General features: G+C 71.3%; 56 protein-coding genes (1 of these 56 cut by a window edge). 20 read left to right on the top strand and 36 right to left on the bottom strand.

Annotated elements, in window-relative coordinates; translation table 11 throughout:
* Positions 1–166 carry the end of an isomerase gene (locus tag ACH45E_RS13055; protein WP_361437702.1) on the top strand. The gene continues 197 nt to the left of window position 1, outside the view, so only the last 166 of its 363 coding nucleotides appear in the window; the start codon falls outside the window, past its left edge; its stop codon occupies positions 164–166.
* Between the two features lie 24 nt (positions 167–190).
* Here the strand turns inward: ACH45E_RS13055 and ACH45E_RS13050 are convergent, their stop codons facing one another.
* The 3 genes from ACH45E_RS13050 to ACH45E_RS13040 all read right to left on the bottom strand — a co-directional run bounded on the left by ACH45E_RS13050 (position 191) and on the right by ACH45E_RS13040 (position 3,473).
* A complete protein-coding gene (locus ACH45E_RS13050) occupies positions 191–880 on the bottom strand; it encodes a TetR/AcrR family transcriptional regulator (protein WP_361437700.1) in 690 nt (229 codons plus the stop codon).
* A gap of 80 nt (positions 881–960) precedes the next feature.
* A complete protein-coding gene (locus ACH45E_RS13045) occupies positions 961–2,877 on the bottom strand; it encodes a hypothetical protein (RefSeq protein ID WP_361437698.1) in 1,917 nt (638 codons plus the stop codon).
* A 50-nt stretch (positions 2,878–2,927) separates the two neighbouring features.
* On the bottom strand, positions 2,928–3,473 hold the full coding sequence (locus ACH45E_RS13040; RefSeq protein ID WP_361437696.1) for a tetratricopeptide repeat protein: 546 nt from the start codon (positions 3,471–3,473) through the stop codon (positions 2,928–2,930).
* Between the two features lie 101 nt (positions 3,474–3,574).
* Between ACH45E_RS13040 and ACH45E_RS13035 the strand changes: the two genes are divergently transcribed.
* Positions 3,575–3,985, top strand: coding sequence for a hypothetical protein (locus ACH45E_RS13035; protein ID WP_361437694.1), 411 nt, complete (start codon positions 3,575–3,577; stop codon positions 3,983–3,985).
* Positions 3,986–4,117: 132 nt separating this feature from the next.
* Here ACH45E_RS13035 and ACH45E_RS13030 read toward each other — a convergent pair whose 3' ends face one another.
* The 7 genes from ACH45E_RS13030 to ACH45E_RS13000 form a co-directional block, all read right to left on the bottom strand.
* A complete protein-coding gene (locus ACH45E_RS13030; protein ID WP_361437692.1) occupies positions 4,118–5,695 on the bottom strand; it encodes a DUF1996 domain-containing protein in 1,578 nt (525 codons plus the stop codon).
* A gap of 184 nt (positions 5,696–5,879) precedes the next feature.
* Complete coding sequence (locus tag ACH45E_RS13025; RefSeq protein WP_361437690.1) at positions 5,880–6,536, bottom strand: response regulator transcription factor; 657 nt, start codon at positions 6,534–6,536, stop codon at positions 5,880–5,882.
* On the bottom strand, positions 6,521–7,804 hold the full coding sequence (locus ACH45E_RS13020) for a sensor domain-containing protein (RefSeq protein ID WP_361437688.1): 1,284 nt from the start codon (positions 7,802–7,804) through the stop codon (positions 6,521–6,523). Before ACH45E_RS13020 ends, ACH45E_RS13025 begins: the two co-directional genes overlap by 16 nt.
* Positions 7,805–7,855: 51 nt before the next feature.
* Positions 7,856–8,893, bottom strand: coding sequence for an SDR family oxidoreductase (locus tag ACH45E_RS13015; RefSeq protein ID WP_361437686.1), 1,038 nt, complete (start codon positions 8,891–8,893; stop codon positions 7,856–7,858).
* 77 nt (positions 8,894–8,970) lie between these two features.
* On the bottom strand, positions 8,971–9,570 hold the full coding sequence (locus ACH45E_RS13010; protein ID WP_361437684.1) for a winged helix-turn-helix domain-containing protein: 600 nt from the start codon (positions 9,568–9,570) through the stop codon (positions 8,971–8,973).
* Positions 9,571–9,904: 334 nt separating this feature from the next.
* Positions 9,905–10,942 carry a glutamine synthetase gene (gene glnII / locus ACH45E_RS13005; RefSeq protein ID WP_361437682.1) on the bottom strand — a complete coding sequence of 346 codons (1,038 nt, stop codon included), beginning with the start codon at positions 10,940–10,942 and terminating at the stop codon, positions 9,905–9,907.
* Positions 10,943–11,102: 160 nt separating this feature from the next.
* The gene (locus ACH45E_RS13000; protein WP_361437680.1) at positions 11,103–11,639 is read right to left on the bottom strand and encodes a MarR family winged helix-turn-helix transcriptional regulator; all 537 of its coding nucleotides are present in this window, start codon (positions 11,637–11,639) and stop codon (positions 11,103–11,105) included.
* 91 nt (positions 11,640–11,730) lie between these two features.
* On the opposite strand from ACH45E_RS13000, the gene ACH45E_RS12995 reads away from it, so the two are divergent.
* Positions 11,731–12,585, top strand: a complete 855-nt coding sequence (locus ACH45E_RS12995) for an alpha/beta fold hydrolase (protein ID WP_361437678.1) — start codon at positions 11,731–11,733, stop codon at positions 12,583–12,585.
* Positions 12,586–12,588: 3 nt separating this feature from the next.
* Here ACH45E_RS12995 and ACH45E_RS12990 read toward each other — a convergent pair whose 3' ends face one another.
* Both ACH45E_RS12990 and ACH45E_RS12985 read right to left on the bottom strand, forming a co-directional pair.
* On the bottom strand, positions 12,589–13,329 hold the full coding sequence (locus ACH45E_RS12990; RefSeq protein WP_361437676.1) for a hypothetical protein: 741 nt from the start codon (positions 13,327–13,329) through the stop codon (positions 12,589–12,591).
* A gap of 110 nt (positions 13,330–13,439) precedes the next feature.
* The gene (locus ACH45E_RS12985; RefSeq protein WP_361437674.1) at positions 13,440–13,802 is read right to left on the bottom strand and encodes an arsenate reductase family protein; all 363 of its coding nucleotides are present in this window, start codon (positions 13,800–13,802) and stop codon (positions 13,440–13,442) included.
* Between the two features lie 135 nt (positions 13,803–13,937).
* On the opposite strand from ACH45E_RS12985, the gene ACH45E_RS12980 reads away from it, so the two are divergent.
* The gene (locus ACH45E_RS12980) at positions 13,938–14,192 is read left to right on the top strand and encodes a hypothetical protein (RefSeq protein ID WP_361437672.1); all 255 of its coding nucleotides are present in this window, start codon (positions 13,938–13,940) and stop codon (positions 14,190–14,192) included.
* Positions 14,193–14,261: 69 nt separating this feature from the next.
* Here the strand turns inward: ACH45E_RS12980 and ACH45E_RS12975 are convergent, their stop codons facing one another.
* Entirely contained in the window at positions 14,262–15,443 is a 1,182-nt protein-coding gene (locus ACH45E_RS12975) for a winged helix DNA-binding domain-containing protein (protein ID WP_361437670.1), read from the bottom strand.
* A 66-nt stretch (positions 15,444–15,509) separates the two neighbouring features.
* Positions 15,510–17,165 carry an alpha/beta fold hydrolase gene (locus tag ACH45E_RS12970; protein WP_361437668.1) on the bottom strand — a complete coding sequence of 552 codons (1,656 nt, stop codon included), beginning with the start codon at positions 17,163–17,165 and terminating at the stop codon, positions 15,510–15,512.
* 79 nt (positions 17,166–17,244) lie between these two features.
* On the opposite strand from ACH45E_RS12970, the gene ACH45E_RS12965 reads away from it, so the two are divergent.
* The gene (locus ACH45E_RS12965) at positions 17,245–17,535 is read left to right on the top strand and encodes a hypothetical protein (protein WP_361437666.1); all 291 of its coding nucleotides are present in this window, start codon (positions 17,245–17,247) and stop codon (positions 17,533–17,535) included.
* A gap of 33 nt (positions 17,536–17,568) precedes the next feature.
* On the opposite strand, the gene ACH45E_RS12960 is transcribed toward ACH45E_RS12965, so the two are convergent.
* From ACH45E_RS12960 to ACH45E_RS12950, 3 genes are all read right to left on the bottom strand, one after another.
* Entirely contained in the window at positions 17,569–18,153 is a 585-nt protein-coding gene (locus tag ACH45E_RS12960; protein ID WP_361437664.1) for a hypothetical protein, read from the bottom strand.
* A 2-nt stretch (positions 18,154–18,155) separates the two neighbouring features.
* Positions 18,156–19,076 carry a zinc metalloprotease HtpX gene (gene htpX, locus ACH45E_RS12955; protein WP_361437662.1) on the bottom strand — a complete coding sequence of 307 codons (921 nt, stop codon included), beginning with the start codon at positions 19,074–19,076 and terminating at the stop codon, positions 18,156–18,158.
* 107 nt (positions 19,077–19,183) lie between these two features.
* Positions 19,184–19,441, bottom strand: a complete 258-nt coding sequence (locus ACH45E_RS12950; RefSeq protein ID WP_361437659.1) for a hypothetical protein — start codon at positions 19,439–19,441, stop codon at positions 19,184–19,186.
* 268 nt (positions 19,442–19,709) lie between these two features.
* On the opposite strand from ACH45E_RS12950, the gene ACH45E_RS12945 reads away from it, so the two are divergent.
* On the top strand, positions 19,710–19,970 hold the full coding sequence (locus ACH45E_RS12945) for a hypothetical protein (RefSeq protein ID WP_361437657.1): 261 nt from the start codon (positions 19,710–19,712) through the stop codon (positions 19,968–19,970).
* Positions 19,971–20,038: 68 nt separating this feature from the next.
* Here ACH45E_RS12945 and glnA read toward each other — a convergent pair whose 3' ends face one another.
* The gene (gene glnA / locus ACH45E_RS12940) at positions 20,039–21,448 is read right to left on the bottom strand and encodes a type I glutamate--ammonia ligase (RefSeq protein WP_361437655.1); all 1,410 of its coding nucleotides are present in this window, start codon (positions 21,446–21,448) and stop codon (positions 20,039–20,041) included.
* Between the two features lie 223 nt (positions 21,449–21,671).
* On the opposite strand from glnA, the gene ACH45E_RS12935 reads away from it, so the two are divergent.
* Positions 21,672–22,139, top strand: coding sequence for an RDD family protein (locus ACH45E_RS12935; protein WP_361437652.1), 468 nt, complete (start codon positions 21,672–21,674; stop codon positions 22,137–22,139).
* Positions 22,140–22,220: 81 nt separating this feature from the next.
* On the opposite strand, the gene ACH45E_RS12930 is transcribed toward ACH45E_RS12935, so the two are convergent.
* The 4 genes from ACH45E_RS12930 to lipB all read right to left on the bottom strand — a co-directional run bounded on the left by ACH45E_RS12930 (position 22,221) and on the right by lipB (position 25,710).
* The gene (locus ACH45E_RS12930; protein ID WP_361437649.1) at positions 22,221–22,922 is read right to left on the bottom strand and encodes a DUF4191 domain-containing protein; all 702 of its coding nucleotides are present in this window, start codon (positions 22,920–22,922) and stop codon (positions 22,221–22,223) included.
* Between the two features lie 71 nt (positions 22,923–22,993).
* Positions 22,994–23,194, bottom strand: coding sequence for a hypothetical protein (locus ACH45E_RS12925; RefSeq protein ID WP_361437647.1), 201 nt, complete (start codon positions 23,192–23,194; stop codon positions 22,994–22,996).
* A gap of 274 nt (positions 23,195–23,468) precedes the next feature.
* A complete protein-coding gene (lipA, locus tag ACH45E_RS12920) occupies positions 23,469–24,458 on the bottom strand; it encodes a lipoyl synthase (RefSeq protein WP_361437644.1) in 990 nt (329 codons plus the stop codon).
* Between the two features lie 454 nt (positions 24,459–24,912).
* On the bottom strand, positions 24,913–25,710 hold the full coding sequence (lipB, locus tag ACH45E_RS12915; RefSeq protein ID WP_361437642.1) for a lipoyl(octanoyl) transferase LipB: 798 nt from the start codon (positions 25,708–25,710) through the stop codon (positions 24,913–24,915).
* Positions 25,711–25,965: 255 nt separating this feature from the next.
* On the opposite strand from lipB, the gene ACH45E_RS12910 reads away from it, so the two are divergent.
* On the top strand, positions 25,966–27,402 hold the full coding sequence (locus ACH45E_RS12910; RefSeq protein ID WP_361437640.1) for a regulator: 1,437 nt from the start codon (positions 25,966–25,968) through the stop codon (positions 27,400–27,402).
* A gap of 59 nt (positions 27,403–27,461) precedes the next feature.
* Here the strand turns inward: ACH45E_RS12910 and ACH45E_RS12905 are convergent, their stop codons facing one another.
* The 3 genes from ACH45E_RS12905 to ACH45E_RS12895 all read right to left on the bottom strand — a co-directional run bounded on the left by ACH45E_RS12905 (position 27,462) and on the right by ACH45E_RS12895 (position 31,561).
* Entirely contained in the window at positions 27,462–28,820 is a 1,359-nt protein-coding gene (locus ACH45E_RS12905; RefSeq protein WP_361437638.1) for an NAD(P)/FAD-dependent oxidoreductase, read from the bottom strand.
* 162 nt (positions 28,821–28,982) lie between these two features.
* A complete protein-coding gene (locus tag ACH45E_RS12900; RefSeq protein WP_361437635.1) occupies positions 28,983–29,876 on the bottom strand; it encodes a TIGR01777 family oxidoreductase in 894 nt (297 codons plus the stop codon).
* Between the two features lie 512 nt (positions 29,877–30,388).
* Entirely contained in the window at positions 30,389–31,561 is a 1,173-nt protein-coding gene (locus tag ACH45E_RS12895; RefSeq protein WP_361437632.1) for a MarP family serine protease, read from the bottom strand.
* Between the two features lie 190 nt (positions 31,562–31,751).
* Between ACH45E_RS12895 and ACH45E_RS12890 the strand changes: the two genes are divergently transcribed.
* The 5 genes from ACH45E_RS12890 (at position 31,752) to ACH45E_RS12870 (ending at position 36,599) form a co-directional block, all read left to right on the top strand.
* A complete protein-coding gene (locus ACH45E_RS12890; protein WP_361437630.1) occupies positions 31,752–32,546 on the top strand; it encodes a peptidoglycan recognition protein in 795 nt (264 codons plus the stop codon).
* Positions 32,547–32,720: 174 nt separating this feature from the next.
* The gene (locus ACH45E_RS12885; RefSeq protein WP_361437628.1) at positions 32,721–34,772 is read left to right on the top strand and encodes a hypothetical protein; all 2,052 of its coding nucleotides are present in this window, start codon (positions 32,721–32,723) and stop codon (positions 34,770–34,772) included.
* 100 nt (positions 34,773–34,872) lie between these two features.
* Positions 34,873–35,892 carry an aldo/keto reductase gene (locus ACH45E_RS12880; protein WP_361437626.1) on the top strand — a complete coding sequence of 340 codons (1,020 nt, stop codon included), beginning with the start codon at positions 34,873–34,875 and terminating at the stop codon, positions 35,890–35,892.
* Between the two features lie 66 nt (positions 35,893–35,958).
* The gene (locus tag ACH45E_RS12875; RefSeq protein ID WP_361437624.1) at positions 35,959–36,192 is read left to right on the top strand and encodes a type II toxin-antitoxin system VapB family antitoxin; all 234 of its coding nucleotides are present in this window, start codon (positions 35,959–35,961) and stop codon (positions 36,190–36,192) included.
* The gene (locus tag ACH45E_RS12870) at positions 36,189–36,599 is read left to right on the top strand and encodes a PIN domain nuclease (protein ID WP_361437622.1); all 411 of its coding nucleotides are present in this window, start codon (positions 36,189–36,191) and stop codon (positions 36,597–36,599) included. Before ACH45E_RS12875 ends, ACH45E_RS12870 begins: the two co-directional genes overlap by 4 nt.
* A gap of 91 nt (positions 36,600–36,690) precedes the next feature.
* Here ACH45E_RS12870 and ACH45E_RS12865 read toward each other — a convergent pair whose 3' ends face one another.
* Positions 36,691–37,080 (bottom strand): ATP-binding protein, encoded by a 390-nt coding sequence (locus ACH45E_RS12865; RefSeq protein WP_361437620.1) that lies wholly within the window; start codon positions 37,078–37,080, stop codon positions 36,691–36,693.
* Positions 37,081–37,193: 113 nt separating this feature from the next.
* Between ACH45E_RS12865 and ACH45E_RS12860 the strand changes: the two genes are divergently transcribed.
* From ACH45E_RS12860 to ACH45E_RS12835, 6 genes are all read left to right on the top strand, one after another.
* A complete protein-coding gene (locus ACH45E_RS12860) occupies positions 37,194–37,976 on the top strand; it encodes a helix-turn-helix transcriptional regulator (RefSeq protein ID WP_361437617.1) in 783 nt (260 codons plus the stop codon).
* Entirely contained in the window at positions 37,973–38,173 is a 201-nt protein-coding gene (locus ACH45E_RS12855; RefSeq protein WP_361437615.1) for a DUF397 domain-containing protein, read from the top strand. Before ACH45E_RS12860 ends, ACH45E_RS12855 begins: the two co-directional genes overlap by 4 nt.
* A 102-nt stretch (positions 38,174–38,275) precedes the next feature.
* Positions 38,276–39,112: a hypothetical protein gene (locus tag ACH45E_RS12850; protein WP_361437613.1), complete on the top strand. Its 837-nt coding sequence runs from the start codon at positions 38,276–38,278 to the stop codon at positions 39,110–39,112.
* 72 nt (positions 39,113–39,184) lie between these two features.
* Entirely contained in the window at positions 39,185–39,379 is a 195-nt protein-coding gene (locus ACH45E_RS12845; protein WP_361437611.1) for a hypothetical protein, read from the top strand.
* A gap of 95 nt (positions 39,380–39,474) precedes the next feature.
* Positions 39,475–39,690 (top strand): type II toxin-antitoxin system HicB family antitoxin, encoded by a 216-nt coding sequence (locus ACH45E_RS12840; RefSeq protein WP_361437609.1) that lies wholly within the window; start codon positions 39,475–39,477, stop codon positions 39,688–39,690.
* The gene (locus ACH45E_RS12835; protein WP_361437606.1) at positions 39,687–39,824 is read left to right on the top strand and encodes a hypothetical protein; all 138 of its coding nucleotides are present in this window, start codon (positions 39,687–39,689) and stop codon (positions 39,822–39,824) included. The genes ACH45E_RS12840 and ACH45E_RS12835 overlap by 4 nt, the downstream gene beginning before the upstream one ends.
* A gap of 22 nt (positions 39,825–39,846) precedes the next feature.
* Here ACH45E_RS12835 and ACH45E_RS12830 read toward each other — a convergent pair whose 3' ends face one another.
* The 8 genes from ACH45E_RS12830 to ACH45E_RS12795 form a co-directional block, all read right to left on the bottom strand.
* Positions 39,847–40,365, bottom strand: coding sequence for a DUF4240 domain-containing protein (locus ACH45E_RS12830; RefSeq protein WP_361438212.1), 519 nt, complete (start codon positions 40,363–40,365; stop codon positions 39,847–39,849).
* A 56-nt stretch (positions 40,366–40,421) separates the two neighbouring features.
* Positions 40,422–41,405: a YafY family protein gene (locus ACH45E_RS12825; RefSeq protein ID WP_361437604.1), complete on the bottom strand. Its 984-nt coding sequence runs from the start codon at positions 41,403–41,405 to the stop codon at positions 40,422–40,424.
* Positions 41,406–41,495: 90 nt separating this feature from the next.
* Positions 41,496–44,198 (bottom strand): pyruvate dehydrogenase (acetyl-transferring), homodimeric type, encoded by a 2,703-nt coding sequence (gene aceE, locus ACH45E_RS12820; RefSeq protein WP_361437602.1) that lies wholly within the window; start codon positions 44,196–44,198, stop codon positions 41,496–41,498.
* Between the two features lie 255 nt (positions 44,199–44,453).
* Complete coding sequence (locus tag ACH45E_RS12815; RefSeq protein WP_361437599.1) at positions 44,454–45,077, bottom strand: GntR family transcriptional regulator; 624 nt, start codon at positions 45,075–45,077, stop codon at positions 44,454–44,456.
* Between the two features lie 257 nt (positions 45,078–45,334).
* Positions 45,335–47,167, bottom strand: coding sequence for a 2-oxoglutarate dehydrogenase, E2 component, dihydrolipoamide succinyltransferase (gene sucB, locus ACH45E_RS12810; RefSeq protein WP_361437597.1), 1,833 nt, complete (start codon positions 47,165–47,167; stop codon positions 45,335–45,337).
* A 69-nt stretch (positions 47,168–47,236) separates the two neighbouring features.
* The gene (gene lpdA / locus ACH45E_RS12805) at positions 47,237–48,625 is read right to left on the bottom strand and encodes a dihydrolipoyl dehydrogenase (protein WP_361437595.1); all 1,389 of its coding nucleotides are present in this window, start codon (positions 48,623–48,625) and stop codon (positions 47,237–47,239) included.
* 230 nt (positions 48,626–48,855) lie between these two features.
* The gene (locus ACH45E_RS12800; protein WP_361437593.1) at positions 48,856–50,388 is read right to left on the bottom strand and encodes a leucyl aminopeptidase; all 1,533 of its coding nucleotides are present in this window, start codon (positions 50,386–50,388) and stop codon (positions 48,856–48,858) included.
* Between the two features lie 486 nt (positions 50,389–50,874).
* The gene (locus ACH45E_RS12795) at positions 50,875–51,681 is read right to left on the bottom strand and encodes an adenosylcobinamide-GDP ribazoletransferase (RefSeq protein WP_361437591.1); all 807 of its coding nucleotides are present in this window, start codon (positions 51,679–51,681) and stop codon (positions 50,875–50,877) included.
* 83 nt (positions 51,682–51,764) lie between these two features.
* Here ACH45E_RS12795 and ACH45E_RS12790 point away from each other — a divergent pair, with 83 nt between their 5' ends.
* A complete protein-coding gene (locus ACH45E_RS12790; protein WP_361437588.1) occupies positions 51,765–52,532 on the top strand; it encodes a hypothetical protein in 768 nt (255 codons plus the stop codon).
* A 54-nt stretch (positions 52,533–52,586) separates the two neighbouring features.
* Here ACH45E_RS12790 and ACH45E_RS12785 read toward each other — a convergent pair whose 3' ends face one another.
* Complete coding sequence (locus ACH45E_RS12785) at positions 52,587–53,291, bottom strand: hypothetical protein (protein ID WP_361437585.1); 705 nt, start codon at positions 53,289–53,291, stop codon at positions 52,587–52,589.
* Positions 53,288–55,084: a phosphatidylglycerol lysyltransferase domain-containing protein gene (locus ACH45E_RS12780; protein ID WP_361437583.1), complete on the bottom strand. Its 1,797-nt coding sequence runs from the start codon at positions 55,082–55,084 to the stop codon at positions 53,288–53,290. The genes ACH45E_RS12785 and ACH45E_RS12780 overlap by 4 nt, the downstream gene beginning before the upstream one ends.
* Positions 55,085–55,380: the final 296 nt, after the last annotated feature.

Here is a 55,380-nt window from a genome sequence, read left to right as displayed (position 1 = left end):
CGTCACGATCGGCCTGCTGGCCGGCCGTACCGAGGAGACCAAGTCGAAACTGACGGAGACCGTCATCGAACTGCTGCGTGAGCATGTGGCGGACGAGGGCTTCGTCCTGCACGCCTCCGCCGAGGTGCGCGACCTGGACCCGTCGTACCGGAAGTTCGAACGCTGACGGTCGCTGACGGTCGCTGCCGGTTCAGGAGGCCAGTGCGATCAGCCGGTTGAGCAGGTCACTGAAGGGACCGTCGGCCGGCTCCTCCTTCAGCATGCCGCGCAGGAGGTCGGACATCTCCTCGTCGTAGGCGGCGCTCACGGCGGCCAGGGCGGCGAAGTCGTGCACGAGCTGGATCTCCAGTTCGGCGCGCGGGATGCGCCGGCCGTCCAGCCAGATCAGGGCCGTCGACTCGGCGAGCGAGATCCAGGAGCGGATGACCAGTTCCAGTCGCGCGGGCGGATCGATGACGCCCAGATGGACAAGGATCTGGTCATACGCGGCCTGCCGTACGGAGTCGACGAGCGCGTTGGTGGCCGAAGAGCCCACGGCCGGTCCGCCACGCATCAACGCCGAGAAACCGGGCCCGTGCTCGTCGACGAAGTCGAAGTAGCGGCGCATCACCCGCAGCAGCCGGGCGCCCAGCGGACCCTCGTGCGGCTCCGCGAACCGGCCCGCCAGATCCTCCGAAGCCCGCTTCAACGCGGCTTCGTACAGGCTGAGTTTGCCGGGGAAGTAGTGGTAGACCAGCGGGCGTGAGATGCCCGCCGCCGAGGCTATCTCGTCGATGGAGACATCGTCCGGCGAGCGTCGGCTGAACAGCTCGAGGGCGACGCCGATCAGCTGCTGCCGCCGCTCCTCGACGCCCATTCTGCGGCGAACCCCGGTAGTCATGCGAACACCTTACCGATCGAATTCGGCCGTTCGTGTTCGCATGCGGAGCGTCACCAGAGCGACAGGCGATCACTCCGGGTCTAATGCAGGCCGCTGATCGGCGTGCCGTCGTTCAGGGTGCCCTTGAGGTCCGCGCGGGCGCCCTCCTTGGCCTTGGCGGCGAGGAGGCTGCCCTTGGCCGACGCGGTGACCTCGCCGGTCGTGCGGATCGACGCGGTGCCCCAGCTGCCCGCGGCCAGCAGGTACCAGTTCCCCTTGCCGGCCTGCCACAGCACCCCGGCCAGCACATGCGGATCGCGCGGACCGCACGCCGTTCCTTCCCTGCCCTTGGCCACGATCACGCCGTGCCGCGAGCCCGCCGTCTGGAACTGGGCCAGGGCCGCCGTCCCGTCGCCCCGCCAGGTCTCGGACCGGGTGCACACCCAGGTGGCCTCGCCGTTCCCGCCGGGCAGCGGCTGGTCGGCGAAGGACCAGGCGTTGACGCTGCGCACGCCCGCGGCTCGCTCCTGGGCCAGCGAGCAGGCGAACGGCGCCCAGGTGCGCAGGGCCTGGGCCCCGGGCGCGTCGCCCGACTTGCCGGGCCGCCCGGAGGTGAGCCGGGCCGGTACCAGCTCGCCGAGGTCGGTGGCCAGATGGGTGCCGGAGTCGTCGGTCAGCTGGAGCGCGTTCCACGAGGTGCACTTGCCCGGCCGCAGGACGGGGCTGGCCAGTGGCGCGGTGACCCCGTCGGTCAGGTCCAGGTCCATGGCTCCGGCGGCGGGCTTCATCAGGTCGCGCTCGGCAGCCTTCTGCACCCAGGGGGCCGTCAGGAAGCGGACGTTGCCGTCGGAGCGGCCCAGCACGAGTGCGCCCGCCTCGGCCTTCCTGACCCCGTCGACGCGTGCGAAGTCGAGTGCGGCGCCCTGCGTGCCGTCCTTCGGCTCGGCGTAGCGGGCGATGCGCAGACCGTCGTAGAGGATCACCACGCGCGCGTTGTCCACCGGCCCCGCGTACAGCAGTTGGGGCGGGCCGGCCGGGCCGCCGGTCTGGGTGCCGGGGGTCGCCGAGACCTGGACCGTGTCGCCGGGGCGGGCCCAGACGGAGAGGGCGCGGCGCAGCAGGGCGGTGTCACGGGCGAGGGCGCCGCGCGTGGGCCAGACGGAGAAGTCGGTGCGGGCGGCGGTCTTCCAGGCGGTGGGGGAGATCCGGACCAGCCGTCCCGGGTCGAGGGCGGCCTCGGCCGCGGGGTTCTGCGCGTACACCGGGGCGGCGGGGCCGTCGGCGCCCCAGCCGCCGCCCGGGAGGGCGATCAGCGCGCCGCACACCGCGAGCGCGGCCGCCGCGGCGAGCGCCGCCTTGGTGTGCTGCCTGCGCCGCATCAGATCGGTGGGCCGGACCTGGAGCGAGCAGGGGTCGAACTCGGCGGATTCGAGCAGCGCGTACGGGGCGGGGACGCCGTCGGCCTCCTTCAGGGCGGTGCCCGGGTCCGGGACGCCGGCCGCCGTCAGCAGGGCCCGCACATCGGCGTCGGCGAGCTTCTCCAGTCCGCGCAGCACGTACGCGGCACGGCCCGGGCCGGACAGGGCGGCCAGCCGCTGGTCCAGGGCGAGTGCCTCGGCGCCGCCGGAGCGCGGGAAGAGGCGCAGGCCCCACACCTGGGGCAGCAGCGGCGGGAGCTGGGAGCGGGTGGGCCAGGCCCTGCGCTTGAGCGGCAGGGCCGCCTCCAGGGCCGTACGCACCACCTGGAGGCGGACGAAGGCGTACCCCGGGTCGCCGTCGCGGCCGGTCGACTGGGCCGGGATCGCGGACGCCGACCTGCGGCCCCGGGGCAGGGCGCGCTGGGTGAGCGCGTGCGCGGTCAGGACGCGCCTGCCCCGGCCGAGGCCCGGCGGCAGCACCAGATAGGCGAGCCGGACGAGCCGTGGATAGTGCTCGACGAGGGCGGCCTCGGCCTGCTCGACGCCTACGGCCGAGGAGGAGGCGGGTGCTTGACGGTTGGCTACATCCTGTGACTGCACGTTCGGGAAAACGAGCGAGTCGTTCGACGGTCACCCGCCATCCGGGTGGCTCAGTCCTCCGGTTCGACCAGGGCCCGCGCGTAGTTCGCCATCGACCGCTGGTAGCGGGGCAGATGGGGGGCGAGAGCGCCGAGGACGAGGGACAGGCCCTCGCGGTCCCGGCCGAGGCTGGACAGGCACAGCGCGAGGCAGGCCCGTACCGCGTCGTCCAACTCGTCCGAGGGCGCTTCCAGTTCGGGCGTGAGCAGCTTGACGCCGTCCTCCGCCTGGCCGATGTTCCGCAGCGAGCTGGACAGCTGGATCTTGGCCCGGCGCCCCTTGTAACCGCTGACCTCGCTGAGGCCGAGGGCGAGGGCCTCCCGGTACAGCGGCGCCGCCTTGTCCGAGTGGCCGGTGGAGTCCCAGGCGCAGGCCTGCTCGAAGGGGCCGAGCGGGCTGCCCTCGGGCAGTTCGGCGACCAGGGCGTCGATCACCGCCCGGAACTCGGCCGCGCGCGCCTCGGGGTAGTCGTCGAAGGTGGTCCAGGCGGCGGCCACGCGGTCTTCCCAGTCTTGGTTCACCGGCTCACCTTCGCACAGCTGTGCCTGGGGAGACATCTGATTTGAGTACATCACCGGCGAACGCCGTAGAGAAGGGCAGGGCCCCGCACGGGGCTCTCTGCGGCATGCTGATTGCCCGACCGGGACCGGAGGAACAGATGAGGTTGACGCGACCGATGCTCGCCCTGGCGGGCGCCGCCGCCGTACTGGCGCTCACGGGCTGCGGCTCCGGCGACACCACCGAGTCGGTGCCGAAGACGGCCACCGGCAGCCTGGAGAGCCTGGCGGCCGAGGTGAAGTGCAAGCCGAACATCCAGACGGACGCCGACGAACTCCGCCAGGCCATCTGCAAGAACAACGACGGCAGGTTCATCCTGGCCACCTTCGCCACCGACCGCGGCCAGCGCGAGTGGATCAACGACGCCAAGGACTACGGCGGTTACTACCTCGTGGGCCGCAAGTGGGTCGCCGTCGGCGACAACGGGGTGGTCAAGGCGCTGCGCGGCACGCTCGGCGGCGACGTGGAGATCGGGACGAACCACAAGTCCCACGCCGCGCACAGCGGCTGAGCTCACCGTCGGACACACGGACCACGGACACACGGACCACGGACACACGGACAACTTCACACGGACACACGGCGAAGGCCGGTGGCGGGAGGGACCCGCCACCGGCCTTCTTCACTGTCCCACCTCAGTGGGTCACTGGCACTGCTGACCGCTGTTGACGCAGTTGGCGATCTTGTTCGCCAGGCCGCCGGTCGTGACGCTGATGAAGTCGTCGTGGTCGGTGGCTGCCTTGTGCAGCTGGTCCGGGAAGCCGTCCACCGCGTAGGCGTTCTTCACGACGCCGTTCTGGATGGTCGGCGGGTTGATCTTGTAGACCAGGCGCATCGTCAGCTGCGGGATGGCCTTGAAGCCGTTGCCGCAGGCACCGCTCGCCGGGTCCGCGAAGGCCACGTGCGTACGGTGGTTGGCGCTGTCGATGTTCTTGCCGTCCCAGCAGCTCTGGAAGGCGAAGGTGCGGACCACGTTGCTGCCCTGCGGGCAGATCGGGTACTGCTCCGTCAGCTGGACCTTGTTCTCGAAGCCGGTGCAGCTCCAGTGCGCGTTGGCGTTCGCCAGACCGTTGGTCGTGGTCTTGGCGTCACCGGTGATGATGCGCAGGAACTGCGGCATCGCGACAACCTTGCTCTGCGGGTTGCCGACGTACTTGATCTCCGCCTGGACGGGGGTCAGGATCTTGCCGACGTTGCCTTCCTTGCCACCGCCGTCCGCGTTCTGGTCGAAGTCCTGCGTACCGTCCTGGATACGCACGACCGGCCAGTAGTACGAGGACAGGTCGTTCTTGTTCTGGCAGCTGGTGCCGCCCTGCAGGAACGTCTGGTTGCTGGAGAAGGCGTTGACCTTCTGGTTGCCGACGTAGTCGTGCAGGTGGTGCGCGCCGTTGGTCACACCGGGCGCCACGATGACGTTGTCGGTGTTGTGGTTCTTGTTGGCGTTCACACCGCACTTGGTGGTGAAGGTGCCCTTGGAGGCGTTGCCGCCGGCCTGCGGCTTGCCCTGGACGTTCGCCGCGGCCTTCGTGATGTCCACGAAGTCGGCCGCGGCCGGACCGTTGCCGGCCTGTCCGTTGTTGCCCTGCTGCTGGCCGCCGTTCTGCTGCTGACCGCCGTTGTTCTGCTGGCCGCCGTTCTGCTGCTGGCCACCGTTGTTCTGCTGGCCACCGTTGTTCTGCTGACCACCGTTGTTCTGCTGGCCGCCGTTCTGCTGGCCACCGTTCTGCTGGCCACCGGCGGTGGTCTGGTTGGCGGTCATCGTCGTGCAGGCGGCGAGCTGGGCCAGCGAGGTGTCGAACTTGCCACCGACGCGCTGGATGTCGAGCCGGATCCGGTCGATCGTCGCGGCCCTCTTCTCCTTGAGGGGGCCGACGATCGCGTTCTGGACGAAGCTCGCGTCGTTGGTCTGTGCCTGGCGGGTGGAGGCGAGCCTGGCGTAGGCCTCGGTGACCTGCTTGTCGAGGTTCGCCAGCTCCACTGCCACGCCCTTCTGGGCGTTCGCCGGCGTGTTCGTCAGCTTCTGCCCCACGTCCGGGCAGGCGATCGTCGCCACCTGCGCGGCAGCGGACTTGACCTGGTTCTGCGCCGAGTTGTTCGACTCATGCGCCGAAGCGTAGAAATTCGCCCAGATCAGCCCGCCCCCGCCGAGCGCTAGGGCCGCCGATGCGGCAATGGCCTTGTTGGCCAATGGCGTACGGCGCTTGCGTGTGTTGCGTCCCATGGAACTCCTCTGACTTCCTTGCGGGGCAGCATCGAGGCGCCCGACAGGAGTGAAGCGGCGCCATTTCATACGGAGCCCGCCCCAGGCGTGTTCAGCCGTCTCACAAATTCATCAGAGGATCTCCGCGCGACCTGCCCTTAAACCTGCTCTGAGCAGCGGGAGTTGCCTGAAAATTGAATTAGGGTCAGCGATCCCGGTCCAGATACGCCAGCACCGCCAGGACGCGCCGATTGTCGTCATCCGACACCTCGAGTCCCAGTTTGCCGAAGATGTTGGCGGTGTGCTTGGCGATGGCCCGTTCCGTGACCACCAGCTGGCCGGCGATCGCCGTGTTCGACCGGCCCTGCGCCATCAGCTCCAGCACCTCCCGCTCGCGCGGCGTCAGCCGCCCCAGCGGCTGCTCCTCGGTGGCCGACCGCCGGGCCAGCAGCTGCTGGATCACCTGCGGGTCCATCGCCGTACCGCCCGCGGCCACCCGTCGTACGGCGTCCACGAACTGCTCCGCGTCGAACACCCGGTCCTTGAGCAGATAGCCGACGCCGCCGCTGCCGTCGGCCAGCAGCTCGCGCGCGTACAGCTGCTCCACGTGCTGGGAGAGGACCAGCACCGGCAGCCCCGGCCTGTCCTGCCGGGCCCGCAGGGCGCACTGGAGGCCCTCGTCGGTGTGGGTGGGCGGCAGCCGGACGTCGACCACGGCGACGTCCGGCTTCAACTCGGCGAAGGCCCGGGTCAGTTCGGGGCCGGACTCCACGGCGGCCGCGATCTCGAAGTCGTAGGCCTCCAGCAGCCGGACCAGCCCGTCGCGCAGCAGGAACAGGTCTTCAGCTAGGACAACACGCACGGAATCTCCATGGTGACCATGGTGGGGCCGCCCGCGGGAGAGCTGACGGCAAGGACGCCGTCGAATGTACCCAGCCGCCGCTCGACCCCCCATAGCCCGGAACCGGCCCCGACCACCGCGCCGCCCTTGCCGTTGTCGGTCACCGTGATCCGCAGCATGCCCTCGGAGTGGTGGACGTCGACCCAGATCCGGTCGGCGCCGGAGTGCTTGACCGCGTTGGTGAGCACCTCGCTCACCGCGAAGTACGCGGCCGACTCGACCGGTGCGTCCGCACGGCCGGCCATCTCCACCTCCACCTCGGTGGAGACGGGCAGCCGCAGCGCCAACGCCCGCACGGCGTCCCCGAGTCCGCGTTCGGCCAGCACCGGTGGGTGGATGCCGCGGACCAGGTCGCGCAGCTCGCCCAGGGCCTCCACGGACGCCTGCCGGGCCTGCGCGATGAGCTGCTTGGCCTTGGCCGGGTCCTTGTCCATGAGCATCTCGATGGTGCCGAGGTCCATGCCCATGGCGACCAGCCGGGCCTGCGCCCCGTCGTGCAAGTCCCGTTCGATGCGGCGCAGTTCGGCGGCCGAGGTGTCCACGGCGTCCTTCCGGGTCTCGGCCAGCACCCGCACGCGCTCGGCGAGTTCGCCCTTGCTCGCGCCGAGCACGGCACGGGTGAGCCGGAAGTGCGCGGTGAGCAGGGAGGGCGTGAAGCGGTAGGCGACGGCGAGGAGCCCGGCGGCCAGCCCGGCGGCGACGAAGGCGGTTGCCTGACCGCTGACCGGTACGAAGCCGTACCAGTACGGCCCGTACTTCTCGTACGGGCCGACCATGGCCCGCCACAGCCCGGCCGCCAGCGCGAAGCCCTCCAGCGGGTAGATCAGGAGCACCGCCGGCAGCAGCGCCGTGACGACCCCCGCCGTCATGTCGACCTGCAGCCATCGCAGGTCCCGCCAGACCGCCGGGTCGCGGAGCAGTGCGTAGGTGCGCGCCCAGGGCTTGGCGTCCGCGGGTATCGGCCGGTACGCCGACGGGATCCGGATCCCGCACCACTCGGCCGCGAGTCTGCGCCGCACCTCCGCGAACTGCCGTACCCCGCCCAGGATCGCCGGCGTCGTGAAGAGGCCGATGCCGATCGGGATCAGCGCGATGGAGACGAGGGTCAGCGTGAAGCACAGGACCGCGACGGGCAGCATCGACACGGCGAGTGCCAGGCCCCGTACCCCGGCCAGTACGACGGCCCGGGTGCGTGTCGCGAAGGTGTCGCTCTTCGTGGTGGTGTCCATGCCGTCAGTCTCGCCCGGCGACGGGCGCGGGTCACTGGCCCGAAGCCCCTGTCAGGGGGTGGTGTCAGGTACACCCCCGGCCGCCGTGTCCCCGGTCGAGGCGAGCACCTTGGCCTCCACCTCCGGGTCCAGACCCTTCAGTGTCCGGTCGGGGCGCATGGGCGCCGTGCCGCCGATCTCCCGCAGCCACGCCCAGGTGTCCGTGACGGTCTCGCCCACGGGCCGGCACACCAGTCCCGTGGCCAGCGCCCGCGAGACGTCGCACTGGTGCACCCCCGCGTACAGCTCGCCGTCCGGCGGCACCCACGCCGGCAGTTGGGTCCAGGGTTCGATCCCGGCGTCGAGGATGACCTCCGGGGCGGTCCAGCGCAGTTCGGCCGAGGCTCCAGTGGCCCGCACGCAGGCCTCGAGCAGGGTGCCCATGGTGGCGTGCCCCCGCGGGCTCACCAGGTTGTACGGCCCGCTCGACCCGCGCTCCACCGAGCCCAGGATCCACTCGGCGAGATCGCGCACGTCGACGTACTGGAGCGCCAGGTCGCTCGGTCCCGGGGCCAGGACCGGGCCGCCCCGGGCGACGCGGGTCAGCCACCACGGCAGCCGGCCGACGTTCTCGTACGGGCCGAGGATCAGCCCGGCCCGCACCAGCAGTGACCGGTCGGCGCCGAACTCCGCCACGGCGGCCAGCTCGCCGCCCAGCTTGTCCTGCGGGTACTCGGTCTGTTCCGCGTCGGCCGAGGCGCCCTCGACGAGCGGCGCGTCCTCGGCGAAGCCGGCGGCCCGGGGCCAGGCGTACACCGAGATGCTCGACACGTACACATACCGCCCGGCGCGGCCCCGCAGCAGCCGCGCCGTGTCCCGCACCGCACGGGGAGCGGCCGACCAGGTGTCGACCACCGCGTCCCATTCCTCGTCCCCGGCCAGGGCGGTGAGCCCGTCCGGGCTGGTGCGGTCGCCCTCCAGCGACCGCACCCCCGGGGGAGACGCGTTGCGCCCCCGGTTGAAGACGGTCACCTCCCAGCCACGCCCGAGCGCCGCCTCCACCACGGCCCGTCCCGCGAATTCCGTACCACCCAGCACCAGAAGTCTCATGCCGGTGATCGTGCCCGCTCAGGGCGCGGGACGGAACGGGAATCTGCCGTCAGCAGAGGACGCGGCGGCCGGGCGGCTCAACGGCCCGTCGGCGGGGCGTACTTGTAGCCGACCCGGCGGACCGTCTGGATGGTGCCCCGGTGCGCGGCGCCGAGCTTGCGGCGCAGCCGGGCGATGTGCACGTCGACCGTGCGGCCGTCGCCCACATGGCCGTAGCCCCAGACCGTGGTGACCAGCTGGTCGCGGGTGTGCACCCGGTGCGGGTGCGCCACGAGGTGCGCGAGCAGCTCGAACTCCAGGTAGGTGAGGTCGAGTTCGCGCCCGTCCACGTTGGCGGTGCGCTGTACGGTGTCGATCCGCACCAGCTGGTCGGCGCCGGTGCCGGCGGCGTCGGCGGCCGCGCTGTCGGCGGTGCCGCCGGGCTGGTCGGGCACCGCGACGGGCAGGAACGGCGGCTGTTGGTCGGCCGGGACCAGCACCAGGTAGCCGATCATCGGCGGCCGGCCCGGCAGGGTGGGCAGGGTGTGCTGCGGGGCGGGCAGCCAGGTGGCGCCCGGCGGCAGGAAGTCCGCGACGTCGACCACCTCGTCCCGGTCGACGGCACGCAGCCGGTGCCGGGAACCGTGGGCGGAGGGGGCGGTGGTGGCGGCGGTGGAGAGAGAACGGGTGGTCGCCATGACAGATCAGCTCTTTCGCGCGAGGAGGTCGTCGGGGAGGACGTACGTCGTGTCGCGCTGGCCGAAGGCCGGGTGTACGGCTTTAGAGGGCCCGCGCGTTCATCGCGCGGCAACACACCCGGTCGAAGTCGTGGTGCTGACGGGAAGGCCAGAAGGGCTCGAGGTCATGGCGACCCGTCGCGGTGTACTTCTGGAAGCTGGCCATGTCCTTATTGAAGCAGACATGAGCCCGTGACAGGAGCCTTCTCTCACTCCTCGGACGACAAGCCGGGACGGCAGGCAGCAGGGGCGCCCGCCGTGACGGCGGACGCCCCTGAGGGAAACGTACGGCGGATCAGACCTGGCCGGCCTTCTCCAGCGCGGTGCAGCAGGTGTCGACGATGAGGCGGGTCACCACGTACGGGTCGACGTTGGCGTTGGGGCGGCGGTCCTCGATGTAGCCCTTGCCGTCCTTCTCGACCTGCCACGGGATACGGACCGAGGCGCCGCGGTTGGAGACGCCGTAGGAGTACTCGTTCCACGGGGCGGTCTCGTGCAGACCGGTGAGGCGGTCGTCGATGCCCGCGCCGTAGTTCTTGACGTGGTCCAGCGGCTTGGAGCCCTCGCCGAGCGACTCGCACGCGGTGATGATCGCGTCGTAGCCCTCGCGCATCGCCTTGGTGGAGAAGTTGGTGTGCGCGCCCGCGCCGTTCCAGTCGCCCTTGACCGGCTTGGGGTCGAGGGTGGCGGAGATGCCGAAGTCCTCGGCGGTGCGGTAGAGCAGCCAGCGGGCCACCCACAGCTGGTCGGCGACCTCCAGCGGGGACAGCGGGCCGACCTGGAACTCCCACTGGCCCGGCATGACCTCGGCGTTGATGCCGGAGATGCCCAGGCCCGCCTTGAGGCAGTTGTCCAGGTGGGCCTCGACGATCTCGCGGCCGAAGATCTCGTCGGCGCCGACACCGCAGTAGTAGCCGCCCTGCGGGGCGGGGAAGCCGCCTTCGGGGAAGCCGAGCGGGCGGGCGCCGTCGAAGAAGGTGTACTCCTGCTCGATGCCGAAGATCGGCTCCTGCGCGGCGAACCGCTCGGCGACCTCGGCCAGCGCGGCGCGCGTGTTGGACGCGTGGGCGGTCAGGTCGATGTTCTGGACCTCGCACAGGACGAGGATGTCGTCACCGCCGCGGATCGGGTCCGGGCAGGAGAAGACCGGCTGCAGCACGCAGTCGGAGGCGTGGCCCTCGGCCTGGTTGGTGGAGGACCCGTCGAAGCCCCAGATCGGCAGGTCCTTGGCCTTGACGCCCTTTTCGGAGTCCCCGAAGATCTTCGTCTTGGAACGCAGCTTGGCCGTCGGCTCGGTGCCGTCGATCCAGATGTACTCAGCCTTGAAGCTCACGGGGCCACATCCTTCGGGGTGTGTCTGGGCGCACTTGCGGGTGCTGCGGCGCTGCGGCACTGGGGCGCCGCCGTTGTCGCCCGGCAGCCTGTCAACGTGCGATTTCCCGATCATTGCTCGAGTGTGAACCCCGTGTTACCTGGTGGTTCTGTGCCCAGGCTCACGTGGTCGGCGGCGCGTCGGTGGACGGGCCGGTGGACGGGCCGGTGGACGGGCCGGTGGGCGCGTCGGTGGGCGCCTCGGTCACCGTATCGGTGGCCGCCTCCCGCACCCCGCCGAGGAAGTCCCGGATCGCGGCCAGCTGGTGCTCGTCGTAGCCGCGCAGCAGTTCCACTGACCGTTCGATCAGCGGTCCGAAGAAGGCCCACCCCAGCTCGACCGCGCGCTCGTCCACCTCGACGGCGACCTTGCGCCGGTCCCGCTCGCCGCGCACCCGCCGTACGTGCCCCGCCCGCTCCAGCCGGTCCAGCAGTGCCGTGGTCCCCGCCGAGTTGAGGCCCAGCGCGGCGCCCAGCCGCCCGGCGGTCGTCTCCTGCCCGGCCCGGCGGGCGTCCATCAGGGCGATCAGCGCGCGTACGTCGGTGGGGTGCATGCCGTTGCGGTTCGCAAACCGCGCGCTGTGCAGCCCGAGTTCGACCGTCACCGCGCGCAGCAGGTGGACGATCTCCAGCTCGGGGCCTGGTTCCGAGACCGGCATGCGGTGTCCCTCCGGGGTCCGGCTATCATCTCGTCTCGCCCAGCGAGTATCTCGCTCAACGAGGTAATCGGGATGATAGGGGATGGTTCGCATGTCCGGATACGACAGTGACGCCTTCCAGGTCGCGTACGACAAGGTCCTGGCGAAATGGCCGGCGGAGCGGGAGTCGCTGACCGTCGACACCCCCTTCGGCGCCACCCACGTCAACGCCTGCGGTCCGCGCGACGCGCCCCCGCTGCTGCTCCTGCCGGGCGGAGGCGGGGCGACCTCCGCCTCCTGGTACGGCCAGGCCGCCGAACTGGCCCGTACCCGCCGGGTCCTCGCCGCCGATCTGATCGGAGCCCCCGGCCGCAGCGTGCCGGCCGGGGGCCGTCACCCCCGTACGGTCGCCGACCTGGCGGGATGGCTGGACACACTGCTCGACGGACTCGGTGTGGAGCAGACGGACCTCGGCGGGCATTCCCACGGCGCCTGGATCGCGCTGCACCACGCGCTGCGTGCGCCCGGCCGGGTACGCCGCCTGTTCCTCCTGGACCCGACCCAGTGCTTCGCCGGGTACAAGGCGGCGTACCTGATCCATGCCCTGCCGATGCTGCTGCGGCCCTCGCCCCGCCGGGTCCGCGCCTTCCTGGACTGGGAGACCGGGGGAGCGGCCCTGGACGCCGACTGGCTGCGCCTTCAGGAGACGGCCGCCGGATTCCCCACCGTGAAGCCGGTGACGGGGCCGCGTCCGGCGCCGGACGCGCTGCGGGGCCTGGACATGCCGGTCCTGCTGCTCCTGGGCGGGAGCAGCAGGACTCATGACACGTACGAGGTGGCGGACCGGGCCGGCGCGCTGCTGCAGCGCGTCGAGACGGTCGTGCTCCCGGAGGTCTCGCACCACGCGCTGCCGCAGGCGGCACCCGCCGGCCTGGCCGGCCACCTCACCCGGTTCCTGTCGGCCTGAGCGTCACCCCACCTTCTCGATCACCGCCCGGCGGATGAGGAACTTGCCGGACTCGCGGACCTGTTCGAAGGCCGCGTTGTTCAGCAGCACACAGCTGCCGGAGACCGAGGTGACCTTCACCGTCGTGGACTTGTTGTTGTCCAGGTTGGTGACCTTCAGCGTGGTTCCCGCCGGGAACTGGTTACTGGAGGCCGCCGGGGCACCGCCCTCGCCGGAGAGCGTCACGGTGGAGCCCTTGCAGACCTGCTGACCGGAGGCCGCGGCAGCGTCGCCGCCGGTGTTTCCCGCGGCGGCGCTCTGCGAGGGCTGCGCGCTCTGCTGGCCGGCGTCCTGACCGGCCTGCTGGTCACCCTGCGCACCGGCCTGCTGGTCACCCTGCGCACCGGCCTGCGCCGACTGCGTCGCCTGGGAGCCCTGAGCCGACTCCCCAACGACGCACCCCGACGCCTTCTGCTGCACCTTGATCTGTTCGATGACCGCCTCGCGGTTGGCGATCCTTGCCTCTGACTGCGCGTCCGGATTGGCCTTCTGACCGTCGATGAACTTCTGGTTGTTGCCGAGGGCCGTGGCCAGCCCCTGGCAGACGGTCGAATCCGCGGCCGACGACAGGGTGTTCGCCTTCTGCGGACTCTGCGCGGCGTTCGAGGTGGACGCCAGGACGAAGGCGCCGCCTCCCGCCACCGCGGCGGCACTGACCAGCAGCGCGATCGTCTTCTTCGTACCGAGCTTTCTCCTGCGCGACATGCGCGCCTCCTGAAGAGGTAGGGGAGCGTACGCCGCTATGTACGAGATACCGAACGGAGTTACTCAGTGGTCACCCGAGCCTTCTCAAGTGGTCTGCGTCACAGAGAAGTTCACTTCCTGGTCAGGGCGTCCTGCACGGCCTCGTCCGTACGGGCCACCACCGCCGTGCCGTCGTCCGCCGTGATGATCGGGCGCTGGATGAGCTTCGGGTGCTCGGCGAGGGCGGTGATCCAGCGGCCGCGCGCGGAGTCGTCCCGCGGCCACTCCTTGAGCCCGAGCTCCTTGGCGGCGGCCTCCTGGGTGCGGGTGATGTCCCACGGTTCGAGACCGAGCCGCTCCAGTACGCCCCGGATCTCGTCCTCGCTCGGTACGTCCTCCAGATAGCGGCGGACGGTGTACTCGGCGCCCTCGGCGTCGAGCAGGCTGATGGCGCTGCGGCACTTGGAACAGGCCGGGTTGATCCAGATTTCCATGGGGCCAACGGTACGCGAGAGTCTCGGCGAAGGGCCTTGTGGCCAGGGCCTTTTGTCAGTGGCGGGTCGTAGAATAGAAGCAGTGTTCGAGGGTGTTGCCGGGTCCCCGCGCAACGCCCTTACCGCGACAGGAGGATGCCTGTGCCCGCTGCCGCCCCGTCCGTCATGAAGCGCCCGCTGCCGCCTGGACGTCCCCGTGAGTGGTACGTCACCCACAACCGCCGCCTCAAGGCCATGCGCCTCGCCATCGCCCTGCTCGACTCCGGCGTCTATGTGCCGAACCAGGCTCGCGACGAGACGATCCGGAGCACGGCGGAGCGCATCGGAATCCACCCGCCGTCGGACACGACCTGCCACATGGTCAGGGCCCTGATGCGCTACTCACGCTGACCGCCGGCGCGACTGCCCGCAGCCGCCGTAGCTGCGGGCAGTCGCGCCCGGCTCTGCCCCGGGCAGCCGTCAAGCCGACAGCTCCCGTTCCAGCGGAGTCCGGAACCGCGGGGTCACCCTGGCATCGCCCAGCCACCCCCGCAGCCGTTCCGCCTCCGCCGCCACCGCGGGCTCGGCCGCGCGGCGTACCCCCTCGTCCAGGAACCGCCAGACGATCTCACCGGACGCCCGCTGAGCCCAGCCGCCCACGACGCGCCCGTCCCACCACACCGTCGGACCCACGTTCCCGCTGCCGTCGAACAGCGGTGGCCGGAACTCCGGCGCGAGGTACCAGTCCCGCTGCTGCCAGCCCATCGCCGTCGGGTCCAGACCCGGCAGGAGGGCCGCCCAGGGGGAATCCGGACCGGTGACGGGATCGGAATCGCCCGGGACGACGTACCCCACCCCCTCGTCCAGGGAGACCTCCTCCGCCCCGATCGCCCGCAGCGCCGCCCGTACGTCCGTCACGCGCCAGCCCGTCCACCACTTCAGGTCCGCCTCGGTCGCCGGACCGCACGCGGTGAGCCAGCGGCGCAGCAGAGCGGTGCGGGCCCCGGCGGGGTCCAGTTCGGGGTGTTCGGGTGCCACCGCCCAGCGGAACTGGCTCGAGGTCCAGGAACCGAGCGGCCGGCCGCGGACCACCTTGCCCTCCACACCCAGGAGACGCAGCAGGCGTCCGGAGACCGTGTGCATCGCCTCGTAGCTCTTGCCGGCCGCGTACACGAACTGCTCCCGCAACCTCGGTTCGTCCTGGGCCAGTTCCGCCGCCGTCGCCTGGCCGCGCCCGGCCAGCGCGGCCAGGGTCGACGCCTCCACCGCCGCCAGCCACGCCGCGTCCGGCCCGCCGCCCTTCGCCATGTCCTTGACCAGCGTGGCCCGGGCGCGCGCGGCCACGTCCAGGGCCGTCGACGCGTGCACCACCGCCGTCAGGTCCGCCGGGAACACGAACACCGTGTGCCGCATGCCGTGCATCCGCACCAGCGTGCGGTCCTCGTACAGCGCCCGCTCGGTCGTCGGCACGGTCCTCGCCGCCTCGGCCAGCCGCGCGCCCACCGCCACGAACACCGTCGCCGGGTCCGTGCCGTGCAGCGCCACCAGCGAGGCCGCGACCTCCTCGGGGCGCGTCGCCCGCTCCGTACCCGCCAGCCGGTGGCGCAGGGCCAGCCGGGCCCGCCGTTCCGCCGCGTCGATGTGACGCCGCCCGCCGCTCATCTTCGACCTCCGCCCGCCAGCCATCGGTGCTCGCGTTCATCTTCGCCGAGCCCACTGACAACACCCTCAGCCGTAGCGCTCCAGCAGGCCCCGGACGTACGCCTCCAGGCGTCCGGCCAGCACCTCTGGGGTCAGATCGGTCCGGCCCAGCTCGCGCCACGGACCGGCCAGTTTCGCGGCGTCGGGGGAGTAGGCCAGGGCGTCGAGGAGGCGCCAGTACAAGTGGTCCGGGCCGATGGCCAGTGGACGGCCGCCGTGGGCCTCGTAGCGGTCCCGGAACCCCAGGCCCTGCTCCGGGCCGTGCAGCAGCGCCAGGGCGGTCGAGCAGTGGGCGACGTCGAGGTCGGCGGGGCCCCAGGAGGTCTCCACCCAGTCCACCACCCCTGACACCCGCAGCTCCTCGCCCGCACCGGTGAACAGCACGTTCCCCGGGTGGAAGTCCCGGTGCAGGAAGCAGCCCTCGTACGGTGGCGGCTCACGCCGGATGACGTCCACGGCCCGGTCCCACAGGTCGCCGACGGGAGTGCGCACGCGTTCCGGGGAGGTCCACGCCTGGTACGGGCGAGGCCGTTCAGCCGGAACCACCCGGTGGATCCGGACCAATTGCGCGGCGAGCAGGTCCAGACGGCGCTCCAGCTCCGCCGCGCCCGGCTCGTCGGCCCTGACCTCGCCGGGCAGCCTGGTCGTCAACAGGGAGGGATGGTCGCAGTGTTCGGCCGTGGCGTCCACCGCCACCAGGGCAGGGGCCGGGATGCCGTCCGCACCGGCGAGCAGCGTCAGCACGGCGGCCTCGCGGACCAGTAGACCGGGTGCGTGGCGACGGAAGAAGGGCTTCACGAAGGTGCGCAGGACCAGCCCGGTGCCGTCGTCGAGGGTGAGCCCGCGCATCTGGGCGCTCCAGCCGCCCCGCAGGAAGCGGGAGCCGGTGACCGCACGGCCCTCGGGCAGTTGCTTGGCCGCCCAGCCCAGGGTGGCCGTCCAGCCCCGGTCGCCGAGACCGGTCAGCAGGGCGTCCGCGAAGTCCCGCCGGTCGTCCGCGTGGTCCCGGAACCACAGGCCCAACCGGTGCTCCGCGTCCGGGAGTTCGAACGTGGTGAACTGGGCGTGCGCGGAGAGCGCGTCCTGGACGGCCTCCGTCACCTCCGGCGGGATGACCGCCTCCGTGCCGGGCACCGCGAGCACCGCCCGGCCCGCGTAGGCCCGCAGCGTCTCCAGGGCGGCCGACCGGCGCCAGCCGCCGGGCGTCCGGATGATCCCGCTGAACCGCCCGTCCCCGTCGCCGAAGGGCACCTCCCACGCTTCCGGGGCGTACACCGCGGGAGCGCACAGCCCCAGGGCGGCCACCCGGTCCCCGTAGTACCGGGCGAGGTCCGCCACCGTCTGGCCGCTCATGCTGAACCCGACCAGCACCAGCGGCTCGGCCGCCGGAACCCGCGCGTCGATCACCGCGACCGCCTGCTCGAAGCGCCGCCGCAGGCTCAACTCCCGCAGCGCGCCGGTGCTGTTGCCGTGCCCCGAGAAGTCGAGGGCGAGCCCGCGGCAGCCCCGGGCGACGAACTCCCCGAGCAGCGGCCGCAACCGCTCCTCGCTGCCCTGGCCGGCACCGTGCAGCAGGACCACGGCGGCCCGGCCGGGCCCTCCGCCCTGGACACCCGCGAGCAGCTCACCGTCGTACGCGTACGTGAAGGGGGTGAGGGAGGAGAGATCGGTCATGGCGCCCATTCACTCACGGAAAACGGGATGCACGCCCAGTGATCGGCTCCCTACGCTGAATGCGAACCCACGGAAACGGAGGCCCGAGATGGGCACCATCGTCATGTCCGGGGCGGTCGTCCTGGTCGTCCTGGGATTCGGAAACCACACCTGGTGGCTCGCCGCGGCCGCCCTGCTCTTCCTGTACGTGCGGTACGGCGTGAGCGCGTCCTCGGCATCGTCCCCGGGCGGTGCGGCCCCGTCCGCCGGGGCAGCGGGTACGCCCGCCACGTACCGGGCGTACCGCGAGCGCCGTGACACACAGGCCAAGTGGGAGCGCCGCTACCGCCGCGAGCGCCCCTTCGAGGCCCGCCGCCAGGAGCGCGAGAAGAAGAGCTGAAGCAGCGCTGACAGGCCCGGCGGGAGCCCCCGGTCACAGGCCGGGGGCTCCCCACACCGGGAACCAGCGGCTCAGGTCCTGCTCGATGCGCAGGTCGTCGGCGAGGGCCGCCTTGACCCGCAACTCGAGGGCGTTGTCGCGTCGCTGGGACGTGCCGGGCAGCGGGGCGAAGGGGTAGAAGGTGCCCCGCTTGTAGAGGTACACCAGCGCCAGCCGGCGGTCCGAGTCGTCCCGGAAGCCCGCCAGGGAGCACAGCAGTTGCGGGCCGAAGCCGTTGACCTCCATGGAGCTGTTCACCGCGTGCAGGTCGTTGACCAGCTGGGGCAACTGGTCGGGGGTGCGCTCGGAGACCAGCCAGGAGTAGCCGTAGTCGTCCTGGCGGAGCTCCACCGGTGGGCCGGTGCGGTCCGTGTCCGCGTCGAGGAGCGCCTGGACCTCCCGGTGCGTCTGCTCGAAGGCCGCGCCCTCGACCGTCGCGAAACACACCGCGCCGCCCCCGGTCGGCGTGAACCCGGCCGCGGCCTGAAGGGTCACGGCCGCCGAGGGCAGCGCGAACAACTGGTCCAGGTCGGGGGCGACCGGCTTCGTACGGCCGAGCAGGATGTCCAGGAGCCCCATGCTCACCCCGCCTTGCCCGGCCGCGCCGCCTCACCCAGCTCGCCGGAGATCCGGGCCAGCTGCTCCAGCCGCTGCTCCAGGCTGGGGTGGGTGGAGAAGATCCGGGACAGCCCGGGCTCGGAGCCCAGCGCGGGGGTGAAGTAGAAGGCGTTGAAGGCCTGGGCCGTGCGCAGGTCGTCGGTCGGGATCCGGGCGATGTCGCCGGTGACCTTGGTGAGCGCGGCGGCCAGCGCCGACGGACGGCCGGTCAGCAGCGCCGCCGCGCGGTCCGCGGCCAGCTCCCGGTAGCGGGACAGTGCCCGGATGAGCAGGAAGCTGATGGCGTAGACGGCCGCCGAGACCGCCATCACACCGGCGAGTACGGCAGCGGTGTTCTGGTCCCTGCGGCCCCCGCCGAACAGGCCGGAGTAGAACGCGAACCGCACGATCAGGCCCGCGATCACACCGAGGAACGAGGCGATCGTGATCACCGCGACGTCCTTGTGCGCCACGTGCGACAGCTCGTGCGCGAGCACGCCCTCAAGCTCCGCCGGTTCCAGCCGTCTGAGCAGCCCGCTTGTCACGCAGACCACGGCGTTGTCGGCGTTCCGCCCGGTCGCGAACGCATTCGGCATGTCCATGCTGGACACGGCGACGACCGGCTTCGGCATGTCCGCCATGGCGCACAGCCGGTCGATCACCGCGTGCAGCTCGGGATACTCCTCCCGCTCCACGACCCGCCCGTGCATCGCGAACAGCGCGATCCGGTCGGAGAACCAGTACTGGGCCCCGAGCAGCGCCGCCGCGACCACCGCGACCAGCACCCAGGACTTCAGCAATACGATCAGCGCGGCGACGAACCCCACGTACAGCAGGCCCAGCAGGAACAGCGTGAGCCCCATGCGCGCGGTCAGCCGCCGGTCGCTCCGGAAGCGGCTCTGCATCTTGCATCACCCCGCAGTCAGGCACTCGTCCCGCTGTCCAGTGTGCACCCGCGGAATCCCATGAAGAGGTCCCGAACGGTCCTAGGAGCCGCAAAGGTCCCGGTGAGTCACCGGTAGGCCCGCATCTGCGCGTAACCGAGCAGAACGATCACCCCGGCCACACAGCCCAGCACCACGGCCGTCGATATCCACGACGACCGGCGCGGCGCCACGGGGCCCGGGTCCGCGCGGAACGGTGCCGGGTCCGGCGGATTCTCCTTCCACCGGGCGGCCAGCATCCGGGCCCGGGCGGACGGCTCCTTGTGCTCGGCCGACCTCGCCCATCTGTGGTCGAACTCCCGCTCCCAGTCGTCCTGTTCAGCCATCCCCGTACAACCTCTCTCGTCCGTCGGTGTCGGGAGGGATGCTCCCCCGACAGTAGGAAGCCTGGGAGGCCCGGAAGGTTGCACGGGATGCCGGGTGGTCGATGCACGGCTAGGCTTTTCAGGTGAGAGCCGCTTAGGGGGCTGCGTTCAGCCCTGCTTCTGTACCCGGGCGGCACCACCTACGACCGCGCCGACTCCTAGTCCGGCGGCCGCGGCCATCCGTCTCGTGCCCAGAAGACCGCACGAGGGGATGGAAGGAGGTTCACTCATGAAGGCACAACGCGCGAGGCGACTCTTCGCGGTCTCCGCGATCAGTGTTCTGATGGCCGGCGGCGCCACGATCGGGGCGGCGGGCGTGGCCTCGGCAGCGGCCCCGTCCAAGGCGACCAAGGCACCGACCAACTTCGGCTGCTTCGACCGCAGCAACCGCTTCTTCAACAACTGCGGATTCAACAGCGGCTTCGGCTTCAACAACGGCTTCAACAACGGCTTCAACACCGGCGGCTTCGTGGTGATCGTGGTCAGCTGAGAGCGCCAACGGCGAGGGCCGCCACCCGTGGGGGTGGCGGCCCTCGACCATCTCGGGTCAGGCCCGGATCACACGTCGAAGTACAGCTCGAACTCGTGCGGGTGCGGACGCAGCTGCAGCGGAGCGATCTCGTTCGCACGCTTGAAGTCGATCCACGTCTCGATCAGGTCGGACGTGAAGACGTCACCGGCGAGCAGGAACTCGTGGTCGCGCTCGAGGGAGTCGAGGACGGCCGGGAGCGAGGTCGGGACCTGCGCGACGTTCGCGTGCTCCTCGGGAGCCAGCTCGTAGAGGTCCTTGTCGATCGGCTCGGCCGGCTCGATCTTGTTCTTGATGCCGTCCAGGCCGGCGAGCAGCAGGGCCGAGAAGGCCAGGTACGGGTTGCCGGAGGAGTCGGGCGCGCGGAACTCGACGCGCTTGGCCTTCGGGTTCGAGCCCGTGATCGGGATACGCATCGCGGCGGAGCGGTTGCGCTGCGAGTACACCAGGTTGATCGGCGCCTCGAAGCCCGGCACCAGACGGTGGTAGGAGTTCACCGTCGGGTTGGTGAAGGCCAGCAGCGACGGGGCGTGCTTGAGGATGCCGCCGATGTAGTAGCGGGCCATGTCCGACAGGCCGGCGTAGCCCTGCTCGTCGTAGAACAGCGGGTCGCCGTTGCTCCACAGCGACTGGTGCACGTGCATGCCCGAGCCGTTGTCACCGAAGATCGGCTTCGGCATGAAGGTCGCGGTCTTGCCGTTGCGCCAGGCGACGTTCTTCACGATGTACTTGAAGAGCTGAAGGTCGTCGGCGGCGGCGAGCAGCGTGTTGAACTTGTAGTTGATCTCGGCCTGGCCGGCGGTGCCGACCTCGTGGTGCTGGCGCTCGACCTTCAGGCCGTTCTTCTCCAGCTCCAGGGAGATCTCGGCGCGCAGGTCGGCGAAGTGGTCGACCGGCGGGACCGGGAAGTAGCCGCCCTTGTAGCGGACCTTGTAACCACGGTTGTCCTCGAGGGCGCCGGTGTTCCAGGCGCCCGCCTCGGAGTCGATGTGGTAGAAGGACTCGTTCGCGGTGGTCGCGAAGCGGACGGAGTCGAAGACGTAGAACTCCGCCTCGGGACCGAAGTACGCGGTGTCCGCGATCCCGGTGGAGGCGAGGTACGCCTCGGCCTTCTTCGCCACGTTGCGCGGGTCGCGGGAGTACTGCTCGCCCGTGATCGGGTCGTGGATGAAGAAGTTGATGTTGAGGGTCTTGTCGCGGCGGAACGGGTCGACCCGGGCGGTCGACAGGTCCGCGCGCAGCGCCATGTCGGACTCGTGGATCGCCTGGAAACCGCGGATCGACGATCCGTCGAAGGCGAGCTCCTCGTCCGGGTCGAACGCCTCGACGGGCACCGTGAAGTGCTGCATGACGCCCGGCAGGTCGCAGAACCGGACGTCGACGAACTTGACGTCCTCGTCCGCGATGAACTTCTTGGCCTCGTCGGCGTTCTGGAACATCCAGCTCCTCCTACTCCCGGCCGTTCCCGTGCCGGGGTGGTAGTTCGTAAGTGCGGCCAGTGCGGTGGCACACGCTGACCTCGACCCTAGGGACGGGTGATTTCTCGGGCGTGACCCATTTGTTTCGCAGAAGTTAACCGGTCCTCGTTCCACCGTAGCCCCGACCACCCCCTGAGACACCCCGCCGTCCGGCGGGCATATACGGGCGCAGTACCGTGGACGGGTGGACAACAGGCAAGCAATCGGATCGTGGCTTTCCGGGCCCCGTGCGGCCATGGAAGACGCCGGTGCCGACTTCGGGTACCGGGGCGAGCAGCTCGGTCTCCCCGAGGACGGACCGGGCTCGATCGCCCGTCCGGGGCGGCGGCTGGGAGCGCTGGCCGTGGACTGGGCTCTGTGCGTCTTGATCGCATACGGTCTGATCACGCACGGCTACAGCCCCGCCACCAGCAACTGGGCCCTGCTCGTCTTCCTCGTCCTGAGCGTCCTGACCGTCGGCACGGTCGGCTTCACGCCCGGTAAGCGCCTCTTCGGCATCCGCGTGGTCGCCGCGGACAGCGGCCGCGTCCAGCCGCTGCGCTCCCTGGTCCGCACGATCCTGCTGTGCCTGGCGATCCCGGCCCTGATCTGGGACCGCGACGGCCGCGGGCTGCACGACCGGCTGGCCAGGACGGTCGAGGTCCGCATCTAGTTCGAGTACGACGTTCGAGTACGACGATGGGGCGCCCGGAGTGATCCGGGCGCCCCATCGTCGTACTCGAACGGGAGAAACTCAGCGGCCCTTCGGCCCGCCGCGCGGCATCCGCATCCCCTTGGGCATCGGGCCCTTCGGCAGCGGCATATTGCTCATCAGGTCGCCCATCGCGCGCAGCCGGTCGTTGGTGGCGGTGACCTGGGGGCCGGTCAGGACCCGCGGGAGCTTGAGCATCGTCGTGCGCAGCTTCTTCAGCTCGACCTGGCCCTCGCCCGTGCCGACGATGATGTCGTGCACCGGCACGTCCGAGACGACGCGGTTCATCTTCTTCTTCTCGGCGGCCAGCAGGCTCTTCACCCGGTTCGGGTTGCCCTCGGCGACCAGCACGATGCCGGCCTTGCCGATCGCGCGGTGCACCACGTCCTGGCTGCGGTTCATCGCCACCGCGGGGGTGGTCGTCCAGCCCCGGCCGACATTGTCGAGCACGGCCGCGGCGGCGCCCGGCTGGCCCTCCATCTGGCCGAAGGCGGCCCGCTCGGCCCGGCGGCCGAACACGATCGCCGTCCCGAGGAAGGCGAGCAGCAGGCCCAGAATGCCGAGATAGATGGGGTGCCCGATCAAGAAGCCGATCGCGAGGAAGACACCGAGGATGCCGATGCCGACGGCTGCGAGTACAAGACCGATCTTCTTGTCGGCCTTGCGGGTCATCTTGTAGGTAAGGGCGATCTGCTTCAGTCGCCCCGCATTCGCAGCGTCCGCTGCGGTTTCCTTCCTCGCCATGCCCCGAAGTCTACGTGGCCCCGGGAGCGCCCACGACGGCAGTGTCCGGGCGGGTGCGATTCAGGGGGTGCTCAGGGGCGGGGGGTGAGTGTCTGCTCGAGGACGCGCTGCGCCTCGACCCGGTCCTTGGCGCGGCGGCGGTCCTCCAGGACGGAGGTCCAGGCGTTGCGGCGGGCGGTGCGCTGGCCGCCGCTCATGAGCAGGGACTCGACGGCTCGGAGTGCGTCGGTGAACGACGGGATGGCGGTGGCGCGAACGGGCGCGGCCTGCATGTGGAGGTCCCCCCTCTGTACGGCTGCGGATACGGGGTGTACGTGGCGTGAGTCCAGCGTCACTGATTGGTGTTACCAGGGTGTGACCGACCGGTCAAACGGCAATGAAGCCTCGTTGGACCAGGTAGAAACGACGGCGCGGTCCTGACGGGCGTCCTCATCTGCGAGGACTGTCAGGACCGCGTCGTATCGGTCACTACTGGCCGGTAGTTCCTTGTGCGTGAATTCACACGCTTGTCCGGCGCCCGGACGGAGCAACCGGGAAGACCGCGGGTCAGACGGCCTGCGAGGCGATGGAGGCGGCCCCCCGCTGCGGAGCGGCTGATTGACGCTGTTCGATGGCCATCTTGTAGAGACGCCCGGCGCGGTACGAGGAGCGGACCAGCGGACCGGACATCACGCCGGAGAAGCCGATCTGCTCGGCCTCCTGCTGCAGCTCCACGAACTCGTGCGGCTTGACCCAGCGCTCCACCGGGTGGTGGCGCACGCTCGGGCGCAGGTACTGCGTGATGGTGATCAGCTCGCAGCCGGCCTCGTGCAGCTGCTTCAGCGCGTCGCTGACCTCCTCGCGGGTCTCGCCCATGCCGAGGATCAGGTTGGACTTGGTGACCAGGCCGTAGTCGCGGGCGTCGGTGATGACCTTCAGCGAGCGGTCGTAGCGGAAGCCGGGGCGGATGCGCTTGAAGATCCGCGGGACGGTCTCGACGTTGTGAGCGAAGACCTCGGGCCGCGAGGAGAAGACTTCTTCCAGCAACTCGGGGACGGCGTTGAAGTCGGGAGCCAGCAGCTCGACCTTCGTCCGGCCGCCTTCGCGGCCCTCGGTCTGCTGGTGGATCTGCCGGACCGTCTCGGCGTACAGCCAGGCGCCGCCGTCCTCCAGGTCGTCGCGGGCGACGCCGGTGATGGTGGCGTAGTTCAGGTCCATGGTGACCACGGACTCGCCCACGCGGCGCGGCTCGTCACGGTCCAGCGCCTCGGGCTTGCCGGTGTCGATCTGGCAGAAGTCACAGCGCCGGGTGCACTGGTCGCCACCGATGAGGAAGGTCGCCTCCCGGTCCTCCCAGCACTCGTAGATGTTCGGACAGCCGGCTTCCTGGCACACGGTGTGCAGCCCCTCGCTCTTCACGAGGTTCTGCATCTTCGTGTACTCGGGCCCCATTTTCGCCCGCGTCTTGATCCACTCGGGCTTGCGCTCGATGGGGGTCTGGCTGTTACGGACCTCCAGGCGCAGCATCTTGCGTCCGTCGGGGGTGACTGCGGACACGACCGGCTCCCTGTAGCTTCGATTCTTCGGCGTACACCAGAGTACGCCCGTACCAATCCAGCCCCACCGGCGCGTGGGGGCGGGGGTCTGCGGGGCGGAGCCCCGGTGCGGCGCGGGGCGGCACCCCGCGGGGTTCGAGGGGCGGAGCCCCTGTCGGGGTGCGTTGTCCCAGCGGCGGGGCCCCTGGGGGTGCGGGGCAGTGGTTTGTTTGAGGCGCGAAGCCTCCGGCCGCGGGTCGCAGCCCCAGCGGGGTGCAGAGGCGCAGCTCCAGGCGGGGTGCGGGGCGGCGCCCTATGGGGTTCGAGGGGCGAGGCCCCTGACGGGGTGCAGGGGCGGAGCCCCGCGGGGGTCCAGGGGGCGTAGCCCCCGGTGGGGTCGAAGGGGCGGAGCCCCTGGGGATGGGAATGGGTAGGGGCGGCGGGGGCGAGGAAACCCCCGGGCTGCGCCCCCGGCGCTACGCCGGCGCCCGCTCGATCTCCCGCGGCTTCAGCTCCGCACCCTCGAGCACCTCCCGCAGGTGCCGCTCGACCACCGGCAGCACCTCCCCGATCGTCACGTCACGGTCCAGCTCGCCGGCGAGCGAGGCCACCCCGGCATCCCGGATCCCGCAAGGGATGATCTTGTCGAACCAGCGGTTGTCGGGGTTCACGTTGAACGAGAAGCCGTGCATCGTGACCCCCTTGGCCACCCGGATCCCGATCTGCGCGATCTTCCGGTCCTCACGCCGCTGCCCGGCGTTGGACGGCGCGTACTCGGGCCCGTTCAGCCGCGGATCGAACTGGTCGTCGGTCAGCCGCGGGTCGAAGTCCAGCGCCAGCCCCCCGAGCGCCGGCCGCCGCTCGACCGGATCGCCGAGCACCCACACCCCGCTGCGCCCCTCGACCCGGGTCGTCTCCAGGCCGAACTCCGCACAGGTACGGATCAGCGCCTCCTCCAGGCGCCGCACGTGCGCGACCACGTCCACCGGCCGCGGGAGCTTCTGGATCGGGTAGCCCACCAGCTGCCCCGGCCCGTGCCAGGTGATCTTGCCGCCGCGGTCCACGTCGATGACGGGAGTGCCGTCGAGAGGCCGCTCGCTGTCCTCGGTGCGCCGTCCCGCCGTGTAGACGGGGGGGTGTTCGAGGAGCAGGACCGTGTCGGGGACCTCGTCCGCGAACCGCGCCGCGTGCACCCGGCGCTGCTCGTCCCAGGCCACCTGGTAGTCCACGGCCTCGGCACCGAATCCCATGCGGACGAACCGCAACTCACTCACGGCAAGCGCCTCCCTAGAAGCTCGTCAGGCACGTCACGCGCCCACGCCACTGTACGTCCGGCCAGTTCGGTCGCCACGCGTCAGCCCGGGGGTCAATCCTCACACGATCGGATGAATGCACGTCAAAGTATGTGATCAGCTGTTCACTCTCCGCTACATTCGCGCCGTTCACGAGGCCATAAGGGCTGCTCACAGGCAATCCGGGCGCAAGCGGCCACACTGCTTGGGTCCGAAAGGCAGGAGACCGCACCGCAGATGACGGACCGACCCGCGCAGCGCACCCCCAACCGACAGCTCGCCGCGCTCATCGCAGAAGCGGGGTTCTCCAACGCGGGGCTGGCCCGTCGCGTGGACCAGCTCGGTCTCGAACACGGGCTGGACCTCAGATACGACAAGACATCGGTGACCCGATGGCTGCGCGGCCAGCAGCCGAGGGGGACCACCCCCGCTCTCATCGCCGAGGTCTTCACCCGCCGCCTCGGCCGCCGCCTGACCGCCCAGGACCTGGGCCTGGACGCCTGCGCACCGGTCTACGCGGGCCTGGAGTTCGCGGCGAGCCCCGAGGAGGCCGTCGACATCGTCAGCGGGCTGTGGCGCAAGGACTCCGGCAGCCACGCCGAGCTGCGCAAGATCGCCTTCACCCCGGCCGGCCTCGTCGTGCCCAGCCGGGACTGGCTGATCGGCCGGCCCGACGACAAGGTGGCCCGCGGCGAGCCGCCCGTCCGGGTGCCCGTGCAGGGCCGCCCGGTGGTGCCCCGCCAGCGCGGGCAGGCCGAGCGCGGCGCCGGCCAGAAGGTCACCGGCGGCGACATCGCCGCACTCCGCTCCGTCGGCGAGCTCTTCCGCACCCTCGACGACGCCTACGGCGGCGGCCACGCCCGCCAGGCCCTGGTCCGCTACCTGGAGCACGAGTGCGAGCCGATGCTCCGCGGCACTTACGGCGAGCAGACCGGCCGCCGCCTGTTCGCCGCCGCCGCCGACCTCACCCGTCTCGCGGGCTGGACCTCGTACGACATCGCCGCGCACGGCCTCGCCCAGCGCTACTTCGTACAGGCGCTGCGGCTCGCCCAGGCGGCCGGGGACCGGACCTACGGCTCCTACGTGCTGGTCACCATGAGCCGCCAGGCCGTCTACCTCGGGCACGGCCGCGAAGCCGTCCAGCTGGCCCGCGTGGCGCAGCAGGGCGTCGGGAGCAGCGCCCCCCCGGTCGTACAGGCGCTGCTGCACGCGTCCGAGGCGCGGGCGCACGGCGTGCTGGGGGAGGTGCGGGCGTGCACCGGCGCGCTGGTGCGGGCCGAGCGCGCCCTGGAGACGGCCCGGCCCGGGGACGAAGTGCCGTACTGGGCGCGCTTCTTCGACGAGGCGCAGCTCGCCGACGAGTTCGGTCACTGCCACCGGGACCTCCAGCAGTTCCGCGCCGCCGCCCAGCACGCCGAGCGCTCCCTGCAGCTGCGCGCCCCCTCGTACGCCCGCAGCCGGCTGTTCTGCCGGGTCGTCCTCGCCACCGCCCGCCTCGGCCTCGGCGAACTCGACCAGGCCTGCGCGCTGGGCGCGGAGGCGGCCGGGCAGGCGGCGGAGATGCGCTCGGTCCGGGCGATCGAGTACGTCAAGGAGTTCGAACGCCGGCTGGAGCCGTACAAGGACGCGGCGCCGGTCAGGGGCTACCGCGACAAGATCGCGGCGCTCGGGTGAGCCCCTGACCCGCCCCTGCCCCGACCCTGACCCGCCCCTGTCCCTTCCGGGTCCCGGGATCAGGCCGCCTTCCGCAGGGTGGCCGGCGGGTCCGCCCGGTGCATCGAGCCCGCCGCCCCCAGGTCCGTCAGGACCGCGGCGGCGGCCCGGTGGGCCGAGTGCAGCGCGCCCTGGACGGTGCTGGTGTCTCGGTGGTCGCCGCACACGTACAGCCCCGCCATCAGCCGCACCGGCCGCCGCAGGTCGTGCGGCGGGCGCATCGCGGGGACGGCCTCGGCCGTGTGGTGTACGGCCAGGGTCTCCCAGCGGCGCGTCGAGGTGCCGTACAGCCGGGACAGATGCATACGGACGGCGGTGTCGACGCCCTCGGGAGGACTGCCGAGGACGGTCGAGGAGACCAGCGCCCGGCCCGCGGGCGCGCGGCTCGGGTCGACCTCGCTGACCACCGCGGTGTGCGCGACGGGGCCGCCGCGGTCGGCCTCCAGCAGGAGCGAGGCGCCCGTCGTCGGCGGCTCGTCCGTCGTGTGGTGGACCACCGTGACGGGGTGGAAGTCCGGCACGCGCAGTCCGGGCAGCAGTTCGGCCGCGGCACGCGCGTCGGTCGCCAGCAGGACCGCGCGGCAGCGGAACTCGCCGTGCTCGGCGGTGGTCACGACCGTGGTGGCGACGGAGGTGGCCCGGACCCCGGTGTGCACGGTGCCGGGGGGCAGGGACCGCGCCAGCAGTTCCGGCAGCACATCGGCACCGCCCTCCGGCACGCACAGCAGGCCGCTCGCGAAGGAGCGCAGCGCGAGGTCGGCGCACCGGCTGGAGGTGGTCAGCTCCGGGTCGCACAGCAGGGCGGCGAGCAGCGGGCGCAGGAAGCCGTCGATGGTGCGGGCGGGCACCCCGCGGGCGGCGAGGGCCTGGGCGGCGGGGAGTTCGGGGCGGGCCAGGATGCGTTCGACGGGCGTACCGGCGATCCGGACCAGAGCAGCCTGGAGGCGGGCCTGGTCGACGGCGCCGCCGACCGGTGCGCCGGTCTTGCGCACGGGCGACACGGCCGTGCTCCTGGGGGCGCTTGCCAGGGCGCGTACAGCATGGAGTGCGCCCCTTGCGCTCCCTCCGACCGCCGGTGCGCCCGCGCGCTGCCGGCGGCCGTCGCGGTGCAGCAGGACGCCGGGCGCGAAGGGGCGCAGAACGAGGGCGTCGAGCCCTGGTGTCAGGCGTAGTTCCGGATACGACGTGGACAGGAACTGGCCGATCCGGTCGAGCCGGAAACCGTCGACCTTCTCCGTCGACATGCGGCCGCCCACGTCAGGGGCGGCCTCCAGGACCGCGGTCGTCACTCCTGCGCTGGTCAGCCGATGTGCCGCCGAGAGACCGGCGATCCCGGCTCCCACGATGACGACGTCCACCTGGTACACGGGCTCAAGCACGAGGCCCTCCTCGAGGTTGTGCGGCCGGTGGAGACGTCATGCCCCCAACAGGCTCCAGGGATACCCGAGTTCAGCTCGAGGCTAGGGCCCTTATCGGTCAGAGGCAGTCGCGCATGGACAGGGCACGGTCGCACGGCGGTCGCATATGGTCACAGGAGTTCATCAGGCCGCCCGGATCGCGTCCTCGATCCCCGGAAACGCGAAGGTGAACCCCGACTCCAGCAGCCGCTTGGGCACCACCCGTTGGCTGCCCAGCACGTCCCCCGCCATCTCGCCCAGCGCGGCCCTGAGCACCGGCGCCGGGACCGCGAACGCCGTCGGCCGGCGCAGCACGCGCCCCATGGCCTCGGTGATCTCCCGGTTGGTCAGCGGCTGCGGGGCGGTCAGGTTGAACGGCCCCGACAGCCCGTCCCCGGCGATGAGATGGCGCAGCGCGGCCACCTCGTCGTGCAGCGCGATGTACGACCAGTACTGCCGCCCGTCGCCCATCCGCCCACCGAGCCCGGCCTTGAACAGCGGGAACAGCCGCCCCCACGCGCCGCCGCCGCGGGCCACCACCAGCCCGGTCCGCGCGAACACCGTCCGCACGCCCGCCTCCTGCGCGGGCGCGGTGGCCTCCTCCCACTCCGTGCACAGCGACGGCAGGAAACCGTCCCCGGGCGGGGTGTCCTCGTCGGCCACCCGGTCCCCGGTGTCGCCGTAGATCCCGATCGCGCTGCCGTTGACCAGGACACGTGGCGGCTCCTCGAGCGAGGCGACGGCCTCCGCCAGCGCCGCCGTGCCCAGCACCCGGCTCTCCCGGATCCGCTTCTTGTAGTCCTCGGTCCAGCGGCGGTCGCCCACGCCCGCCCCGGCCAGGTTGACCACCGCGTCGCAGCCGATGAGCCCGGCCGCGTCCACGTACTGCCCCTCGGGGTCCCAGCAGACCTCGTCCTCGCTCCGGGCCGCACGGCGGACCAGGCGCACCACCTCGTGTCCGTCGGCGGTCAGGGACCGCACCAGAGCGCTGCCGATGAGACCGGACGCGCCGGTCACCGCGATGCGTGATCGTTGCATGCCGCCCATCCTGCCCGTTGTCCGCGTGAAAGCCCCGTGAAGATCTCCTGGGGCCTGTCTGGCAATGGCCGTCGTCTCCCCGGAGGGCGGGCCTTACGGAGGCCCGCCGACGCGGAGCCCGGCGCACTGCGCGTACTCGGGCACAACACCGTTCCTGTGGACTGAGTAGGAGTCAGTCCTCTCAGCCGCACGCCCCGAACGGTTGTGGGCGCACTGGTCCCCGGCGTACTCGACCCCGGGGCAGCGACACGGATCCTGTCCGTGGTCCGATCCCGGGAGGCCGGTTCCCTCACGACCTGGCCAGATGGGTGCGGCCAGAGGCGACGGGGAGGCCCCGAACCATCACTCCGGTGGAGCGGGGGCCCCGCACGCTGGCGCCGTACCCGGCGTCCCAGATTGCGTCATCACCGTAGCCCAAACAGCCCAGGCCGCCGCAAGCCCGGAAGCAGACCATCACACGATCGAGGTAAAACACCCGTAGACGTGCTCCCTGGCCAGCAAACAAGCCGGGGTCAGGAGGTGACCAGTTCCCCGGTGTCCACCGGCGTTGTCGCGTCCTTCGCGCGCGCGGCGTCGGAAGACACCTCGTCCGCCGTCAGCACGTACCCCGTCTCGTCGTCCGAGGTGGAGCGGGCGAAGACCACGCCGTACACCCGGCCACCGCTGGTCAGCAGCGGCCCGCCCGAGTTGCCGGGCCGGACCGTCGACCGTATGGAGTAGATCTCGCGGGTGACGGTGGCGTCGTTGTAGATGTTCTGGCCGGTCGCCTGCACCCGGTTCGCCACCGTGGCCGCCTGGAGGTTGAGGTCGCCGTCCTGCGGATAGCCCGCGACCACCGCCGAGTCACCGCGCGAGGCCTTGTCGTCGAAGCGCAGCACCGGGGCACGCAGATACGGCACGTACAGCACCGCCACGTCCCGGTTCGGGTCGAAGAGCACCACGCGCGCGTCGTACGACTGCCCGACGCCCCCGATGCGTACGGTCGGGTCGTCGATGCCCGCCACCACGTGGGCGTTGGTCATCACATGCTCCGGCGCGTACACGAACCCGCTGCCCTCGCGTCCCTGCGTGCCGGAGACACCCTCGATCTTCACCGTGCTCGTCTTGGCGGCGTTCGTCGCCTTGCGCGTCACACTGTCCCCGGAGGGCTTGGCCACCCGGGCCGTCGACTCGTTCTCGAAGGGGTTGAAGACCTGCGGGAAGCCCGCCTCCGTGAGGGCGGACGTCGCCCGCGAGAACCACGTCGGCGTGGTGTCCGGCATCGCGTTCTGCACCGCGCCCAGCAGCGCCGAGTCACGTATCGCCGTCGTCACCGTCAGGGACGAGGACGCCCCCAGCACACTCGCGGCCACCCACGCCACGATCAGCACGGCGACCGAGTTCGCCGCAGCCCCGCCGACCCCGTCGGCCACCCGCAGCGGACCCTCGTCCAGCTCGCGCCGCAGCCGCAGCGCCAGCTCGTGCCCCACCACGCCCGGGACCAGCACCGTCAGCACCGCGGCGACGGTCGCCGCCGGGGTCCCGCGGGTGACGAGGTCCATCACCCACGGCAGCACCCACACACCCACGACCGCCCCGCCCACGAACCCGGCCAGCGAGACGCAACCGGCAACCAGCCCACGCCGGTATCCGGAAGCCGCGTAGGCCAGGATCACCAGCGCAAGCACCAGGTCGAGCAAGTCCACGGAGCCGCCTTTCTCTCGGAACCCCCTAATACGGGTGGGACGGGCCCAGTGATCAGTTACACGCACCCGGCACCGCTGGATCCGGCCACGTGTGCGTGTACCCCCAGAAACGTCCTGGACCAGGACGATGGTTCCGCCAGGTGGCACATCGCACATCGCGGACGCAGCGGACCCCGCCGACATTGGGGCCATGGACGCACGCGCCGCCGCCCGCACCGTGCTGGGCTGCCTGCCCGGCCTCGCCGCCGTCATCGCGCCCGCGCTGTGCGCCCGGGGGGTCGAGGACGCGGTCGCCGAGGCGCGGCACGCCCGGACCACGGCGGCCCGCTCCGGCGCGGGCCAGGCGGATCCCGTGGTCCACCACCGCGCCGCCCGCCCGCGCATCATGCCGCGCACGGCATGGCTGGACATCGCCATCGCCCGGCACACCCAGCCGCCACCGCGCTACGACGACAAGGTCGTCGCCGTCTTCGTCCACCACACCGACTCGCCCAACGGCTACGCCTGCGCCGACACGCCCCGCATCATCCGCGACCTCTACTCCGGCCAGACCGGCGCCCGCAGCTGGGACGACCTCGGCTACAACTTCCTCGTCGACCGCTGCGGCACCATCTACGAGGGCCGTGCCGGCGGCGCCGACCGGGCCGTCACCGGCGCCCACACCCTGGGCTTCAACCACCGCACCGCCGGCATCGCCGCCCTCGGCACCTTCACCGCCGGGGTCCCCGTCCCGCGGGCCATGACGGACGCGATCGCCGCACTGACCGCCTGGAAGCTCGGCCTGGCCGACATCGACCCGCGGTCCCGGGTGGCCCTGGTCTCCAGCAACAGCTACAGCCGCTTCAAGAGCGGCACCACGGCCACCCTCCCCGCCGTCGCCGGCCACAACGACGGCTATATGACGACCTGCCCGGGCGCGGCCCTCACCGCGAAACTCCCGGCCATCCGGGAGACGGCGGCACGACTTCAGGGCCGGCGAAAGTAGAACGTCCGCTTCCGCATTCTCCGCATTACTCAACGGAAGATGAACTATTTCTGTCGCCCAGGTGTACAACCATTCGCCCCCCGTCCCTGTCGAACTGGCCAAACAAGCGAGAAGACAGAATTCCGGGGGGAATCCTTGTCCAGGCCGATCCGTTGGCTTTGCGCTGCCCTGCGGGTGCGCGGGAAGACCGAGCTATTCCTGGTGCTGCTGTTCGGCGCCGGTTTCGCGGCGCTGCCCGTCTTCGCCCTGCTGCCGTCCCTGTGGGGATTCGCCGCGGCTTCGGCGGTGACGTACCTCGCGGACGAGGTGCTGCACGCCCGCGCCCCCGGCTTCGTGCGCCGGCTGGCGACGCTCCAGCTCAGCCGCACCATGCGGTTCGCCATCAGGACGGTGATGCTGCTCGCCCTGGCCGACCGGATGGACGCGCCGGACGCGGTGCTGATCGCCGGACTGGTCGTCCTCAGCGTCCACTTCGCGCTCGTCATGCTGTACTCGGCGCTGCACCGCGCCATCAGCATCCGGCGCGGCCTGCCCGTGGTCGTACGCAACCTGGACATGAGCGGTGCGGGCATCCCGCAGAGCCCGCCCGCCCTCCTCTACCGGCGCGTCCTGCGCAAGCTCCTCCACCTCGACCTGCCGGCCCACGCGGGGCTGCTGGCCGCGCTGGCGACGGGGGAGCGGTACCCGGCGGCCATCGGCTACGCGCTGACGACCGGCCTGTCGGTCGCGGCGGTACTGGCCCTGCTCCGGCACTTCCGCGCGGCCCGCCGGACCCCCGGCCGGGACGAGATGATCGCCGAGGTCAACCGGCAACTGGCCGGCTACCGCCCCGAGGTGGCCCTGTACTTCAGCTTCGCCGCCGTCTCCCGGGACTTCATGTACCAGGTCAACATGTGGATCGAGACGCTGGAGCAGCTCGACCGCCGCCCGGTGATCGTCCTTCGCGAGAAGGCCTCGTTCCGTCACCTCAGCCGTACCTGGATCCCGGTCGTCTGCGTGCCCAAGGCCGACGACCTGGCCGAGCTGGACCTGTCCGGCGTCCGCGTCGTGCTCTACCCCGGCAACGCCGGCAAGAACGTGCACATGCTGCGCGTCGCCGAGGCCAAGCACGTCTTCATCGGTCACGGCGACAGCGACAAGCTCGCCAGCAGCAACCGGGTCAGCAAGGTCTACGACGAGATCTGGGTGGCCGGCCGGGCGGGCCGCGACCGCTACCAGCGCGTACGCCACGCCATCAGCGACGAGTCCATCGTCGAGGTGGGCCGCCCCCAGCTGTCCCCGATCCGCCTGCACGCCGACCACACGCCCGGCCCGCTGCCCGTCGTCCTGTACGCCCCCACCTGGGAGGGCTGGAGCGACGACGACTGCCACACCTCCCTGATCCCGATGGGCGTGCCCCTGATCGAGAAGCTCCTCACCGAGAACGTCCGCGTCCTCTACAAGCCCCACCCCCTCACCGGCAAGCGCTCGCCGGAGGCAGCCGCCGCCGACCAGGCCATCCGCGCCCTGCTGCGCGCCGACAACGAACAGCGGGACGCCGAGCGGACGGAGGCCGCGGTGACCGCCGCCACGCCCCGCCTCCAGGAGATCCAGGCCCGCCTCGACGAACTGTCCGGCCGCGGCGAGGGCGACTACACCCAGCAGACCCGCGACGCCCGCATACCCGACCGCGGCGGCGCCGCCGAGTGGCAGGCCCTGCGCGCCGAGTGGCACCGCGTCTTCTGGGAGTCCCGCGGCCCCGTCCGCCACAACGTCGTACTCAGGCAACTCCCCACCCTCTACGAGTGCTTCGACCAGGCGGACATCCTCATCAGCGACGTCTCCTCCGTGGTCGCCGATTTCGTCGCGAGCCTCAAGCCCTATGTCCTGACCAATGCCCACGATCTTCCCGACGAGGAATTCCGCGCCGCGTACACCACGGCGGGCGGCGCGTATCTCCTGGACCGCGACTGCACGCGCCTACCGGAAATTCTGGACGCGGTGCGCGCACCCCACCACGACCCCATGGCCGCCGATCGCCGCACCCTGAAGGAATACGTTCTGGGCCCGGATCACCCGACTTCCATGGAGCAATTCAATACGGCCGTCAACGCTTTGGCCGAGAAAGCGGTACGCGACCTCACCGATCCCCACCCGGACCCGCACGCGGACCCCGACCGGGTGTTCCCGCAGCAACGAACCGCTTCCGCCGGAGTGCCGGACCTGGGCCGGGCGGGCAGCGCCTGAGCAAGCCGACGGCCGCTGCGCTTGCGTAAGCGGAACCTTGTTCCGTATGGTTCCGGAACAAGGTTCCGCTTATTCGCGATGCCAGGAGGCACGACACGTCATGCAGTACCGCACCTTGGGCCAGACCGGCGTGCAGGTCAGCACCCTCGCGCTCGGCGCGATGAACTTCGGCACGATCGGACGCACCACCCAGGACGAGGCCACCGCCCTCGTCGACGCCGCCCTGGAGGCGGGGATCAACCTCATCGACACCGCGGACATGTACAGCGACGGCGAGTCGGAGGTGATGGTCGGCAAGGCCATCGCCGGCCGCCGCGACGACATCGTGCTGGCCACGAAGGCGGGCATGCCGATGAGCGAGGAGCGCAACCACCAAGGCAGCTCGCGCCGCTGGCTGATCACCGAACTGGACAACAGCCTGCGCCGCCTCGGCGTGGACCACGTCGACCTCTACCAGATCCACCGCTGGGACCCGAGGACCAGCGACGAGGAGACGCTCTCGGCCCTGACCGACCTGCAACGTGCGGGCAAGATCCGCTACTTCGGCTCCTCGACCTTCCCCGCACACCGCATCGTGCAGGCGCAGTGGGCCGCCCGCGAGCACCACCTGAGCCGTTACGTCACCGAACAGCCCAGCTACTCGATCCTCCAGCGCGGCATCGAGACCCACGTCCTGCCGGTGACCGAGCAGTACGGCCTCGGTGTCCTGGTGTGGAGCCCCCTGGCCTCGGGCTGGCTGTCGGGCGCGGTCCGCGAGGGTCGCGACATCACCACCAGCCGCTCGACCTTCATGCCACAGCTCTTCGACACCACCGTCCCCGCCAACCGCGCCCGACTGGACGCCGTCGAGCAACTGGCCAAGCTCGCCGACGAGGCCGGCCTGACCATGATCCAGCTGGCCCTGGGCTTCGTCACCACCCACCCCGCCGTCACCAGCGCCCTCATCGGCCCCCGCACCCTGGACCACCTGCACACCCAACTGGCCGCCGCCGACACGGTCCTCTCCGCCGACCTCCTCGACGCGATAGACACGATCGTCACCCCCGGCACGGACCTGGCCCCCCACGAGAAGTTCGACACTCCGCCGGCCCTACTGGACCCGACCCTGCGGCGCCGCTGAAACGCCCAGGCATGTTGGCGATGTACCATGTTCATGTACATCGCCAATACGAGAGGGTTGATCAGCGTGTCCGTGACTCAGATCGACCTCGACGACGAGGCGCTGGCCGAGGCCATGCGGCTCATGGGTACCACGACCAAGAAGGAAACCGTCAACGTTGCCCTGCGTGACTACGTGGCACGGATCAAGCGGCTGGAGGCTGCCGAGCGGCTGGCCGAGCGAGGAGCCCGGGGCGAGTTCGAGCAGGCGTCGGCTGCGTACAACGCGATGAAGCGTGCGCGGCGGACGGCCTTCGAGTGATCACCTACCTGCTCGACACCTCGGCGCTGTGGCACTTGTTCCGTACCCCCGGAGCACTAGGGTCCTGGGAAAGTCACATCGCCGCCGGCATGTTCCACATCTGCGAGCCGACGCGCGTCGAGTTCCTGTACTCGGCCACCGGTCCGTCTCACCGGGACGAGCTGGCCGAGGAGCTGGACACGTTGTGCCATCTCTGCCCCGTCCCGAAGAACGCCTGGCGCTGGGTGGACACCGCTCAGTACAAGCTGACGCAGCAGGGTCAGCACCGCGCGGCCGGAGCGATCGACCTGCTCGTCTGTGCCACCGCGGTTCACCACGGGCACACCGTCCTCCACGTGGACAACGACTACGCCACCGTGGCCGGGGTGCTCAAAGAGCTTCAGCACAGGGATGCCCGTTCCAGGTGAAACGCGCGGCACGGTCGTTGTGCGGTGGCCGGCGCATGCGGACTGGCCCCGTCCAGCGGGAGCGCCTGAGCAGGCGCCGGCCGGTACGGCCTCAGCGCAGCTGGGCCCAGACCCGCTTTCCGTCCTGGCTCGGCGTGACGCCATGCAGATCTGCCATGGCCGCGATCAGGAACATGCCTCGGCCCGTTTCCCTCTCCCAGTCGGGTTCCGTGTGCCAGACCGGCAGGGTGGGGGAGCGGTCCTCCAGCGAGAGCTGGACGCCGCCCTCCGGGAGCGTGCGCAGTCTGAGCTCGCATTCGGGGGAGTCCACGTGGCGGTGCACGTTCGCCAGTATCTCCGTCACGCACACCGTCGCCGCGTCGACCAGATCGGCGTGTCCCCAGTCCCGTAGGTGCGCGACGACGGTACGGCGGATGGCCGCGAATCCCTCAGGTTCAGCCAGGAGTTGGAGCACCACTTCGGGTGGCGATTGCGTTTGCATGCCCTCACCGTGCGTGACAAGTGGCTAGCCTCGCCAGTACCGGCAGGGGCACACAACGCGGTGTGCAGATGAGGGGGTTCGCTGTGAGCAATGGTGCTGAGGGTTCTTCCAGCATGCGTATGTTCGGCGCGGTGGCGCGGGCCCTGCGGGAGGCGCAGGGCGGTACGCGGGAGCAGTTCGGGGAGTACGTCGGGTATTCGGCGTCGCAGGTGGCGATGGTCGAGCGGGGGGAACGGATGCCGAGTGCGCAGTTCGTCGCCCGCGCGGGGGAGTTCCTGAACGCGCGGGAGGCCATTGAGGCGGCTGCGGCGCATCTGGAACGGCGTAGGTATCCGTCGTGGTTCGACAACTACGTGGAGCGGGAGGCCGAGGCCATCAGCCTGTGGTCGTATGACACCCATGTGATCATGGGGCTTGTGCAGACCGAGGAGTACGCCCGGGCTGTGCTCAGCGCCCGTGTGCCGGTGCTATACGACGAGGAGATCGAGCACCGCGTGTGTGCTCGCATGGCACGGCAGGCGGTCCTCACCCGGGTGCCGCCCGTGTCCTTGGCGATGGTCATCGAGGAGTGGGTGCTGAGGCGCCCAGTGGGTGGACAGGCCGTTCTGCGGAAGCAGTTGGAACGACTGCTGGAGCTGACGGCGAAGCGGAACATTTCGATCCAGATCATGCCAACCGCGGTTGAGTCGCATGCCGGGTTCAATGGTGCCTGGACGCTGCTGGAGACGCCCGGACGGGAATGGGCGGCGTACGTTGAAGGGCAGGCCGGAGGTCTTGTGATCGAGGACCGCGAAGAGGTGAGCGAACTGGTCACGCGGTTTGGCATGATCCGGTCTCAGGCCCTCCCGCCGGGAGAGTCCGCGAAGCTGATCGAGGGGATGGCGAGCGTGCTATGAGCACAGAGCCTTTGACGTGGTTCAAGTCCAGTTACAGCGGCGACGCGGGGGGGCAGTGCCTCGAAGCCGCCCTCGAACCCTCCGCCCCCACCGTCCACATCCGCGACTCGAAAGCCAAGTCCCACCCCACCCTCGCCTTCTCGGCGTACGAGTGGACGGCTTTCGTGCAGTTCGCCGCCCGGACGGCGGTAGAGTAATCGCGTCATCACGCTCCGTGCGCCAACACGGAGCGGCCCCCAGTGGTGCGCCAACACCGGTCTGAGGGCCTTCACCGACGAGTGGAAGAACGGTCCACCGCGATGCTCAAGCATGCTATCCCTCCCGCCCGGTTCTTCTCCCAGACGCCGAACGAGATCATCAGGCATCCTCGGCTCAACGGGACCGCCGTGCGGCTGCTCCAGTGGGCACTGTCTCTTCCCGAGGGCTCTCGCGAGACCGTCCAGAGCATCGGCGAGAAGATGCCGGAAGGGCGCCTTGCGGTGCGCAAGGCTCGGCGGCAGCTCGAAGAAGAGGCCTACCTTCACACCCGGCGGACGCAGGACCCGGAGACCGGGCGCTGGTCCACGCAAGTGCTTGTCTCCAACGTCGCGTTGACGACCGACGCCGAGATCGCTGCCGCCTTCAACGGCGTACGGGCTCCGAGTGACCAGGACCCGCCCGCCGGTGACGTGGCCGGTCAGGCCGTCGGCGCATCCCCTATCGGGGAGAACACCGAGGAGAACACCTCCAACCCGGCCGCCGCGGCCTTCCTGATCCGGCTCGGCGATCACACCCCCGCCCTTCGGCTCGGTGCCCGTGAGGTCGAGCGGCTCGCGCCCCTCGTCGCGCGCTGGCTCGCTACGGCCGGTGCCACGGAGGCCGAGCTCCGGCATGTCCTGACCGTCGACCTGCCCCGGCCTGTGCGGGCCCCGGCGGCTCTTCTCGCGTACCGCCTGGAGAACCGGACACCCGCGCCACGCACACCGGTCGAGCGGCCGGGCGAGTGCGGAGAGTGCCGTGATCCGCTGCCCCGGGGCGCGGGGGCGGGCATCTGCCGACGTTGCGCGGGACTGGTCCCGTCGCCTCCGACCGCACAAGCCCCGGTCGCACTCCGCGGCATCGCCCTCGTCCGGGCCGCGCTCACAGGTTGCTCGTAGGTGGCTCACTGATCCCGCTGAGCGGGGCGCCATAGCGTCAGGGGTACGCACTGACCGAAGGTGGGGATCAAGATGAGCACCGAGATGAAGAAGAGTGCCTGGACCGTCGTCTGCGCCGTCGCCGCGGTCGTCCTCGGGCCGGCCGCCGTCACGGCGTCCGCGCTCGAGCAGGCCAACGCGGCGCCGATGCACCACACGGTGCGGGCCGAGCAGCCGCAGGCGTACATCCCGGCGGACAGCACCAACCGGCGTCGCGCCGCCGCGTGAGCCTCAGCAGTATCGAGGCCCCGCGCGCGGAGGCCGGCTGCTGGGACTGACAGCACACGCAAGACGACGGCGGGTAGGCGTGCCAGACTTTGTCCATGACGTCGCATGCACTGCATCTCACCGCCGCGATCACGCGCGAAGGCGAGTGGTACGTGGCCCGCTGCCTCCAGGCCGAGGTCACCAGCCAGGGCGAAACCATCGAGGAGGCCCTCGACAACCTTCGCGAAGCCCTGGAACTTTACTTCGAGGACGCCCCGGCCCCCGAGGTCACCGATGTGATCACCGCACCCGTCGAGGTCCGAGTCGCGTGAGTCCCGCCGTGCCCACGGGTCTGTCCGGCACCGAGATCGCCAAAGCCCTGGAGCGCGCAGGGTTCGGCCACGTCTCCACGCGCGGCAGCCACGCGAAGTACCCTGTGGACGACCTCAACGGCTTTCTGCAGTAGCCGTCCCGGTTCAGACCTCTTCTCACTCCTTGAAGCGGGCCCACAGGCGGGGGTAGCGCTCGGCGAGGGCGGACTCGTTCTCGAAGTCGACCGGGGTGCCCTCCGGCTCCGCCGGGGCCGGGGCGATGCCCAGGTCGGGGGCCACCGTGCCGGTGAGCTGCTCGTACGCCTCGTCCGCCGCGTAGCCCAGTTCCTCGCCGTCGCCGTCGACCTCCTCGTCGAAGTCGTCCAGGAGCTCGGCCAGGGAGTCCGGGACGTGCACCGCGCCCTCGTAGATCTCGCGGCCCTGGCCGATCAGCCAGCAGCGGAAGAAGTCGAACGCGTCGTCGCTCGCCCCGTCCAGGAGCACCCAGGCGGCGCCCCACAGGTCCCAGGTGTACGCGCGGTTGTAGCGGGCCTCGAAGTGACGGGCGAAGTCCAGGATCATGTCCGGGTCAAGCTGGAGAAGCCGGTCCACGAGCACGTCGGCCTGCTCCTCGGGATCGCCCTCGGCGGCCTCGCGGGTGGCGTCCACCAGCTCCCAGAACTCCATCTCGTCCATCACGGGTCCAGCATCGGCCCTCAGGCACAGGGGCGCACGTGGAGTGCGGCGGATTGTTATGGGGAGGGGTACAACGACGCCAGTCGTATCGCATCCCGCGCGAAGCGTGCCCGCAGCGACTCCGGTGCCAGCACCTCCGCCTCCGGGCCGAGGACCGTGAGCTGGGCGTGCGCGACCTCCTCGGACTCCACTCGCAGGGTCAGGGTCACCCAGCCGTCGCCGTCCGGCTCGCCCGCCAGCCGTATCGCGTCTCTCGCGGAGACCGGATCGACCGCCCACGGCAGCTTCCGTATCCCCTCCGGCGACAGCCGGACCACCACCTCCGCCCGCAGGATCGAGCGGGCGAAGCCCTCCGCCTGTTGCGCCCAGTGGTCCGGCAGGTCGAAGTCCTCGTCCCGGTGGAAGCGGGTCGGCGAGACCTCTACGGCGGTGAAGCGGTCCATGCGGTACGTCCGGAAGGCACCGTCCGCCTCCGGGAGCCGCGCGCACAGGTACCAGACGCCCGCCTTCAGCACCAGCCCGTACGGCTCCAGCTCCCGCTCGACCTCCGCGGTACCGTCCCGCCGGTAGCGGGCCGTCACGCGGCGGTCGGCCCACACCGCCTCGGCGACCGTGGGTAGCAGCGCGGGCGTCTCCGGCTCGCGGAACCAGGCCGGCGCGTCCAGGTGGAAGCGCTGGGCCGCCGTGCGCGGGGCGTCGCGGACGGAGGGGAGCAGGGCGGCGGACACCTTCAGGTGGGCCGCCGAGGCCACGTCCTCCAGGCCCATCTCGCGCAGCGCCCCGGGTACGCCGGACAGGAACAGCGCCTCCGCCTCGGTGCGGGCCAGGCCGGTCAGCCGGGTCCGGTAGCCGCCGATCAGCCGGTAGCCCCCGGCCCGGCCCCGGTCCGCGTACACCGGCACCCCCGCCTCCGACAGCGCCTGCGCGTCCCGGGTGACCGTGCGCTCCGACACCTCCAGCTCGCGGGCGAGTTCCGCGGCGGTCATGGAGGGGCGGGACTGGAGCAGGAGCACCATCTTGATCAGGCGGGCGGCGCGCATACGTTCATGATGCCGGGCACCACTGACAGCGGCACCGACGACGAAGGGGCACGGCGATCACGCCGTGCCCCTTCCAGCAGCCATGAACTACTACAGGCCGTACTTCTCCCGCGCTTCCTTCACCGCCGTGGCCTTGACCTCGCCGCGCCTGGCGAGCTGGGCCAGGGCCGCGACGACGATCGACTCCGCGTCGACGCCGAAGTGGCGGCGGGCCGCGTCGCGGGTGTCCGAGAGGCCGAAGCCGTCGGCGCCCAGCGAGGACCAGTCCTGCTCGACCCACTGCGCGATCTGGTCGGGGACCTGGCGCATGTAGTCGGAGACCGCGAGCACCGGGCCCTCGGCGCCGTGCAGCGCCTGGCGGACGTACGGCACCCGCTCCTCGCCGCGCAGCAGGGCCGCGTCGGCGTCGAGGGCGTCGCGGCGCAGCTCCGTCCAGGAGGTTGCCGACCAGACGTCGGCGGCCACGCCCCACTCGTCGGCGAGCAGCCGCTGCGCCTTCAGCGCCCAGTGGATCGCCGTACCGGAGCCCAGCAGCTGGATGCGCGGGGCGTTGGCGGGCGGGGTGATGCCCGCGGACTCCGCCGTGTTGAAGCGGTACAGGCCCTTGACGATGCCCTCGTCGATGCCGGGGACGGCCGGCTTGGCGGGCTGAGGCAGCGGCTCGTTGTAGACGGTCAGGTAGTAGAAGACGTTCTGGTCCTCGCCCGGGGCCGCCTCGCCGTACATCCGGCGCAGACCGTCCTTGACGATCGCCGCGACCTCGTACGCGAACGCCGGGTCGTACGACAGCGCCGCCGGGTTCGTTGCCGCGATCACCGGGGAGTGGCCGTCGGCGTGCTGGAGGCCCTCGCCCGTCAGCGTCGTACGGCCGGCCGTGGCGCCGACGAGGAAGCCGCGGCCGAGCTGGTCGCCGAGCTGCCACATCTGGTCGGCGGTGCGCTGCCAGCCGAACATCGAGTAGAAGATGTAGAACGGGATCATCGCCTCGCCGTGCGTCGCGTACGCGGTCGACGCGGCGATGAAGTCGGCCATCGAACCGGCCTCGGTGATCCCCTCGTTGAGGATCTGTCCGTTCTTGGCTTCCTTGTAGTACATCAGCTGGTCGCGGTCGACCGGCTCGTACGTCTGGCCCTTCGGCGAGTAGATGCCGAGGGAGGGGAAGAGCGATTCCATGCCGAAGGTCCGGGCCTCGTCCGGGACGATCGGCACCCAGCGCTTGCCCGTCTCCTTGTCGCGGACGAGGTCCTTGACGAGGCGGACGAAGGCCATGGTGGTGGCCACGTTCTGGGAGCCGGAGCCCTTGTCGAAGGAGGCGAAGGCCTTCTCGGCGGGGGCGGGCAGCGGGGCGAGGGGGTGGACGCGGCGGGCCGGGGCCGGGCCGCCGAGGGCCGCGCGGCGCTCCTGGAGGTAGCGGACCTCGGGGGAGTCGGCGCCGGGGTGGCCGTAGGGGACCACGCCGTCGGTGAAGTCGCTGTCCTTGATCGGCAGTTCGAGCAGGTCGCGCATCGCCTTGAACTCGTCCACCGACAGCTTCTTCATCTGGTGGTTGGCGTTCTTCGACGCGAAGCCCTGGCCGAGGGTGTGGCCCTTGACCGTCTGGGCCAGGATCACGGTCGGCGCGCCCTTGTGCTCGACGGCGGCCTTGTACGCGGCGTAGACCTTGCGGGCCTCGTGACCACCGCGCGAGAGGTGGAAACACTCGAGGATCTTGTCGTCGCTCAGCAGCTTCGCCATCTCCACGAGCGCCGGGTCGGCGCCGAAGAAGTCCTGGCGGATGTAGGCGGCGTCGCGGGTCTGGTACGTCTGTACCTGCGCGTCCGGCACCTGGCGCAGACGGCGTACGAGCGCGCCCGTGGTGTCGAGGGCGAACAGCTCGTCCCAGGCGGAGCCCCACAGGCTCTTGACGACGTTCCAGCCGGCGCCGCGGAACTGGGCCTCCAGCTCCTGCACGATCTTGAAGTTGGCGCGGACCGGGCCGTCGAGGCGCTGCAGGTTGCAGTTGATGACGAAGGTGAGGTTGTCCAGACCTTCGCGGGAGGCGAGCGCGAGCGCCGCGGTCGACTCCGGCTCGTCCATCTCGCCGTCGCCGAGGAAGGCCCACACGTGCGAGGAGGAGACGTCCTTGATGCCGCGCGCCGAGAGATAGCGGTTGAAGCGCGCCTGGTAGATCGCGGAGAGCGGGCCGAGGCCCATCGACACCGTCGGGAACTCCCACAGCCAGGGCAGGCGGCGGGGGTGCGGGTAGGAGGGCAGGCCGTTGCCGCCGGCCTCCTGGCGGAAGTTGTCGAGGTGGGCCTCGGTGAGACGGCCGTCGAGGAAGGCGCGGGCGTAGATGCCGGGGGAGGCGTGGCCCTGGATGTAGAGCTGGTCGCCCGAGCCGTCGGCCTCCTTGCCCTTGAAGAAGTGGTTGAAGCCGGTCTCGTACAGCCAGGCCGCGGAGGCGAAGGTGGCGATGTGGCCGCCGACGCCGTGTTTGCTGCCCCGGGTCACCATGGCGGCCGCGTTCCAGCGGTTCCAGGCGGTGATCCGGGCCTCCATCTCCGGGTCGCCGGGCAGGCCCGGCTCGGCGGAGGTGGGGATGGTGTTGACGTAGTCGGTCTCGAGGAGCTTCGGCAGCGCGATGCCGCCCGCCTCGGCGCGCTCCAGCGTGCGCCGCATCAGGTACGCGGCGCGGTGCGGCCCGGCCTCCCTGGCGACGGCGTCCAGGGAGGCCTGCCATTCGGCGGTCTCCTCCGGGTCGCGGTCCGGGAGCTGGTCGAGCGCGCTCTGCTGGATGGCGTTGGGGTCGGTCATGTCGCCGCCTTCCTCAGTCGAAGGGGGTTCCCTGTGAGAGTTGTCGGGGTGCCCTAGGTCTTTGGCAGGACAGGGCGACGGACCGCGGTAGAGGTCCGTCGGTGACTTTAACTCCCTGATCGATGATCGATCAAAGGGTTGAGAGGCAAAACCTCTTGATTTCGAGAAAGTAGGCACGGGGTGCCTCCGGCGGGGGCACCGAGTGTCGTGGCTGGGCGGCGTTTTCGCAGGTGAGCGCGGGGATGCTCGACTGAATCAAGCGCGCGGGGCGCAGCCCAGGACGTGGGCCTTCACCAGTTCCGCGATACGGGGGTCCCGTCGCTTGAAGGCTTGCACCAGTTCCTCGTGCTCCTCCGCGTACGACTGCTGGACCGTGCCCAGCCAGCGGATGGAGAGGGCGGTGAACACCTCGATGCCGAGGCCCTCCCAGGTGTGCAGCAGTACCGAGTTGCCCGCCGCGCGGACCAGTTCCCGGTGGAAGCCCACCGTGTGGCGGACCTGGCCCGTGCCGTCGGCGTCGCGGTCGGCCTCGTAGAGGGCCAGTACGTGCGGCTCCAGGGCCGAGCAGTCCTCCGCGAGGCGGTCGGCCGCCAGCTCGGCCGCGATGGCCTCCAGGCCGGCCCGTACCGGGTAGCTCTCCTCCAGGTCGGCCGCGGTCAGGTTGCGTACGCGTACGCCCTTGTTCGGTGCGGACTCGATCAGGCGCAGGGACTCCAGCTCGCGGAGGGCCTCCCGCACCGGGGTCTGGCTGACCTCCAGCTCGGTGGCGATCCGGCGCTCCACGATGCGCTCGCCCGGCTGCCAGCGCCCGCTGACGATTCCCTCCACGATGTGCTCGCGGATCTGCTCGCGCAGCGAGTGGACGACGGGCGCGGTCATGGGGGCTCCTTAGGGCGCGTTGACGTTTAGACAATACGGCGGGTTCGCTCCGCGGGTAGGGCGGGTGGGCGGGCTTTTGCCCAGGTGAGACGAGGCGCACACGGGGTTTTCGGCGCGTGAGAGCTCGGTGCGGATGGCTGTGGGGCGGCTGCGGGTTGTCCGGGGCTTGTCGCGCAGTTCCCCGCGCCCCTGAAAAGTCGGTGCCCTTGCCCGGAGTCTCCCGGCAAGGGCACCAATGTGTTGCAGCTGACCGGCGATTACAGGCCGAGCTCGACCTCGAACTCGCCCGCTTCCAGGATCGCCTTGACCGCCGTCAGGTAACGGGCCGCGTCGGCGCCGTCGACCAGGCGGTGGTCGTAGGAGAGGGTCAGGTAGGTCATGTCGCGGACGCCGATGACCGTGCCCTCCTCGGTCTCGATGACGGCCGGACGCTTGACCGTGGCACCGATGCCGAGGATCGCGACCTGGCCCGGCGGCACGATGATCGTGTCGAACAGGGCGCCACGCGAACCGGTGTTGGAGATGGTGAAGGTCGCGCCGGACAGCTCGTCCGGGGTGATCTTGTTGGCCCGGACCTTGCCCGCGAGCTCGGCCGTGGCCTTGGCGATACCGGCGATGTTGAGGTCGCCCGCGTGCTTGATGACCGGGGTCATCAGGCCCTTCTCGGAGTCCACCGCGATTCCGACGTTCTCGGAGTCGAAGTAGGTGATCGTGCCCTCGGCCTCGTTGATCTTGGCGTTGATGACCGGGTGGGCCTTCAGCGCCTGGGCCGCCGCCTTCACGAAGAACGGCATCGGGGAGAGCTTGACGCCCTCGCGCGCGGCGAAGGAGTCCTTGGCCTGGGCGCGCAGCCGCATCAGGCGGGTGACGTCGACCTCGACGACCGACGACAGCTGGGCCTGCTCGTGCAGCGCCTTGACCATGTTGTCGCCGATGACCTTGCGGATGCGGGGCATCTTGACGGTCTGGCCGCGGAGGGGGGAGACCTCCAGGGCCGGGGCCTTCTTCGCGGCGGCCGGGGCGGCAGCGGCGGCGGGCGCCGGGGCAGCGGCGGCGGCCTTCGCGGCCTCGGCGGCGGCGATGACGTCCTGCTTGCGGATGCGGCCGCCGACGCCGGTGCCCTTGACGGTGGACAGGTCGACGCCGTTCTCGGCGGCGAGCTTGCGCACCAGCGGGGTGACGTACGCGCCCTCGTCGGTCGCCTGGGTGGCGGTCGGAGAGGTCGGCGCGGTGGCCGGCGTGACCGGGGCCGGAGCCGGGGCGGGCACCGGAGCGGACGGCACCGGCTCGGGGGCCGGGGTGGTCACCTGCTGCGGGGCCGGAGCCGTGGGCGCCTGCGGGGCCGGAGCGGGCGCGGGCGCCGGAGCAGCGGGCGCGGCCGGGGCGGGAGCCGGGGCCGGGGCGGCGGCGGGCGCCGGGGCGGCCGGAGCCGGAGCGGCACCCGGGGCGCCGATGACGGCGAGCTTGGCGCCGACCTCGGCGGTCTCGTCCTCGCCGACCACGATCTCCAGCAGCACACCGGAGGTGGGCGCCGGGATCTCGGTGTCGACCTTGTCCGTGGAGACCTCGAGCAGCGGCTCGTCGGCCTCGACGGAGTCGCCGACCTCCTTCAGCCAGCGGGTGACGGTGCCCTCGGTGACGGACTCACCGAGCGCGGGCAGGACCACGTCCGTGCCCTCGGCGCCGGCGGCACCGGCGGTGGCCTCGGCGGTCGGGGCCGGGGCAGGGGCGGCCTGCTCGGTGGCGGGGGCGGCCGGGGTCTGCGCGGCCGGAGCGGCCGTGGGGGTCGGCGCCGGCGCGGCGGCCGGGGCGGCCTCGGCGGCGGGGGCCGGGGCAGCCGCGGGGGCCCCCGTGCCGTCGTCGATCACGGCCAGCTCGGCGCCGACCTCGACGGTCTCGTCCTCGGCGACCTTGATGGAGGCCAGCACACCGGCGGCGGGCGAGGGGATCTCGGTGTCGACCTTGTCGGTCGAGACCTCGAGCAGCGGCTCGTCGGCCTCGACGCGTTCGCCCTCGGCCTTCAGCCAGCGGGTGACAGTGCCCTCGGTGACGCTCTCGCCGAGCGCCGGAAGGGTTACGGAAACCGCCATGGTTTCGGTTGCTCCTTACGAGTTGCGGAAGTCTGTGTTCAAAGCGGAGTCGCTTCGTCGACCGAGGGGTCAGTCGTGCGAGTGCAGGGGCTTGCCCGCGAGGGCCAGGTGGGCCTCGCCGAGCGCCTCGTTCTGCGTCGGGTGGGCGTGGATGAGCTGGGCGACCTCGGCCGGCAGCGCCTCCCAGTTGTAGATCAGCTGGGCCTCGCCGACCTGCTCGCCCATACGGTCGCCGACCATGTGGACGCCGACCACGGCGCCGTCCTTCACCTGGACGAGCTTGATCTCGCCCGAGGTGTTCAGGATCTTGCTCTTGCCGTTGCCCGCCAGGTTGTACTTCAGCGCGACGACCTTGTCCGCACCGTAGATCTCCTTGGCCTTGGCCTCGGTGATGCCGACGGAGGCGACCTCCGGGTGGCAGTACGTCACCCGCGGGACACCGTCGTAGTCGATCGGAACGGCCTTCAGACCGGCCAGACGCTCCGCCACCAGGATGCCCTCGGCGAAGCCGACGTGCGCGAGCTGGAGCGTGGGGACCAGGTCACCGACAGCGGAGATGGTCGGGACGTTCGTCCGCATGTACTCGTCGACCAGGACGTAACCGCGGTCCATCGCGACGCCCTGCTCCTCGTAGCCGAGGCCCTGCGAGACCGGGCCGCGGCCGACGGCGACGAGGAGGACCTCCGCCTCGAACTCCTTGCCGTCGGCGAGGGTGACCTTGACGCCGTCCTGCGTGTACTCGGCCTTCTGGAAGAAGGTGCCGAGGTTGAACTTGATCCCGCGCTTGCGGAACGCGCGCTCAAGAAGCTTGGAGGAGTTCTCGTCCTCGACCGGGACGAGGTGCTTGAGGCCCTCGATGACCGTGACGTCCGAGCCGAAGGACTTCCACGCCGAGGCGAACTCGACGCCGATGACACCGCCGCCCAGGATGATCGCGGACTTGGGCACGCGGTCCAGGACGAGGGCGTGGTCGGAGGAGATGATCCGGTTGCCGTCGATCTCCAGGCCCGGCAGCGACTTCGGCACGGAGCCGGTCGCCAGCAGGACGTGACGGCCCTGGACACGCTGGCCGCCCACGTCGACGGAGGTCGGGGAGGACAGACGGCCCTCACCCTCGATGTAGGTCACCTTGCGGGAGGCGATCAGACCCTGCAGACCCTTGTACAGGCCGGAGATGACACCGTCCTTGTACTTGTGGACGGCGGGGACGTCGATGCCCTCGAAGGTGGCCTTGACGCCGAACTGCTCGCTCTCGCGGGCCTGGTCGGCGATCTCGCCCGCGTGCAGCAGGGCCTTGGTGGGGATGCAACCCCGGTGCAGGCAGGTGCCGCCGACCTTGTCCTTCTCGATCAGGGCGACGTCCAGGCCCAGCTGCGCCCCGCGCAGGGCCGCGGCGTAACCGCCACTACCACCGCCGAGGATCACTAGGTCGAAAACGGTGCTGGCGTCGTTCGCCACGTCACGTCCTCCATGCATGTGCGCCGTACGCCGGTCTGCGTCGACCGGGCGGCGGCTGGTGTCCGGCCGCTCTTTCTTCGGCCCTGTGGTGGGGGCCCTGTCCTGCCGTGCCCCATCTTCGCACTTGTCGCTCGAGTTCGAGACGCGGGGCCGGTGTGTGAGACGTCCCACGTTCAGATGTGAGAAGGGGCCGCACCCTCACGGGCGCGGCCCCCAGGGGACGTGCGAACTCAGCCCAGGTCGCCCGCGGCGGTCAGCTCCGCGAGCCGGACCAGCGTCCGGACGCCCGAGCCCGTGCCGCCCTTGGGCGTGTAGCCGAAGGGGCCGGCCTCGTTGAAGGCCGGGCCGGCGATGTCGAGGTGGGCCCAGGTGATGCCGTCGCCGACGAACTCGCGAAGGAAGAGACCGGCGACCAGGCCGCCGCCCATCCGCTCGCCCATGTTGGCGATGTCGGCGGTGGGGGAGTCCATGCCCTTGCGCAGGTGTTCCGGCAGCGGCATCGGCCAGGACGCCTCGCCGACCTCCTCGGCGGCCTCGACGATCGCCGTGCGGAAGGCGTCGTCGTTGGCCATGACACCGAAGGTGCGGCTGCCCAGCGCCAGCACCATCGCACCGGTCAGCGTCGCCACGTCGACGATCGCGTCCGGCTTCTCCAGCGAGGCCGCCCACAGCGCGTCGGCCAGGACCAGGCGGCCCTCGGCGTCGGTGTTGAGGACCTCGACGGTCTTGCCGCTGTACATGCGCAGCACGTCTCCGGGGCGGACCGCGGTGCCCGACGGCATGTTCTCGGCGAGCGCCAGCCAGCCGGTGACGTTGACCTCCAGGCCCAGCCGGGCGGCGGCGACGACGGCGGCGAACACGGCGGCGGCACCGCTCATGTCGCACTTCATCGTCTCGTTGTGACCGGCGGGCTTGAGGGAGATGCCGCCCGAGTCGTAGGTGATGCCCTTGCCGACGAGGGCCAGGTGCTTCTTCGCCTTCGAGTTCGTGTACGACAGCTTCACCAGGCGGGGCGTCGCCGCCGAGCCGCCGCCGACGCCGAGGATGCCGCCGTAGCCGCCCCTGGCCAGGGCCTTCTCGTCGAGCACCTGCACCTTGAGGCCGTGCTCCTTGGCCGCGGTCTGCGCGACCTGGGCGAACGCCTGGGGGGTGAGGTCGTTCGGCGGCATGTTGATCAGGTCACGGGCCCGGTTGAGCTCCTCGGCGACGGCGGCGGCACGCGCGACGGCGCCCTTGTGGGCGGCGTCCCGGGGCTTGCCGCCGAGCAGCGCGGCCTCGGCGAGCGGGCCCTTGCCGTTCTTCGCCCGCGCGGAGCCGTCCTTGTTGTTGTCCTTGTACGTGTCGAAGGAGTACGCGCCGAGCAGCACGCCCTCCGCGATCGCGCCGACGTCGCCGCTGTCGCCGACGGGCAGCGCGAAGGCGGCCTTCTTGGCGCCGCCGAGGGCGCGGGCGGCCACGCCGGCGGCCCGGCGCAGCGCCTCGGCGTCGTACCCGGCGTCCTTGACCGGCTCCGCCCCCAGACCCACCGCCATGACGAGCGGCGTCTTGAAGCCGGCCGGGGCGGGCAGCTTCGTCAGCTCGCCCTCGGCACCCGAGGCGCCGAGGGTCTCCAGGACGCCGGCGAGCTTGCCGTCGTACGCCTTGTCCACGGCTTCGGCGCCCGGCGCGACGACGGGGCCTTTGGCGCCCTTGGCGACACCGATCACGATCGCGTCGGCCCGGAGGCCGGGCGCCGCGGCGGTGCTGAGAGTGAGAGCAGTCACGGTGGTGAATTCTCGCTTCCGATGTGAAGTTACTTTGGCCGATGCGGGTGGGTCGACCGGGCCCGGGAAGCGACCACCCTAGATCCGGCCTGATGGCGCGTTGCGACCGGGGCCATCACCCTGTCGGCGAACACCCGGGACGAGCCTACGCGCGTCGTCGCGTTCGCTCATTGCCGTGGCCGTCCACGCGTCGCCTTCCGGCGGGCGATCCGCCGGCCACGCAGGGGCCGGCGGCCCGGCTTCCCGCCGCATGGGGGTGCCCCGCGCGAGTTGGTTCAAGCGTGGGGAGCGTCCAACCGCGAGGCGGCGGAGGGCGTTGACGCGATGAGGTTCCCCGCGCGTGGGGGAGGGCGTGCCGAGCCCCGCGTCCGCGGCGTGATACGCCGGGCGGGCGCCAGGCCATGCGGCTGCCGCACGCACCTGCCCCCGCTCGGGTCGGCTGGAAGGCGCTGTGACCCACGGCCGGCCTGATCCGAACGGCAGGTCCTAGCGGCCCAGACTCAGGACCACGAGGGCCGTGGTCGCCGCGGTTTCCGCGAGGCCTCCGAACACGTCGCCGGTGACGCCGCCGAAGCGGCGTGTGCAGTGGCGCAGCAGGAGTTCGGCGACCGCGACGGCGGCCGGCACGGCGAGGGCGGCGCGGGCGGTGTCGTACGCGCCGAGGCAGGCGCCCCCGGCCCCGGCCGCCGCCACCACTCCGGCCGCGACGGCCAGCGCGCCGCCGACGGGCACCACTCCGGCGACCGCCGCGCCCAGCCCCTCCGGCCGGGCGGCGGGCACCCCGTCGCGGGCGGCGAGGGTGAGTGCCAGCCGGGCGGCCGTCGCCGAGACGACGGCGGCGAGCGCGCCCCGGGCCCAGGAGTCGCCGTACGCCTGGGCCAGCGCGGCCACTTGGGCCAGGAGTACGAGCACCAGTGTGAGCACGCCGAACGGCCCGATGTCCGACTGCTTCATGATCCGCAGCGCGTCCTCGGCGGGCTTGCCGCTGCCCAGCCCGTCCGCGGTGTCGGCCAGCCCGTCCAGGTGCAGGCCCCGGGTCAGCGCGGCGGGCACGGCGGCGGTGGCGACGGCGGCGAGCAGGGGACCGGCGCCGAGGAGGAGCAGCAGCACGCCGAGCGCGGCCGCGCACGCGCCGACCACGAGGCCGGCCAGCGGGGCGCACAGCATGCCGCCGCGGGCCGCCGCCCGGTCCCAGCGGGTGACCCGGACCGGGAGGACGGTGAGGGTGCCGAAGGCGAAGCGCAGGCCGTCCGGCCAGGGGGCGGGGGAGGAGGTCGCAGAGGGCTCGGGCACCGGCGCAGGTTACCGGCGCGGGTCACCGGGAGACCGGGCGGGCTCGTACGAACCCGCCCGCACCCCGAGACTAAAGTTCGCATATGGGACATTGGTGGTGGCGGAACGTCGTCGAGCCGGGCAAGCTCCCGCTGCTCCTCGCCCTCGGCGCCTTCGTCCTCACCTTCGTGATCACTCGCGTCATCACCAGGATGATCCGGGCGGGCAAGGGGCCGTTCGGCGATGTCACGGGGGCGGGCGGGCTGCACATCCACCACGTGGTGCCCGGCGTCGTCCTCACGGTCGTCGGCGGCTTCGGCGTGGTCGCCAGCGACCGGCACGGCTTCGGCGGGGGGCTCTTCGCGGTCGTCTTCGGCATCGGCGCGGGGCTCGTCCTGGACGAGTTCGCGCTGATCCTGCACCTCCACGACGTCTACTGGACCGAGGAGGGCCGCCAGAGCGTCGAGGCCGTCGTCCTCACCGCCGCCCTCGTCGGTCTGGTCCTCGCCGGTTTCTCCCCGTTCGGCGTGAACGACCTCTCCCGGGACGAACTCCAGGACCGCGGCACCGTCATCTCCACCGTCGCCGGCAACTTCGTCCTCTCCCTGGTCGCCCTGACCAAGGGCAAACTCCGCACCGCGATCTTCGGCGCGATCGTCCCGGTCGTCGCCCTGGTCGGCGCGGTACGGCTGGCCCGGCCCGGCTCGTACTGGGCCCGCCGCTTCTACCGCCACCGCGCCCGCGCCCGCGCGCGGTCCCTGCTGCGCGCCTACCGGCACGACCGCCGCTGGCTGCGCACCGGACTGGCCGTTCAGGACTGGATCGGCGGCAGGCCGGATCCGACGCCGTCGAGCGTGACGGGCCGGCGCTGACGCTCCCGCGGGGTTTCCGCCGCCCTGCCGGTGGATGTGGCCCCGCCCGGTGGTTCAGGGCTGGAGGGGCGGCAGACCCGACCCGACGCCGTCGAGTGAGACCGGCCGGCGCTGACGCTCCCGCAGGGTTTCCATCGCGCACAGCAGTGCCACGCCCGCCAGGGCCGCCAGGTGTTCCTTGCCCGCCAGGTTCTCCTTGAGCAGGACCTCGGCCAGCATCGCGGTGGCCACGCAGCCCGCGGTGGCGTGGGCGCCGTAGCGGCGGCCCAGGTACACGGCGAGGCCCACCACGGCCGCCGACGGGCCGGTGTCCACGACCTGGGCGTCCGTTCCCGGCAGGCCCAGGGGGTGGTGCGGGCCCAGGGCGATGCCGACGCGCGCGTACAGGGTTCCGGCGAGCGTGGCCACGTACGCGATGGTCAGCGTCCGCCGGCGGCCGAGGCAGATCTCGGCGATGCCGAACACGAACAGGAGTTGCGCGAGCGCCCCCCACACGGGCAGGTCCAGCGCCGGCACGAACAGGGAGAGCGGAGTCCGCAGCAACGCCAGCCACAGGGGGTCCGCGGCCCGTACGGCCCCTAAGGCCTGCACCGGCCGGTAGCCCCAGGGCTGGTTCTGCACCAGCTGCACCAGTGCCGTCAGGCACACCACCCCGGCCGTCATCGGGATCGCCCGCAGGCGCCGCTCCAGCAGCGCGGCACGCACGGTGGCGTGCACCGGCCCCCATTCGGCGCGGGCCCAGCGGACGAGCGGACTCATCTATGCGTCTCCAGGTGCTTGCGGTGCAACCACTTCGGCAGCCCCGGCGCCTCCAGGAACCCTTCCGCGCGGGCCGACGCCAGGCCGATGCGCGGCAGGTCCGCGCTCTTCTCGAAGAGCAGGAACCTGGGCTCCCAGATGGGCCGGTACTTGGCGTTGGCGCGGTACAGCGACTCGATCTGCCACCAGCGGGAGAAGAAGCTGAGCAGCGACCGCCACAGCCTCAGCACCGGCCCGGCGCCGAGGCGTGCGCCACGTTCGAAGACGGAACGGAACATGGCGAAGTTGAGCGAGACCTGCGTGATCCCGATCTCCGCGGCCCGCCGCAGCAGCTCGATGACCATGAACTCCATCAGCCCGTTGTCGGAGTCCCGGTCGCGGCGCATGAGGTCCAGGGACAGCCCGTACGGTCCCCAGGGCACGAAGGACAGCAGTGCCCGGAGGTCACCTCGCGCGTCCGTGCACTCCAGCATCACGCACTGCCCGTCCCGCGGGTCCCCGAGCCGGCCCAGCGCCATGCTGAACCCGCGCTCGGTGGCCCCGTCGCGCCAGTCGTCCGCCCGCTGCACGAGGTACGCCATCTCCTCGGCCGGGATGTCCGCGTGCCGCCGGATGCGCACCGCGTACCCGGCCCGCTTCACCCGGTTGTACGCCTGCCGGACGGTCCGCATGGCCCGCCCCTCCAGCGTGAACTCGGCGACCTCGACGATCGCCTCGTCGCCGAGCTCCAGCGCGTCCAGCCCGTGCCGCGCGTACACGGTGCCCGCCTCCTCGCTCGTGCCCATCACCGCCGGGATCCAGCCGTGCTCCCGCGCCTGGGCCAGCCACGGCGCGATCGCGCCCGGCCATGCCTCCGGGTCGCCGATCGGATCCCCTGAGGCCAGCGACACCCCGCCCACCACCCGGTAGGCCACCGCCGCCTTGCCGGTCGGCGACCACACCACGCTCTTCTCCCGGCGCAGCGCGAAGTAGCCGAGCGAGTCCCGCTCGCCATGCCTGTCCAGCAGCGCCCGCAGCCGCTTCTCGTCCTCCTCGGTGATCGGGTCGACGGCACGCCGGGAGCGGAACGCGGCGTAGAACACGGCCAGGACCAGGGCGGTGCTCATCACGTTGATGGCGACGTTGGCCCAGTTCGGGGAGGAGATCCCCGGGAACCGGGTCTCGTCGGCGGCGACCGAGATCAGCCGCAGCGTCCCGTAGTGCCAGCGCTCGGGGAACGTCGATCTCGCGGCGTCCGGGGCCTGGTTGGCGGCCGTGACCAGCAGCGCGGCCAGCAGCGAGGCGACCAGCCCGCCGCCGACGGCGACCATGACGGCGAGCCTGGGGTTGGAGCGGTCGCCCTTGGCGTAGAACTCCCGGCGGCCCAGCAGCAGCGCGCCGACGAAGCCGGCCGTGAGGAACAGGGAGATCCAGTTCTGCGCGTACCGCTGGATGTCCGGGAACGTCATGGCGAACGCGAACAGGGCCAGGAACAGGCCGCTGAGCACCAGGTTCAGGATCCACGCGGCCCGCTTGCGGCGCCGCATGGTGATGGCCAGGAACGCCGTGAACACGCCCGAGGCGAAGCCGGCCGTCAGCAGGTACGGCGTGAAGAAGTTCTGCTGGTTGTGGCGCCGCACGTCCTGGCCCAGGGAGACCCACACGGCGCTCAGGAAGTTGATGAAGGCGACGGCGCGCAGGTACCAGACGGCGAGGGCGGCGGCCCGCCGGGACGCTCCGGTCGACCGCCGCCCGTCCCCACCCGGCCGGTCCCCGGCGGCTTCCTGATCCGCGGCAATTCGGGCATCTCCCATAAGGGAGGATCATATGGCGCCACACCGACGAACCACGCTTTTCCGACCGGCCCGCCCACGCTCGCCGCGGGTTGCTCCGCCCGCGCGGACTCCCGCCCGTCGGATTCCTCCGACTCGGATCTCTAGCGCTGCTCCGGCTTCTAGGGCTCTACCGACCGGACCTCAGCGCGGGCTGCTCCGTCCGCCTCCGGGGGGGCCTGCGTCTCGGATTCCTCCGCTCGGGCCTCCAGGGCCGCTCCGGCTTCTCGGACTCCTCCGGCCGGACCGCCCTCTGCGCGGGTTACTCCGCCTCCGGG

The organism is Streptomyces sp. NPDC020299 (assembly GCF_044387825.1).
In the GTDB taxonomy this organism is placed as follows: Bacteria; Actinomycetota; Actinomycetes; order Streptomycetales; family Streptomycetaceae; genus Streptomyces.
The sequence above is the reverse complement of the archived record's forward strand: the minus strand, read 5'-3'. Positions and strand labels throughout refer to the sequence as shown.

Coding starts and splice junctions, on each gene's coding strand:
- ACH45E_RS12945 (WP_361437657.1), top strand. CDS start 19,710: ATGAAGGCACAACGCGCGAGGCGACTCTTCGCGGTCTCCGCGATCAGT.
- ACH45E_RS13035 (WP_361437694.1), top strand. CDS start 3,575: ATGAGGTTGACGCGACCGATGCTCGCCCTGGCGGGCGCCGCCGCCGTA.
- ACH45E_RS12970 (WP_361437668.1), bottom strand. CDS start 17,165: ATGGGCGCCATGACCGATCTCTCCTCCCTCACCCCCTTCACGTACGCG.
- glnA (WP_361437655.1), bottom strand. CDS start 21,448: ATGTTCCAGAACGCCGACGAGGCCAAGAAGTTCATCGCGGACGAGGAC.
- ACH45E_RS12985 (WP_361437674.1), bottom strand. CDS start 13,802: ATGGAAATCTGGATCAACCCGGCCTGTTCCAAGTGCCGCAGCGCCATC.
- ACH45E_RS13000 (WP_361437680.1), bottom strand. CDS start 11,639: ATGCCGGTCTCGGAACCAGGCCCCGAGCTGGAGATCGTCCACCTGCTG.
- ACH45E_RS12825 (WP_361437604.1), bottom strand. CDS start 41,405: ATGCGCGCCGCCCGCCTGATCAAGATGGTGCTCCTGCTCCAGTCCCGC.
- ACH45E_RS12960 (WP_361437664.1), bottom strand. CDS start 18,153: ATGGGGCTCCTGGACATCCTGCTCGGCCGTACGAAGCCGGTCGCCCCC.
- ACH45E_RS12995 (WP_361437678.1), top strand. CDS start 11,731: ATGTCCGGATACGACAGTGACGCCTTCCAGGTCGCGTACGACAAGGTC.
- ACH45E_RS12950 (WP_361437659.1), bottom strand. CDS start 19,441: ATGGCTGAACAGGACGACTGGGAGCGGGAGTTCGACCACAGATGGGCG.
- ACH45E_RS12880 (WP_361437626.1), top strand. CDS start 34,873: ATGCAGTACCGCACCTTGGGCCAGACCGGCGTGCAGGTCAGCACCCTC.
- ACH45E_RS12780 (WP_361437583.1), bottom strand. CDS start 55,084: ATGGGAGATGCCCGAATTGCCGCGGATCAGGAAGCCGCCGGGGACCGG.
- ACH45E_RS12785 (WP_361437585.1), bottom strand. CDS start 53,291: ATGAGTCCGCTCGTCCGCTGGGCCCGCGCCGAATGGGGGCCGGTGCAC.
- ACH45E_RS12850 (WP_361437613.1), top strand. CDS start 38,276: ATGCTCAAGCATGCTATCCCTCCCGCCCGGTTCTTCTCCCAGACGCCG.
- ACH45E_RS13010 (WP_361437684.1), bottom strand. CDS start 9,570: ATGGCGACCACCCGTTCTCTCTCCACCGCCGCCACCACCGCCCCCTCC.
- ACH45E_RS12980 (WP_361437672.1), top strand. CDS start 13,938: ATGCCTGTGCCCGCTGCCGCCCCGTCCGTCATGAAGCGCCCGCTGCCG.
- ACH45E_RS12890 (WP_361437630.1), top strand. CDS start 31,752: ATGGACGCACGCGCCGCCGCCCGCACCGTGCTGGGCTGCCTGCCCGGC.
- htpX (WP_361437662.1), bottom strand. CDS start 19,076: ATGCAGAGCCGCTTCCGGAGCGACCGGCGGCTGACCGCGCGCATGGGG.
- ACH45E_RS12975 (WP_361437670.1), bottom strand. CDS start 15,443: ATGAGCGGCGGGCGGCGTCACATCGACGCGGCGGAACGGCGGGCCCGG.
- ACH45E_RS13015 (WP_361437686.1), bottom strand. CDS start 8,893: ATGAGACTTCTGGTGCTGGGTGGTACGGAATTCGCGGGACGGGCCGTG.
- ACH45E_RS12930 (WP_361437649.1), bottom strand. CDS start 22,922: ATGGCGAGGAAGGAAACCGCAGCGGACGCTGCGAATGCGGGGCGACTG.
- ACH45E_RS12840 (WP_361437609.1), top strand. CDS start 39,475: ATGACGTCGCATGCACTGCATCTCACCGCCGCGATCACGCGCGAAGGC.
- ACH45E_RS12990 (WP_361437676.1), bottom strand. CDS start 13,329: ATGTCGCGCAGGAGAAAGCTCGGTACGAAGAAGACGATCGCGCTGCTG.
- ACH45E_RS13050 (WP_361437700.1), bottom strand. CDS start 880: ATGACTACCGGGGTTCGCCGCAGAATGGGCGTCGAGGAGCGGCGGCAG.
- ACH45E_RS12925 (WP_361437647.1), bottom strand. CDS start 23,194: ATGCAGGCCGCGCCCGTTCGCGCCACCGCCATCCCGTCGTTCACCGAC.
- ACH45E_RS12830 (WP_361438212.1), bottom strand. CDS start 40,365: ATGGACGAGATGGAGTTCTGGGAGCTGGTGGACGCCACCCGCGAGGCC.
- aceE (WP_361437602.1), bottom strand. CDS start 44,198: ATGACCGACCCCAACGCCATCCAGCAGAGCGCGCTCGACCAGCTCCCG.
- ACH45E_RS12965 (WP_361437666.1), top strand. CDS start 17,245: ATGGGCACCATCGTCATGTCCGGGGCGGTCGTCCTGGTCGTCCTGGGA.
- ACH45E_RS13020 (WP_361437688.1), bottom strand. CDS start 7,804: ATGGACACCACCACGAAGAGCGACACCTTCGCGACACGCACCCGGGCC.
- ACH45E_RS12845 (WP_361437611.1), top strand. CDS start 39,185: ATGAGCACCGAGATGAAGAAGAGTGCCTGGACCGTCGTCTGCGCCGTC.
- ACH45E_RS12910 (WP_361437640.1), top strand. CDS start 25,966: ATGACGGACCGACCCGCGCAGCGCACCCCCAACCGACAGCTCGCCGCG.
- ACH45E_RS12900 (WP_361437635.1), bottom strand. CDS start 29,876: ATGCAACGATCACGCATCGCGGTGACCGGCGCGTCCGGTCTCATCGGC.
- ACH45E_RS12815 (WP_361437599.1), bottom strand. CDS start 45,077: ATGACCGCGCCCGTCGTCCACTCGCTGCGCGAGCAGATCCGCGAGCAC.
- ACH45E_RS13030 (WP_361437692.1), bottom strand. CDS start 5,695: ATGGGACGCAACACACGCAAGCGCCGTACGCCATTGGCCAACAAGGCC.
- ACH45E_RS12860 (WP_361437617.1), top strand. CDS start 37,194: ATGCGTATGTTCGGCGCGGTGGCGCGGGCCCTGCGGGAGGCGCAGGGC.
- ACH45E_RS12855 (WP_361437615.1), top strand. CDS start 37,973: ATGAGCACAGAGCCTTTGACGTGGTTCAAGTCCAGTTACAGCGGCGAC.
- ACH45E_RS12790 (WP_361437588.1), top strand. CDS start 51,765: ATGGGACATTGGTGGTGGCGGAACGTCGTCGAGCCGGGCAAGCTCCCG.
- sucB (WP_361437597.1), bottom strand. CDS start 47,167: ATGGCGGTTTCCGTAACCCTTCCGGCGCTCGGCGAGAGCGTCACCGAG.
- ACH45E_RS12865 (WP_361437620.1), bottom strand. CDS start 37,080: ATGCAAACGCAATCGCCACCCGAAGTGGTGCTCCAACTCCTGGCTGAA.
- ACH45E_RS13040 (WP_361437696.1), bottom strand. CDS start 3,473: ATGTCTCCCCAGGCACAGCTGTGCGAAGGTGAGCCGGTGAACCAAGAC.